The following is a 54,616-nucleotide window of genomic DNA, read 5'->3' on the forward strand; positions in this document are numbered from 1 at the left end:
GGTCGCCTCGGGCGCGTGGTAGGCGGCGTCCGGGGCGGCGATCAGGTGGTCGACGTGCTGGGTGCCGGCCAGCAGCGAGGGCGTGCCGACCGCGGTCATCGACTCCCGGCCACCGGTCTGCCAACCGGTGATCACCGCCTGCGGGCGGGCCGGGCGCCGGACGAACACCGAGGACGGCGAGAGGGCGCGATGAAATAGACCATGGGAGTGCGCCGTTCGCAACGCCTGGCCCAACTGGCCGACCAGGCGCAGCCGGTGCGACAGGTCGAGGTCGGCTCCGCGTTCGACCAGGTGCGCCTCGAGCTGCTCCTGATCGTCGTGATGGTCGTAGACGAGCGCGGTGTCCGGGGCCTGCTCGACGCTGACCAGCGGTTTCGCGATGCCCGGGTGGGCGATGCCCTCCATCAGGTGGATCTCCCGGCGCGCGGCCCGGGAGATGGTCTCGCGTTCCTCGGCGGAGGCGCCGCGGCTGGCCCGGAACACCCGGACCCGCCGGCGCAGCTTCGCCGACATGTGGTCGTGCCCGACGTAGTCCTGCCAGCCGGGGCCTTCCGCGTACGGTTCCAGGTCGTCGAGCCGCACCGGGCCGACGTCGAGCTGACGTGGCTCGAATCCCATCCGGTCGATGAGACCGGCGAGCCAGTCGGAGATCCGCTGGTCGATCTGGTGCCGCGGGTTGCCCGGCGGCCTCGACAACAGGCCGCTGACGATGCCGGGCAGCCCGCTCTTCGGGTCGTCCTCGCGGCCGTAGACGTTGATGCGCCCGCCCGGGTCCAGCCGGTTGATCATCCCCGGGTGGTGCAGGAAGACCGCGGCCTGCACGAACGGTACGTCCCGGCTGTGCCGCCCGGCCGCCTTCTCGAGGCGGGCCTTGAACAGGGGCGCCTTCCGGTTGGCCGCGACGAACGGGTGCGGCAGCGGCCGGGCCATGTGGGCGAGGCGCCAGACGTCCAGACCGCCGCTGACGTCCTCGTAGCCTTTCAGTTCGACCAGGTAGAGGCCGGCCGGACAGAGCACGATCGCGTCCACCTCGTGGCAACCGCCGAGCTTGGAGCGGAAGGTCACGTTCGACCACACGTGGTAGGGCGGTGCGTCGGGCAGATGGGCGCGGAGATGCTCCAACCCCTCGGCCTCGGAGCCGCTCACGGCCGCCGCCACTTCTCGCCATCGTCTGCTAGCCGCGTCCACGCTCCAGCCTTCGTGCGCCCAGTGCTGCCCCGAACCGGCCGGAAGTTTATCCAAAACCCGGCCCGGTGGGCAGTCACTCAGCCGTTCGGGATCGTTACCGCAGGTCGGCTCAGCGGGTGGCGGGCGCCTCGGCGAAGGTGCTGCCGAGCGGGGTCAGCGCGCCCGTGGAGACCAGGGCGTTGTGGGTGTTCCACGGGTACCAGGCATAGCGCTCGACCCGCGGGTGCCGGGCGAAGACGCGCAGCGCGCCCTGGTAGAAGGCGTTGACCGTGGCGACGTCGGTGTTGCTGGCGTGCATGCAGCCGAACTCGGTGACCCAGATCGGGCGGTTGCCGGGCAGGCTCTCCAGCCAGGTGAGCTGGTTTTCCAAGCCCGTCGCGTTGGCGTCGCAGGTGCCGGCGTTCCACCCGTACCAGTGCATGGTCAGGAAGTCGACGCGAAGCTGGCGGGCCTCCACCTGGGCCATGAAATCGGTCAGCCAGGTGCGGCCGCCGGCATCGCCGGCCGTGGCCGGGCCGCCGATGCGGACCGCGGGGTTCGCGGTCAGCGTGGGCCACAGCGACACGGCGAGGTCGACCGACATGTTGGCCTGGTCGGTGTGGTCCGGCTCGTTGAAGCCCAGCAGCGTCCGGTAGCCGGCGTTGACCGCCTGGTCGCGCTGCCAGGCGATGTCACCGGCGCCGTGCTTGTCCTTGCCCGAGACCATCGGCACGAACTCGCCGGCGGTGCATCCACCCGGGTTGATGTACCAGTTGTACCACCAGCCCACTTTCAGGGTGCCGAGGTCGGTGCAGGCCGAGTTGGCGACGCCCTTGTAGGGCTCGGCGGCCGCGGAGGCATCGGGCGCCGCCCGAACGGCGAAGACCGCGGCTGCGACGGCGACGGCCACCGCGGTCACCAGGCGAATGGAGTTCACGAACGGGCAGCATATAGATGCTCATCGAACTAAGCAACCGGGCAATTCGTTTTCAAAAGGCGGGTGGGCTGGGCGAATATGCGGATCGCTTTTGCTGATGGCCTAATCGACTGGTCGTCGCACAGCCGTCCGGTCGACCACTATTGTGGGACTGTGCGAAAGAACCGTAGCGGGTTAGGTTCTTTCTGCCCGGCAAGCACGGGGGCGTTACCGGAAACCAGGTGCTCCCGTCAGCTGCCAGTTTATTCAATGTACGCGGCGTCTGCCAAAGACGGATCGCGCACCACATCGAGAGGTACCCGCGTTGCAGACCAAGAAGAAGACCGCTGCCGTTGCCGTTGCCGCCGCTGTCGGCTCCATCGCCGTCGGTGGCGCTGCCTGGGCGTGGATCGCGGCCCAGGGCAGCGGTTCCGCTTCGGCCACCGCAACCGCAACCGCCGGCACGGTGGCCCTCACCGGGACCGCGAGCATCACCGACTTGGACACCCCGTCGGCCGTCCAGATCGACGGCACGGCCACCCAGAAGAACCGGCACATCAGCAGCGTGACGGTCGCAATCAACCCGGACGCGGATCTGCCGGAGGGCTGCGAGGCGAGCTGGTTCGAGGTGCGTCAGGGCAACAGCGGTGACTTCGGCCCAACGGTCACCGTGACGGCGCCGTTCACCTTCGCGGTCGCCAACCAGGAGTACGAGAACATCGTTCCGAACGTCTTCGTGCAGCTGAAGAACGCCGACGCCGACCAGGGCGCCTGCGTCGACGACGCTGAGCTCAACGAGCTCCTCACCCTGACCGCTTCCTAGGGTTCCGCCGTGCGGGGGCCAGCCACCTGGCGCCGGCCCCCGCGCGATGCATGAGGAGGATCTCCAAATGTTCAAGGCTCGCAGACCCGCCATCGTCCTGGCCGCCGTCGTCGGTGTCCTGGCCCTGGCGGCATCCGCTTACGCGTGGATCAGACCCGATTCCGCCACCGGCAACGGTGCGGTGTCGACCGGTGGACCGATCCAGGCGGTCGAGATCGCCGGTCCCAGCCCCATCGTTCTCACGCTGGACCAGCCGGTCGACCTGTCCGGCGAGATCATCAACGAGAATTCGTACAAGATCTCGATTGCCAGAATCAAAGTGACGATCACCGGCATCCGGCCGACCAGTCCGGCCTGCAGCATTGCGCCGGGTGTGAATTTCTTTCTCACCGACGCGGTGCCGAGCTCCGGGCAATTCTTCACGGCCGAGGGCAGCCCGATGCCGGGAGTCGCCGGAATCGGCGACTGGCAGGGCGGAAAGATCGAATTCCGGAGCAGCCCCGACTTCGACCAGACCGCCTGCCTGAACAAGACGATCAGCGTGCGGTACACCGCCGTGGCGTCGTGAATTGACGAGAGGTAGCTGATGACACGCGTTCCGAGAAAGGCGCGGCGGGCCGGTTGGATCGTCGTCCTCGCGGCCGCGAGCGTGGTCGCGACGGCCGCCGGGCCGACCGCCTTCGCGTATCTGTCCCCGGGCAATTCCATCGGGCGGAGCGTGGTCACCGTCTCCGGAGACGTCGAATCGTCGGAGTCGCACTCGCCGCCGGCGCCGTCCGGGTCCACGCCGCCGCCCTCGGGGTCACCGGTCACCTCGCCCTCGTCCCGGTCGCCGCGCCAACCTTCGCCGCCGCCGGTGTCCGGATCCACCGGTCGTCCGGAATCCGAACAGCCCTCGCCGCACGAGCGAACTCCGGACCAGCCGCAGGCGAGCGAGCCGGAGCCGACACCGCCGCCGCTTCCGCCATCGCCGCAGCCCACACCCACCGCTCCCGAAGTGCACGAGTCGCCGGCGGAGGACGCTCCCCTCGACTGACGGCGGTGGCGTCCCGGTCGTTTGGCGTCGGCCGCGGGCGGCAAATACCCCTTGATGAGGCGTGGAATCCGGGCGGCCGCGGCGGCCGCCATCTCGGCGGTCGCGGCTGTTGCCGTACGTGATCTCTTTCAGCGCGACCATGCGCTGCTGCGCAACTTCCCGCTGATCGGGCACGGCCGGTACCTGATCGAGGCCATCGGGCCGGAGTTGCGGCAGTACGTGGTGGCGGGCAACAACGAGGAACGGCCGTTCACCCGTGATCAGCGGCGCTGGGTCTACGCGTCGGCGAAAAAGGCCAACAACTACTTCGGGTTCGGTACGGACAACGACCTCGAGTACACCGCCGGGTATCCGATCATCAAGCACCGCACGTTCGGTCGTGCGGTGCCCCGGTCGGCGCCGGCCGCCGGGCAGGAGGACGACCTGCCGTGCGCCAAGGTGCTGGGGGCGGCCCGCGGCCGGGCCCGGGCGTTCCGGCCGAACTCGGTCGTCAACATCTCCGGGATGAGCTTCGGGTCGCTGTCCGGGCGGGCCGTCGAGGCGCTGAACCGGGGTGCGGCGATCGCCGGCTGCCTGCACAACACCGGCGAGGGTGGACTGTCGCCGCATCACCGCAACGGCGGTGACCTGGTGTTCCAAATCGGCACCGCCTACTTCGGGTGTCGGGACGAGCGCGGCCGGTTCGACCTGCGCCGGCTCAAGGACCTGGTGGCCGCAGCGCCGGTGCGGGCCCTGGAGATCAAACTGAGCCAGGGCGCGAAGCCGAGCCTCGGTGGGCTGCTGCCGGCGGCGAAGGTGTCCGCGGAGATCGCCGCGACCCGGGGCATCCGGCAGGGGGTCGACTGCGTGAGCCCGTCGCGGCACGCCGAGTTCTCCGACACCGACAGCCTGCTCGACTGGGTGGAACTGCTGGCCGCCGAGACCGGACTGCCGGTCGGCATCAAGTCCGCGGTGGGCGACCTGGAGTTCTGGGACGAACTGAGCTCGTTGACGGCGTCCACCGGCCGCGGGGTCGACTTCGTGACCGTGGACGGCGGCGAGGGCGGCACCGGCGCCGCTCCGCTGATCTTCACCGACACCGTGTCGCTGCCGTTCCAGGTGGGGTTCGCGCGGGTCTACAAGATCTTTGCCGAGCGCGGGCTGCACGAGAACGTGGTCTTCGTCGGCGGCGGCAAACTCGGGCTGCCGGACAACGCCGTCGTGGCGTTCGCGCTGGGCTGCGACCTGGTGCACGTCGGCCGGGAGGCGATGCTGGCCATCGGCTGCATCCAGGCGCAGAAGTGCCACACCGACACCTGCCCGACCGGCGTGGCCACCCAGAACCCGTGGCTGACCCGCGGCCTGGACCCGGCGCTCAAGTCGGTCCGCGCCGCCAACTACATCAAGACGCTGCGACGCGACCTGATGAAGGTGGCCGAGGCCTGCGGCGTCGAGCACCCGGGGCTGATCGACACCGGGTCCGTGGAGATCCTCGACGGCCGGACCGCCGCTACCGGCCTGGACGAGGTTTACGGCTACCGGCCCGGCTGGGGCCTGCCGTCCCGCGCGGACCAGGTCGCGATCGCCGCACTGATGCGCGCCGAGCACCCGCAGGGTGGCAGCGCGCCGCCGTCGCCCTCGGCTGTCGGATAGGCCACTTGTTATAGTAGAATGCAAACATGTTGTTCCGCGTTGACGTGGCGGCCACCCAGCCGCTGGCCGATCAGATCGCCGCCCAGGTGCGTGGCGGCATCGTGCGCGGCGAGCTCGCGCCCGGCGAGCGGCTGCCGGCCGCCCGGGAACTGGCCGACGTGCTCGACGTCAACCTGCACACCGTGCTGCGGGCCTACGCGAAGTTGCGCGACGAGGACCTGATCGAGCTCCGGCGCGGCCGGGGCGCGGTGGTTCGCGGTGACGCCGACGCGGCCCGGCTGCGGTTGGTCGAGCTGGCCCGGCAATTCGTCGGTGAGGCCCGGCGGCAGGGTCTGGGGGACGCGGAGATGCTCGCGATAATGAGGGAGGCGCAGCCGTGCGGGGAGTGAGGACAGCAGCGGTACTGATCTGGCTGCCGGTGGTGGTCATCGTGGCGACCTGGGCGGCCTGGTCCGACCGGTTGCCGGAGCGGATGGGCACACACTGGAACGGTTTCGGCGCGCCCGACCGGTACAGCTCGGCCACCTGGTTCGGGGTGACGCTCCTGGTGATCGCCGTCGCCGCGGGCGTGGCCGGCGTGTTTGTCGCGGGGCGCTCCCGCCTGCTGACCGGAGTGGCCGGTGCCGTCACCGGCGGGACAGCCGGCATCTGGCTGTCGACCGCCGAGGCCGCCCTGTCCGACGGCCGGCTCGGCTGGCGCTTCGTCTACTTCGTCGCCGGCCTGGGCTGGGGCGCCCTCGTCGCCGCGGTGGCCGGACCGTCCGCCAGCCCGGTCCGGCCGGCGCCGCAGGGCGTCGATCCGCTCGACCTGGCACCCACCGAGCGGGCTGCGTTCAGCACCACCCTGCGCGCCCCGCTGATCATGGCGGTCACGCTGGTCGCGGCGCTGCCGATCGCGGTCTTCGCCGCCCTCGCCCAGCCCGTGTTGTGGCCGGTCCTGGCCGTGGTGCTGGCAGCCGGGCTGATGTTCGGCCGGATCCGGGTCACCGCCGACACCCGCGGCCTGCGCGTGGTGGCCGGCCTGATCGGGGTGCCGGTGAAGCGCATCCCGCTGTCCGACATCACCGGCGTCGAGGTCGCCGACATCAACCCGCTGGAGTGGGGCGGCTGGGGCTACCGGGTCATCCCCGGCCGCACCGCGCTGGTCCTGCGCGCCGGCCCCGGCCTGGTGCTCCACCTGCGCGGCGGCCGCCGGTTCGCGGTCACCATGGACGACCCGCGCACCCCGGCCGCACTGCTTACCGCCCTGCAGGCCCGAGCGACCGGCTGAGGTCGCACGGTGCGCTGATGCGAACTCAGCCGCGAGGCCGGCGGCGTGCGAACTTCACCAGCTTCCGGACGGTAGTCAAGATGACTCTTGCCTAGTAGGCGCAAGACGAGGTAGAGCTGGTAGAAGCACTGCGAAGGAGAGGCATGAACGACATCCTCGAGCAGACCGAGACCGGCCGCGAGATCGCCCGCAGAAACCGCGAAGAAGGTCGCGAAGAAGGTCGGGAAGAAGGTCGGGAAGAAGGTCACGTCGACTTGATGCGGGCCGCGCTCCAAGCCGCCTACGGCGACATCACCGACCTCGACGAGCTCGCCCGGCGGCTGGCCGACCGCGACCACAGCGGCAACATCGCCCGCATCGTCGCCGGCGCGACACTGGACGACCTGCGCGCCTGAGTTCTGCATTCACCGACCGCGGCGCCACTGGGCCGGCGTTATCTCGTGGCCGGCCCGGAACCTCTTGATGAAGTAGCTGACGTCCGGGTATCCGACCCGGCGGCTGATTGCGGCCACCGTCAGGTCGGTGCCGGTGAGCAGCCAGCGGGCCTCCTGCAGGCGGCGTTCGGTCAGCCACTGCTGCACCGTGCGGCCGGTCTTGCGGCGTACCACCGTGGTCAGGTGGCCCGCGGTCAGAGCCAGTTCGGCCGCCACGTCGGTCAGTGAGATCGGCTCGTGGTAGCGCCGTTCGATCACGTCGAAGACCGCGGCCAGCAGCGGCTCGTCGGCCGAGCGCAACTCGCCGGCCACGTCGGTGGACAGCCGGGACAGGGCCACCAGCAGCAGGGTCAGGTGGGCCAACGCCGCCTCCTGGTGGCCGTCGCGGCGGTTCCGCAACTCGGCGTCCAGCGCGGTGAACCGGGCCAGCCAGTCGTCGCGTTCGGCCGCCGGGATCTGCAGGCGCTGGGCGCGGTCGGCGCCGCGGGCGAACGGGAACAGCAACGGGTGCGAGCGCCAGGCCGCCTGGCCCCGGGCCACCTCGGCCGGGAAGAACACCACCCAGCCCTCGGTGACCGGCTGCGGCGCCGACACCACCTGACCGGGCGTGATGACGAACAGGTCACCCTCGGCGACCGGCCAGTCGCGCCCGTCGATCCGCACCGGCCGGCCGTCCGCGCGGTGGGCGTAGAACAGGACGAGGAAGTCGTGGGCGTGCGGCCGGCGCTCGGCCACCGAGTCGTGCGGCAGGTGCACGGCCACCACCGGCGCGGCTCCGGGGACTCGGTCGAAGCCGACCCTGGGCACCGAAGATTGTCGCATCAGGCCCACGGATCGGCCATTGCTCGGGTCACCACCGTGCATGACGCTGAGCGTACGGCCAAATTTTGTCTGATGAAGGAGTGCGCGAGATGACCGGGCACACCCACTACCTGCCCGCGATGGGCAAGCACTGGATGCTGTTCCTGTACGACCCGTTCACCCGTCTCCTCGGCGCCGGCAAGGTGCACGGCGAGCTGCTCGACCGGGCCGCCGTCCAGCCCGGCCACCGGGTGCTGGAGATCGGCTGCGGCACCGGAAATCTGCTGGTCGCGCTCGGGAAGCGGGGCGTGGCAGTGGACGCGGTGGGCATCGACCCGGACCCGGCCGCGCTGCGCCGGGCGCGCCGCAAGACCGGGAACGTGCGGTTCGAGCAGGCGTTCGCGGGGGAGTTGCCGCTGCCGGACGCGAGCGTGGACCGGGTGCTGTCCGCGTTCATGCTGCACCACCTCGACGCCACCGAGGAGGCGCGGGCCATGCGCGAGGTCCACCGGGTGCTGCGGCCGGGCGGCGAACTGCACGCCGTGGACCTGGCCGTCAACGACCCCGGCAAGCTGTTGGGGCTGATGCGCGACGCCGGCCTGACCGGTCCGGCCGAGAACGGTCGCGGCCGTCGCCCCGGTCCGCTCGGCAGCTATGTCTTCTACCGCGCCTCGCGCTGAGTCGCCGAGGCCACAAAGATCGGCAGGTAGACGAGCAGCCGGCCGGTCTCCGCGCGCCGGGTCTGCTCGCCGAGCCACCGTTCGGCCTCGACGCCGCCGATCGCGCCCCGTTCGACCGCGACCTCGGCGTGCTTGGCCAGCAGCGGCAGAAAACCGGCCTCGGTGAAGATCGCGGTGTGCACCTCCACCTCCGCTTCGCGAAAACCCACAGTCAAAAGCAGATTGCGGTACGCGCGGGCAATGCGCGGATGGGGCATCCCGTCGGCCCGCGCGTGCACGATGCGGCGGGTCAGGTCGCCGAGATCGGAGTCGATGACGATCGTGTCCCAGTCCTGCCCGAGCAGCACGATCCGGCCGCCGGGAGCGAGCACGCGGCGGGCCTCGGCCAGCGCGGCGCCGGGATCGGGCAGCACGTGGAAGACCTTGTCGGCGCGGTAGCCGTGCGCCGCGCCGTCGCGCACCGGCAGATCCGTCGCGTCGGCAGCGCGTACATCTATGCCTGGAAATCTTTTCTCAGCGGCGGCCAGCATCACCGGATCCGGGTCCACGCCGATCGCGTGCGGACCGAGTTCGAATACCGCGCGGCCGGTCCCGCAGCCGACGTCGATCACGGTGCCGCCCTTCGGCAGGCGCAGCAGGTCATAACTGCGTGCCCGCAACGCCGTGGCGTCGGGCGTGGACTCGGCGGTGTCCAGGGCGCGGATCAGGGCTTCGGTGTCGAGCATGCACCCGACTATCTGACTTAAGGTCGACCTGAAGTCAAGGAGGGCGACGTGGAGTACTCCATCGGCGAGCTGGCCGCCCGCTTCGGCCTGGCCACGCACGTTTTGCGGCATTGGGAGGACATGGGGCTGCTTTCTCCCGCCCGGCGGGTGGCCGGCCGGCGGGTGTACGGTGCGGCGGACGTTCCCCGGGTGGCCGAGATCCTGCTGGCCAAGGACGCGGGTTTCAGCCTGGAGCAGGTACGCGAGCTGATCACCGCCCCGGACCGGAAGCGCCGCCGCCAGCTGATGCAGGACCATCTGACCCAGGTACGCGAGCGGATCGCCCGCCTGGAGCAGTCCGCGACGATGCTGGAGCACGGACTGCGCTGCCCCCACCCGGACTACCGCGAATGCCCCCGGTTCCAGGAGCTGGCCCTGTCCCAGCAGGCCTGACCCCGCCTGACTTGCCGAAAACGTTTTCGTGCGCGATCGTGGCTGGTGCCATCGAGATAAGTCGATGTCGCCGCGCGGGTGTTGACGCCGGGACGGCTGACGCGGGGTGGGGCCCGGAGTCGGCTCGAGGCACTTTCGGTGCCGGCCGCCCACACCATCACGGCCTCTTCCCCCCAAGGAGGCGAGATGCTTCATCGAGCACGCCGCACATCCCTCACCGCGGCCGCGCTGGTCGCGGCCGTTGCCGGCGCGGCAGCTGCCACCGCCACCGCCGCGGCCCAGGCGGCCGCGGCCGGCTGCAGCGTCACCTACACGGTTGGCTCGCAGTGGTCGGGTGGCTTCGGCGCCAACGTCACGGTGACCAACCTTGGCGACGCGCTCAGCGGCTGGACCGTGCGCTGGTCGTTCACCGCCGGCCAGACCGTGACGCAGGCCTGGAACGCGACCGCGACCCAGAGCGGCACCACGGTCACCGCGGTCAACGCCGCATGGAACGGCGGCCTGGCCACCAACGGCGCGGTGTCGTTCGGCTTCAACGGCTCGTGGAACAACGCGTCGAACCCGGCGCCGGCCAGCTTCACGCTCAACGGCGTGGCCTGCACCGGCACGGCGGCGCCGACCACTGGGCCGACCACCGGGCCGACCACTGGGCCGACCACTTCCCCCACCACCGCGCCCACCACCTCCCCGACGACGGCGCCGACCACGCAGCCGACCTCCGCGCCGCAGACTCCCCCCAACGGGACCGTCCGGGTCTACTGGCTCAAGCCCACCGATGTGGCGTTCGACCAGCGCTACGTCGACGGCATCGCGGGCGTGATGCGCGAGTCGCAGCGGTACTACCAGCAGGAGTTGGGCAAGACCTTCAAGCTCAACAACCCGGTCGTCGAGGTCGTCAACGGCGACCACCCCCGGTCCTGGTACGAGAACACCCCCAACGGCAACGAGTGCTACTGGTGGGTGGTCTTCAACATGCAGCAGGAACTGATGCGCAAGCTGGGCCTGCGTGCACCGGACAGCCGCTGGATCAACGTCGGCGAGATCAGCGCCGAGGCGTCCTGCTCGGGCGGCGGCGGTGGCGGCGGCTGGGTCATCCTCAGCGGCCACGACGCCGACGGCGCGGCCGGCATCGGCGGCAACATGAACCGCTGGTACGGCGGCATGGTGCACGAGCTGGGCCACGCCTTCGGCCTGCCGGACTCGAGTTCGACCGACGGCACCCCGATGTCCGCGTCGTTCTACAGCTACCCGAACACGCATTTCAGCCAGGCCCAGAAGAACAACATCCTGAACGGCCCGTACGGCAGTTTCCTGTCCTGAGAGAAACCCGGCTGGTGCGCATCCGCGCGCGCACCAGCCGGGTCAGCTCGGCGCCGGCGTTTCCGGTCGGCCGGGCCAGGACGTGGTGGTGGCCGGTCAGCGCCGGGATCATCGGGCTCCAGGAGCCACCTGAAGCCTCGGATCCGTGGATGAGGAGTAGCGGGCAACTGCCGCGAGCCCTCGCGCAGCATGTGCATTCCGTACTCGCTCATTCCGGATATTCCCAGCGCTGCCGGCCACCGGTCTTGGACGCGGGTCAGCGCGCGATGCGGGCGCTCCAGTGGTTGTTCGGGCTGTCCATCGCGAAGGTCAGTTTCGGGCACTGGAAGTTGCTGCCGGGCGGCGGCGGGTTCCCGTACGAGTACGAGTTGGCGGACGTCGCCAGTGCCCAGGTGCCGTTCAGCTTGACCTGGATGGAGCTCGCGTCGAACGACTGGCCGGCCATGTCGGTGCAGTAGTAGCCGGCGCCCGTGGACGGTTCCACGTCGCTGTAGATCTCGAACATGTTCCAGCCGAACCACGTCTCGCCCAGGTCGTATGTGCCGGAACTGGTGTAGAAGGTCTCGTACGCGTTCGTCTGGTAGTTGAACAGGTACGCGGTCCAGGCATTGGTGGCTGCGTCCGTCTTGCTCACTTCGAAGGTGTACGCGGGCAGCCCGTTCACCGTGGTCGTGTACTTCGACAGGAAGCTGCTGTTGATCGCGATGGCCTTGCCGACCCCCGCGTTGCCGCCGCACCAGTCCCAGGCCCAGACCAGCGGGCCGGACGGCGTGTAGGCGGTGGTGATCTCGATGCAGGCGCCACCCGGGCTCAGCGAGGTCGGCGAATAGATGTACTCGCCGCCGCGGGTGGTGGTGCCGGCGCCAGTCAGCACGCTGAGGGTGCCTCGGATGCCCTGGGCCTGCGGCTGGCTGAACGCGGTGCCCCACGCGGTGTGCAGGGTCTCAGCGGCCAGGCTGTTCCGGGCGGCCGCGACGCGCTGCTCGGTCAGCTCCCTGAAGCGGGTGGCTGCCCCGCCGGCCAGCTTGGCGGCGGCCTCCCCGGTCAGTCCGGGCACCTCGCCGCGGACGGGGGCGCCGGGTTGGCCGGGAGCCGGTGCGGCGGGGCGGAGGGCGGCCGGGGCGGCCGGTTGCTCGGCGGCCGAGGCGGCGCCCGCCGCCGCGACGATTGCGGTCAGCCCAACGCCGATGGTGGCCAGCTGTACCCAACGCCGTCCGGTGCGGAGATTCATGACATTCACTCCCTAACGGTTCCGTCCCAGCGGCCCGAAAACCTTTTCGGACCATAATATTGATGGACGTCACTGTCAATTGGGAAGAAATGCGATCATGCAATTTGCAACTAAGTGCGATCAAACGATTACTCTGTGAAACTGTGGCCCAGCGGGGGAGAGGAAGGATCCGCCGGCAGAGAGGGCCATCGTGAACCACGGCGAGCGACAACTGCAGGATCGGCTCGGCACGCGCGAGCGGGCCGACGCGTTCCATGCGCGACAGACCCTCGACCACCTGAACGACACCATGCAGGGCTTCATCGCGCGGCAGGAGATGATGTTCCTGGCCACCGCCGACGCGAGCGGCGACTGCGACAACACCTTCCGGGCCGGGCCGCCCGGATTCGTCCGGGTGCTCGACCACGAGCACCTCAGCTGGCCCGAGTACCGCGGCAACGGCGTCCTGGCCAGCCTCGGCAACATCACCGAGAACGCCCACGTCGGCCTGCTCTTCGTCGACTTCCAGGACGTCATCGGGCTGCACGTGAACGCCACCGCGGAAATCGTCGAGGACCCCGACCAGCAACCGGACGCGCCGCCCGGCCTGCGCGCCCGCCTGTGGGTCGTCGCGCGCGTGCAGGAGGCGTACATCCATTGCGCCAAGCACATCCCGCACCTGGTGAAAGTCGCCCGGCAGGGCGGTTCCAAGAAGAGCGAATACTTCATCCCCGGCGCGCCCGGAGTGGCGTCGCCGCAACCGGCGCACTGAGAAAAAGTTCAGGTCCGGACCGCAGCAATCCATCGTGAGACGGCCGTCTCAGCATCGTGAACAGGCTCGAACCGGTTTCTGGGCGCCGGGGTACTCGTCGGTACCAGTCGGCCGGTGGCCGATTTCCGAGCAGAGGCGGATGGGGATGCCGAGAAGACGAATCGGGTCGAGAAGGAGAAGCGCGGGACGGTCGCGGCGGTATCTGGCGATCGGGATCAGCGTGGCCGTGGTGGCGGTGGGCGCCGTCGTGATGCCAAGTGCGTTCGCGGGCACGCTGCCGGGTTTCGGGCCTCGGGCGGCGGGCGGCGGGTTCGCCGGCGGCGGTCTGGGTGGGCCTCGGGACGGCTCGTTCCTCGAGCGCCTCCGTGAGCGCCGGGCACAGAACGGCGCGGACGGCGGCGCGGGGCAGGGTAACGGTGCTGGGCAGGGCAACGGTGCTGGGCAGGGCAACGGTGCTGGGCAGGGCAACGGTGCTGGGCAGGGCGACGGCGGGGCGGGTCAGGGCAACGGCGGTGGACAGAATGCGGCCGGCTGCCCGGACGTGGAGCTCGTGTTCGCGCGCGGCACCGGTGAACCGCAAGGGCTCGGCATCGTGGGACGGCCCCTTGCCCAGGCGCTCGCCGATGAGCTGCCGGACCGGACCGTCGAGTCGTTCGCCGTGGTCTATGCGGCCGCGTCGAACCAGCGCAGCGCCGGCCCGGGGGCCACCAACATGAGCCAGCACATCCAGGAAGTGGCTCAGGATTGTCCGAACACGCAGTTTGTGATCGGTGGTTATTCGCAGGGCGCGAGCGTCACCGACATCGCGATCGGGATCGAGAACGCCGGCACGCCCGGCGCGGCGATTCCGGCCGAGTTGGAGTCGCGGGTTGCGGCCGTGGTCGTGTACGGCAATCCGCTCGGGCTGCGGCGGCAGACGATCGCCCAGGCCAACCCGGATTTCGCGGGCCGGGCCATCGAGTTCTGCAACAACGGCGACCCGGTCTGCGGAGGCGGGAACAACTTCGCGGCGCACCTCGCCTACGCCCGCAACGGCACCGTGCAGGACGGCGCCCAGTTCGCCGCCCAGCAACTAGGCGGCTGACCACCAGGCCAGAAGGCCGCCCACAGCCGGTTCGCGCCGCCACGCGAGCCGGCGTCCACCCGATCTAGCCCAGCAGGGCGCGGGTGACGTCGTCCCGATTCAGCGCCGTGACGCACCAGGCGAAATGACCGTCCTTGCCGTCCGCGCTGTACGCGTTCGCCGTGATCAGGGAGTAGGCCGCGCGGTAGACCAGCAGCGTGCGGGGGGCGTAGCCGAACCGTTCCGACATCCGGGCCAGCAGGCGCCGCTCCGTCGCCAGCGCCTCCGGCCCGTACATGTCAAAGATCGCGGCCGTGACCGCCGCGTCGAAGGCCGGATCCCCCTCGGTGGTCAGGAAACCCCAGTCCAGCACGGCGCTCGGCCGCCCCGCGGCGCCGACCAGGACATTCGCCGGGAACAGGTCGCCGTGCACCACCGATCGGCGGCCGGTGTCCACCTCGGGCAGGCGCTCCAGCAGCGCCGCGGCCTTGGCCTCCAGGTTGCCGACCGCGTCGTTCAGCACGGGCCGGAACTGCTCCAACCGGTCGGCCGCCACCCGCGCCAGCGCCACCGGGAAGGCCTCCCCGGGATGGTGCAGCGGCGTTTCCCCGCCGAGCACCGCGAGTTCCCGGGCCGGTGCGAGCTCACCCACGGCGGCGAGTTCGGCCAGGATGCCGACGACCACGTCGAGCGGCGCGTCGGCCGGCAGTGTCGAGCCGGGCAGCCGCCGCTCGACCGTGACCACCTGGCCGCCGACCACCGAGATCTCGGCGATGTGCGGCACCGCGAAACTCAACGCCTTCGCGGCCAGCGCCTCGTAGAAGGCCGCCGTCCGGCGCAGCGCCGGCACCGAGCCGGCGAACCACACCTTCCGCACCCAGGACTCGTCGATCTCGTAGACGGCGCCCTCCATGCCCTGGCCGAGCAGTTTTGGCTCAGCGGACATACGGCCAGCCCTCGGCGTCGTAGCCGAGCAGGTTGATGCCCATCACGGCCGCGTTGTTGTCGGCGTAGTAGTGGTAGACCAGCACGTCGCCGTCGTCGTCGGCCAGCACCGCGGGATGGCCGGGGCCGTGGATGCTGCCGTGGCCGGCCAGGATCTCGGTGCCGCCGCCCGCCGCCATGTCCGTGCCCTTCCGGTCGACGAACGGGCCGGTGGGGCTGGTGGAGCGCCCGACCATGACCCGGTACGTGCTCGACGCTCCCTCGCAGCATTTGTCGAAGGCCACATACAGGTAGTAATACGTGCCGTGCTGGAACAGGAATGGCGCCTCGATCGCGCCGCCGCCGCGACCGGCGATGTTGCGCATCGTGGTATCGAGCCGCTTACCCGTTTTCGGGTCGAGTTCGACCTCCTGGATGCCCGACCAGAACGAGCCGAAGGTGAGCCACCAGCGCCCGGTGCCGTCGACGAACAGGTTGGGGTCGATGGCGTTGAAGTTGTCCGAGGACTGCGATTCGAGGACCAGCCCGAGGTTCTTCCAGCTGCCCGGTTCGCCGGTGGTGCTGGTGGCCAGGAAGATCGCCGAATTGTTGGAGCCGAACGTCGACGCCGAGTAGAACAGCCAGTATTTGCCGTCGCGGTAGGTCAGGTCCGGCGCCCACAGGCTCGGGCTGCCCTTGGTGTATTTCGAGGTCCACGGCGCGCCGTCCGGAAAGGCAGCGCCTGCCTCCTCGTACGTGATCCGGTCCTTGGACTTTTTCAAAGCGACATTATTGCCGGTGTACGCGACCAGATAGGTCTTGTCCGGCCGCTTGACGATCGCCGGGTCGTGTGCCAGGAAAACGCCGTCCAGTTCGATCGGCGCGGGGTAGGTGGGCGTCGGTTCCGGGGCCGGGTCCTCGTCCTTCGCGGCGCAGCCGGCGACCAGGGCGATGACCAGCAGGGCGGCCAGGCCGGAACGTTTCGTCATGGGCGGAGATGTTAGCGGTAACATCGATCGTCACCAAACTCAGCCGGCACGAACCTCCAGGTCGGCGAAGGAAACCTCGGCCAACTCGGTGGGACTGGTGTTGGTGACACCGAGTTGGATGCGGCCCGAGAAGATCTCCGGGTCGGCGACGGCGGCCTGGAGAGTGTCGGTGCCGTCGATGGCGACCGTGGCGTGTTCGCTGGCTATCTCGATCGAGATCCAGTGCGGGCTGCCCGGCTGGAGCGCGTCCGACGAGATACGGCCGATCGAGGTCAGCAGGGCGCCGTCCAGTTCCTCGAGTTCCACCTGGTGGGTGCAGGCGGTTAGCTGGTATCCGCGGTGGCCGTGGAAGCGGAACCAGACCATCGCACAGGTGCCCTCGTGGGCCAGGTTGACCCGGACCTTGATCAGCTGGTCGTGGGCGAACACGTCGTCCGGCCCGGGGCACTGGTAGGTCGAGCGCGGCTTGGACGAGGCGCGCAACTGGCCGTACCGGAAGGTGCAGCGGCCGTTCGCGGCGGCGCTCTCACCGAACCGGCCGGGCGCCCGCAGCGGGTCGAAGAAGGCCGGCCCGCGCAGCCGCGGCTCCGGGTCGGCGGACGTGGCCGGCGCGACCTTGGCCTGCGCGTCGGCCGGTGCGGCCGGCGGCTCACCGTCGTTGGTGGTGCGGGCGTACGCGACGGTCGCCGCGGTCACCGACGCCACCATGAGCGCGCCGATCACCAGGTTGAGCCGCCGCGCGGTGATCCCGGCGAAGCGGCGGCGGCGCGGCTTGCGTTCGATCCGGACGGTCGGCGGGGCCGGCCGGGGCACCTCGGTGGCCACCGGGTCGACCAGTTCACGCAGGTCGAACCGGGCACTGCCGGCCCGGCTGGCGGCCGGCAGCGGCTGATCGGGGTCGGGGCGGCCGACCGTGAGCAGCTCCTGGAGCAGTTCGTTGGCGGTGGGCCGCTCGTTCGGGTCCTTGGACAGCGCGCGGCCCACCAGACCGGTCAGCGCCGGCGGTAGGCCGCGCAGGTCGGGCGGCTTGGTGAGGATCAGGGCGGCGGTCTGCATCGGGGTGTCGCCGTTGAACGGGATGCGCCCGGTGCCGGCGAACGCGATCACCGCGCCCCAGGCGAAGATGTCGGCCGCCGGGGTGGCCGGGCCGAGGCTGGAGTCGAGGCGTTCCGGGGCCATGTAGTCGACGGTGCCCATGAAGTGGCCGGTGCGGGTGTGTCCGCGGGTCGTCTCGAGGGCGCGGGCCAGCCCGAAGTCGATCACCTTGGGCAGGCCGAGCGAGAGCAGGACGTTGCGCGGTTTCAGGTCGCGGTGGATGACGCCGGCGCCGTGGATCGCGGTGAGCGCGGTGGCCACCCCGACCGCCACGCTGTGCAGGTCGCCGGCCGACATCGGGCCCTGCTCCTCGACCACTTCCTGCAGGCTCGGCCCGGCCACGTACTCGACGACGAGGTAGGGCGTCTCGTTGTCCGGGTCGGCGTCGAGCACCGCGGCGGTGCAGAACGTGGGCACCTCGCGGACCCGGTTCACCTCGCTGCGGAAGCGCGCGCGGAATTCGGCGTTGTCCGCGAACTCGGGCCGGATGACCTTGACCGCGACCGGCTGGCCGGCGGCGTCCCGGCCCAGGAAGACGGTTCCCATGCCGCCCTCGCCCAGCCGAGCGAGCAGTCGGTAGTCGCCGAGCCGCCGCGGGTCCCCGGGCCTCAGGGGCCAACTGGGCATGTGGAGCGCTCCACTTTTTCTCGTTAAGACCAATGCACGTGCATCGACACGTGCGACTCGCTCGAGTTAGGGAGCATACCGATCGCTGTCGGCTAGGACAGGTCACTGATGGTGACGAGTTTCCGACCGAGATCGTCTATCCAGGACCGTAGATTACGGCGTTCCAGCACTTGACAGCCACAACCCTGCACGATCGTTCAGCTACTCGTAAGTACCGGCAGGTCAACGCCCGGGGGCACGCAGAGTGAGTATGCCAATCGACAGCTGTAAACAAACTTGATCCGCATTACCGACGGGTTAGTGATCCTCGTCACAGCGGCGCGCGGTAATTCGGAGGCGCGCCGGCCGGGCAGACGTTAGCGTACGCGGATCAGGTCCGTTTCGTCCAAGGAGGAGACATGCGCGGTGGTTTCCCGCTCCGTCCGTTGGAAGCCGTCTCCGCATCGAAGGACCTGACACCTGGTGAGCTTTCTCAATCTCGGCATCGTGGCGCATGTCGACGCCGGTAAGACCAGCCTGACCGAGCGCCTGCTCTATGCCGGCGGGGTCATCGACACCGTCGGCAGCGTGGACGCCGGCAGCACCCAGACCGACTCGCTCGAGCTGGAACGCCGCCGCGGCATCACGATCAAGACCGCGGTCGCCTCGTTCCCGGTCGGCGACGTCACGGTCAATCTCATCGACACACCCGGCCACCCGGACTTCATCGCCGAGGTGGAACGGGCGCTGCGTGTGCTCGACGGCGCCGTGCTGGTGGTTTCCGCGGTGGAGGGCGTGCAGGGCCAGACCCGCGTCCTGATGCGCACGCTGCGCCGGTTGCGGGTGCCCACGCTGCTGTTCGTCAACAAGATCGACCGGGCCGGTGCGCGCGCCGCCGACCTGCTGCACGACCTCGCGACCCGGCTCACCGCGGACATCGTGGCGGTGAGCGAGCCCCGCGGGTTGGGCACGCCGGATGCCACGGCTCGCCCGCTCGGCTGCGCCGACGCAAGCTTCGCCGCCCGGCTGGTGGAGATCTCCGAGGACGACGACCTGCTTGCTTCTTTCGTACGCGATGAGCGATCCCTCCCGTACCCCCGCATGCGCGAAGCGCTCCGCAAGCGTTGCCGGACCGCCCAGATCCACCCGGTCTACTTCGGTTCGGCGGTGACCGGCGCCGGGGTGGACGACCTGATGGACGGCCTCGTCGAGCTGCTGCCGACGGCGGCCGGCGACCCGGACGGACCGGTCGGCGGCACGGTGTTCAAGGTGGAGCGCGACCGGGCCGGCGCGCGGATCGCGGTGGTGCGCATGTTCTCCGGAACCCTGCGGGTGCGCGACCGGACGCCGGCCGGCGTGGTCACCGCGATCGAGGGCGGCACGGCGCTGAGGGCCGGCCAGATCGGCAAGGTGTACGGGCTGCGTGGGGTGCGGATCGGCGACCCGATCGGCGCGGTGCCGGACGGTTCGGCCTGGCACCTGTTCGCGCCGCCGACCCTGGCGACCGTGGTGGTGCCGCGGCGCCCGGCGGACCGGCACGCGCTGGCCACCGCGCTGGCCGAACTGGCCGAGCAGGACCCGCTGATCGGGCTGCGGCAGGACGACCGGCAGGGCGAGCTGTCGGTGTCGCTCTACGGCGAGGTGCAGAAGGAGGTCATCGAGACCACGCTGGCCGAGCAGTACGGGGTCGCGGTGGCGTTCCGGGAGACCAGCACCATCCACATCGAGCGGCCGGCCGGTCCCGGCCGCGCCGAGGCGACGCTCGGCAAGGACGGCAACCCGTACCTGGCCACCATCGTGCTGGAGGTCGAGCCGGCGCCGGTCGGCTCGGGCGTCACGTTCGAGCTGACGGCGCCGATCGACGGGGTGCCGATCCACGTGTTCCGCACCGAGGAGTTCTTCCGCGACGCGCTGGCCGCCACGGTGCACCGCACGCTCGCCGAGGGCCCGCACGGCTGGCAGGTGACCGACATCCGGGTACGGGCGCCGCGCACCGGTTTCGTGTCGCCGGGCACCACCGCGGCCGACTTCCGCAAACTGCTGCCGTCGGTGCTGATGGCGGCGCTGCGCTCGGCCGGCACGGTGGTGTGCGAGCCGATCCACCGGTTCCGGCTGGACGGGCCGGCCGTGGCGCTGGGCGCGGTGCTCGGCGCGCTGGGCCGGTTCGGCGCGGTGCCGGACGTGCCCGAGGTGCGCGGCGACCGGTTCCTGGCCGGCGGCCTGATCCCGGTGGCCCGGCTGCGCGAGTTGGAACAGGCGGTGCCGGTGCTGACTCACGGCGAGGGTCTGCTGGAGAGCGAATTCGATTGTTACCGGCCAACCGAGGGTTATTCACGACCTGCCTGGAGTCGCCGCTAGCGCAAGGTTTGCCGCATGGCCTCCGCTGTCGTGAATTACCCTCGTCAAAGATCCATTTCGAGCTAATTGATATTGACTCTTATCAATGGTTGCTAAGGATCTTCACGCATGTGACGATATTTACCGATCACAGATTGTGGGAGCGCTCCCAATTCCGCCGTCGTCGAGGTCACCCCCCAGTAGGCAGGGCGACGGCTCAGGTATGGCGCCGCCACGGCGGCGGCGCACGCTATCCAGCAACCCGCCGGCGTTGGCCCCTGCCTCACCACCGCCGCGGGAGATGGCAAGGAGTACCTATGACCCACAAATCCCGTCTCCGTGGGGCGATGGCCGTCCTCGCCGCGGTCGCCCTCACCGCGTCGCTCAGCGCCGTCACCGCTCAGCCCGCCGCCGCCGACGACGTCTCTCTGGCCCGCGTGGCCAACCCGTTCGCGGGCGGCCGGGCCTACGTCAACGAGGACTGGGCCGCGCGAGCCCGGTCGAGCGGCGGCGGCGCCATCGCCGGCCAGGCCACCTTCGTGTGGATGGACCGGATCGCCGCGATCGCCGGCACCACCTCCGGCCGCGGCCTCAAGGCACACCTCGACGCTGCCGTCGCGCAGGGCGCCACCGTGTTCCAGATGGTCACCTACAACCTGCCCGGCCGGGACTGCGCCGCGCTGGCGTCCAACGGTGAGCTGTCGCTCAGTGATCTGCCCCGGTACAAGACCGAGTTCATCGACGCGATCGCGGCGATCCTGCGTCAGCCGGCGTACGCCAACATGCGGATCGTGAACGTCGTCGAGATCGACTCGCTACCCAACCTGATCACCAACGTCGGCTCCCGGCCGACCGCCCAGGGCACCACCTGCGACCAGGCGCTGTCCAGCGGCGTCTACCGCGACGGGGTGGCGTACGCGCTGGGCACGCTCGGCGCGATCCCGAACGTGTACAACTACGTCGACATCGGCCACCACGGCTGGCTCGGCTGGACCGACAACTTCCAGCCGTTCGCCACCCTGATGGGCCAGGTCGTCCGCACCGCACCGGCCACACCGGAGTCCCTGCACGGGTTCGCCTCCAACGTGGCCAACTACGGCGCCCTCAACGAGCCGTATTTCACGGTCAGCGACACGGTCGGCGGCCAGAAGATCCGCGAGGTGGCCGGCGGCTGGATCGACTGGAACAACTACATCGACGAGGTGTCCTTCGTACGGGCCTACAAGCCGGTTCTGGAATCGGCGATCGGCCACACGGTCAGCATGGTCATCGACACCTCCCGCAACGGCTGGGGCGGTTCCGGCCGGCCCACCGCGCGCAGCACCTCCACCGACCCGATCACCTACATGAACCAGTCCCGCATCGACAAGCGGATCCACCTCGGCAACTGGTGCAACCAGTCCGGTGCCGGCATCGGTGAGCGCCCGCGCTCCGCGCCGACCACCGGGGTGGACGCGTACGTGTGGGTGAAGCCCCCGGGCGAGTCGGACGGCTCGAGCACGGCCATCCCGAACGACGAGGGCAAGGGCTTCGACCGGATGTGCGACCCGACGTACACCGGCAACCCGCGTAACGCCAACAACATGTCCGGTGCGCTGTCCGGTTCGCCGGTCTCCGGGCACTGGTTCGAGGCCCAGTTCCGGCAGCTGATCCAGAACGCCTACCCGGCGCTGTAGATAAAGCGTCCGGTGCCGGGCCCGTTGGTGGCAGGCCCGGCACCGGGCTCCTACTGTCTTCCCGAACTCTTTTCGCCGAACCATCGCGGCAGATGGTCGAGCAGTTCGTGCTGGTCGTCGCCCACCCACGCGACGTAGCCGTCCGGCCGCAGCAGCACGGCCGGCACGTCCAGGTCCTCGCTGACGTCGGCGACGTGGTCGACCCGATCGGCCCATCCGCGCACCGACAGCCGTCCGGTCTGGTCGAGCAGCAACCCGCGACCGCCGTGCATCAACTCGTACAGGCGCCCGCGTTTGAGCCGGACGTCCGGGAGGCGCCGGCCCAGCAACTCGTGGCCGTCGCCCACGTCGTACCGGATCGAAGTGGCAATGATTTTCTCGGTCAGGAACCGGTTGACCTCGGCAAAATCCATCAATTCCGAAACCAGGCGCCGTACGGCTTGAGCGCCCGCGTCGGTCGACATGAGCACCCCCTGCGCGCGGGTGTTGTCCAGCACCGCGGCGGCCACCGGGTGCCGCTCGGTGTGGTACGTGTCCAGCAGCCCCGCCGGCGCCCACCCGTTGACCTGCGCGGCCAGCTTCCAGCCCAGGTTGAACGCGTCCTGCAGGCCGAGGTTGAGCCCCTGGCCACCCATCGGCGGGTGGATGTGCGCGGCGTCGCCGGCCAGGAACACCCGCCCGGTCCGATAGCGCTCGGCCTGCCGGGTGGCGTCCCCGAACCGGGAGAGCCAGCGCGGCGAGTGCACCCCGAAATCGGTGCCCGCGTACGCCGTGAGCTGGGTCCGGAACTCGTCGATCGTCGGCGTCGTAGACCGGTCCTCGACGACTCCCGCGGCCGGCACCACCACCCGGTAGACGCCGTTCCCGACCGGCCCCAGCCCGAAGTGCAGCAGCGTCTTGCGCACCTCGGCCACGACGGCCGCCACGGTCTCGAGCGGCGCGGTCGCCGCCATCTCGCCGAGCAGCGTGTCCTTCCGGCTGGGCTCGCCCGGGAAGGCGACCCCGAGCAGCTTGCGCACGGTGCTGCGGCCGCCGTCGCAGCCGACCAGGTAGCGCGCCCGCAACCGCTCACCGCCGGCCAACTCGACGGTCACGCCGTCGTCGTCCTGGCTGAGCCCGGTCACCTCGGCACCGCGCCGGATCTCGGCGCCGGCCGCGGTGGCGTGCTCCTCCAGCAGCCGGTCGGTGCTGGTCTGCGGGATGCCCAGGACGTAGCCGTGCGCGGTGTCCAGCCCCTCCGGCGCCGGTTTCGGAATGCCGGCGAAGAAGCCGGCTAGCGGATACTTCTGCCCGGCCGCGAGAAACCGCTCCAGCAGCCCGCGCTGACCGAGCACCTCGATGCTGCGCACATGCAGCCCGAGCGCCCGCACAAAAGCCGTCGGCACGGTCTCCTTCTCCAGCACCACCACGCGGACACCGTGCAGCCGCAACTCGGCCGCCAGCATCAGCCCGGTGGGCCCACCCCCGGCAACAATGACATCGATCATGAAACCCCATCCCCCATTTCCGCAGGTCCCGGCTTCGACCGAGCGATTCTGCAGGACGGTGTGGGTCTTGCCGCAAGGCCCGGGGTGCGATATACGTTGAGAGTGGCAGGGAATGCGTTGACTTTCCTGCCTTTATCTTTTCCGGCGTCTCTTTTCCGGCGTCTCTTTCCGGCGTCTCTTTCCGGCGCCGCCATCGACGTCCGGCTCGGGGTTGAGGGGTGGGCCGGGCCCGAGGGGACATCTTCGAGCCTGGCCAGCGCCACGGCGGCCCGGTCGGCATCCGGCTGAGCACCGCCGGTGCCGGCCCGATCCGCGTCGACCGGGCGACCGTCCACTTCGACCTCGATGCCGACGTGGCTCCGGCCGGCACGCTGGTCTTCGGCCGGGTCCACATCGGATCGGTGGGCTTCCGCACCGACCGGCGGGAAAACTGGTACGGCGCGGGCGACGATTACCTCGCCTGCCGGCCGGGCCGGGCGCGCACCGCCATGGTCCGAGCCGGCGACCACGAGCAGGTCGTCCTCGACGTCGAGGCGATCACCAGCGTGGCCGGCGCCGACCAGGTCCGGTTCACCGGATACCAGCCGGTCTCCGCCGGCCTCGGCGAAGGATGGAACACCACCTGTACCTATGTCCGCGATACGGTGCTCACCGCCCCGAACATCGCCGCCCAGCCGTTGCTCATCGGCAACGCGGCCCGGCTGCTGGCGGCCATGGCCCTGACCGTCTTCCCCAACGACGCGCTCGTCGATCCGCCCGCCGAGCACCGCCACGACGCGCATCCGGCCGGCCTGCGCCGGGCCGTCGCGTTCATCGACGAGAACGCGCACCGGGACGTCGGCCCCGCCGAGATCGCCGCCGCCGCATACGTCACGGTCCGCGCGCTGCAACTCGCGTTCCGCCGCCATCTGGGCACGACCCCGACCGGATATCTGCGCCGGGTGCGGCTCGAGCACGTCCGCCGCCAGTTGCTCAGTGCCGACCCGGCAACCGCGACCATCGCCGAGATCGCGGCCCGGTGGGGATTCGCCAACCACAGCCGGTTCACCGCGGTCTACCGCACCGCGTACGGCGAACGGCCGTCCCAGTCGCTGCGCCATCAGTAGGCACGGCCGGCGTCCGGTACCTGCCAGTCGAGCACCGGCGCGAGCGCGTTGAGCAGGCTCGACGAGGGGGTCAGGCGCAGTGCGAGGTTGCGCAGTGCGGGGAGGGCGCGCATCTGCGCCAGGGCGCCGATGCGGCGCGACCGCCGGCTGATCATCTGGGTGCGGGGCCTCCGCATATGGTCGTACGCGACCAGGGCCGCCGGCACGTCGGGGTGGGCGTCCAGGACGGTCACCAGGGTGATCGCGTCCTCGAGTGCCTGGTTGGCGCCCTGGCCCAGATTGGGCGTCATGGCGTGGGCGGCGTCGCCGAGCAGCGCGACCCGGCCGGACACGAACGAGGGCAGTGCCGGCATCTCGTAGATGTCGTGCCGCAGCACCGACCCGGGCGAGGCGGCATCCAGCAGCCGCGGGATCGGGTCGTGCCAGCCACCGAAGCGCCGGCGCAGTTCGGCCAGTTCACCGTCCGTGCTGCGGCCACCCGCGGCGAGACCGGCCACCCCGAAGAGGTACGCGCGTCCGCCCGGCAGCGGGCTGATCCCGAACCGTTCGCCGCGGCCCCAGGTCTCCCCGCCGGCTGCCAGGGGGCCGCTGTCGACCACCAGGCGCCAGGCGGTGTATCCGGCGTAGCGAGGCTCGGGGGAGCGCGGCCAGACCGCCCGGCGCACCGTGCTGCGGATGCCGTCGGCCCCGATCAGCAGGTCGGCCTCGGTCACTCCGCCGGTGTGCTCGACCCGCACCCGCGGCCCGCTGAGGTCGACGCCGGTGACCTCGGTCCCCGGCCGCAGCCCCGGCGCGGCCCGGTGCAGGATCTCCAGGAACTCGGCCCGGTGGATCATCACGACCGGCCCGTAGCGCTGTTCCATCGCGGCGGTGTCGGTGTGCGACAGCCAGCGGCCGTCCAGGTCGCGGATGCCGCCCTGGATGTCGTGCAGCGCGTGCACCCGCACCTGGTCGCCGAGGCCGAGCGCGTCCAGGGCCCGCATCCCGTTCGGCCACAGCGACAGGCCGGCACCCACCTCACCGAACGCCGGCGCCTTCTCCAGCACCTCGACCCGCCACCCCCGGGCCCCGAGCCCGGCGGCCACCGCGAGCCCACCGATGCCGCCACCCGCCACGACCGCCACCCGCTCCATCGCCAACCCCTCTACATCTGTAGTGACGAGCTCACTCTACACTTGTAGAGACTCGATTGGAGGAGGGAAAGTGACCGACACCACTGCGACCCGGCGCCAGCTGATCGCGGACGCGGCCATCACGACGCTGGCCCGCGCCGGGATGCGCGGGCTGACGCACCGGGCGGTCGACCAGACGGCGGGCTTACCGGAGGGTTCCTGTTCGTACTATTTCCGGACCCGTCAGGCGTTGTTGCAGGCGACGCTGGAGCGCCTGATCGAGGTCGACTCGGCCGACCTGCCACCGGGCACAGCACTCGTCGAAGGCGGAGTGGCGGAGGTGGCGCGGGCGGCTGCGGGCGTGGTCCGGTACTGGACCTCGGCGGCGGCGGGGGAGCGGATGGTTGCCCGGTATGAGCTCATGTTGGAGGCCAGCCGTCGGCCCGAGCTGCACGAGGTGCTGGGCCGGGCGCGGGAGCACTACCACCGGATGGCCGAGGTGACCCTGACGGCGGCGGGGACCAGTGACCCGGCAGGGCAGGCTCAACTGTTCATCGCCTGTCTCGACGGGCTGGTCTTCCGGCACCTGACCGGGGCGGATCCGATCGGCGACGGGGTGGCGGAGTTGATGCTCGACCTGCTGACCGGAATGCGGCGGCGCCGGGAGTGATCACTTTCGGGGAACTGGATCGGGGCCGCCGGCGACTATCCGGGCAGTCGGGGAACTAAACCACGGAGCGGAACGACCTATACCAGGACGCTTACGTATAGGAAGTGACAATGCAGACTTATGCCCGGCGCACCGTTGCGCTTGCCGTTCTGACCGCCGCACTCGCCGTTGCCGGATGTGCCGCCAGTGAGGGGGCGGCGGAGCCGGCGGCGGCCCCGGTTCCCACGTCGGCGGTGCCGGCGACGCTGACCGTCAAGGATCCCTGGGTCGAGGCGGCCGACAAGGGGATGACCGCGGCGTTCGGGACGGTGGTCAACGGGACCGGCAAGGACGTGACCGTCGTCAAGGTGTCGTCGCCCCTCTCGCCGGTCGAGTTGCACGAGATGGCCATGGAGGACGGCGAAATGCTGATGCGGGAGAAGACGGGCGGGTTCGCGATCAAGGCGGGCGGCAGCCACCAGCTCGCGCCGGGCGGGGACCACCTGATGCTGATGGAGCCGTCGGCGCCGATCAAGCCGGGCGACGAGGTGTCGTTCACGCTGACCCTGGACGACGGGAGCACGGTTCCGTTCACCGCGGTGGCCAAGCCGTTCGCGGGGGCGGGGGAGAGCTACGCGCCGGGGCACGGTGCGCCGTCGATGGCGGGCATGTGACGGTCAGCCGGCGGTCGGTGCTCACCGGCGGCGCGCTCGCGGGTGCGGGTGCGCTGGCCGGCGCGGCGGGGGCCACGGCCGCGATGGCGCAGCGGGCCGAACCGGTGCTGCCGGTGGTGGCGGACGCGCCGGAGCTGGGGTCGGTGGTGGTGCCGTTCCACGACGCGCGGCAGGCCGGTGTCACCACCGAGCCGCCGGCGCACGCGTCGTTCGTGGCGTTCACGCTGCCCGGGGGCACGGATCGGCGCGCGCTGGGGCGGATGATGCGGTTGTTGTCCGACGACGCGGCGCGGCTGACCCGGGGTGAGCCGGCGTTGGGTGACACCGATGCGCACCTGGCGGTGCTGCCGGCCGGGTTGACGGTCACGTTCGGGTTCGGGCCGGGTTTCTACCGGGCCGCGGGTGTCACGGATCGCCGGGCTTCATCCGTACGGGATCTGCCGAGGTTTGGTGTTGATCGTCTGGAGCCTCGGTGGTCGGGCGGTGACCTGCTGCTCCAGATCTGCGCGGACGACCCGCTGACGGTCGCGCACGCGCAACGGATGCTGATCAAGGATGCCCGGCCGTTCGCCGCGGTGCGGTGGGTGCAGATAGGGTTCCGGCGCAGCCCCGGCATGCACGCGCCGGGCTTCACGCAGCGCAACGTGATGGGTCAGCTCGACGGCACCGCGAATCCGCAGGGTGAGGTCATGGACCGGGCGGTGTGGGTGACCGACGGGCCGCCGTGGCTGCGCGACAGCACCACCCTGGTGCTGCGCCGGATCCGCGCCGAGATGGAAACGTGGGATTTGCTGAGCACCGCGGACAAGGAAAATGCCGTCGGGCGGCGGATGGACAGCGGGGCGCCGCTGTCCGGGGTCGATGAGCGCGACGAACCCGACTTCGCCAAGCTCGACGACTCCGGGCTGCCGGCGATGCCGGACTTCGCACACGTGACCCGGGCGCACGTCACGGATCCGGCGCTGAAGATCCTGCGCCGGCCGTACAACTACGACGGGGCGGCGAACGCGGCCGGGCATCCGGACAGCGGGCTGATCTTCGCCGCGTACCAGGCTGATATCGACCGGCAGTACCTGCCCATCCAGAAGCGACTCGCGGAGAGAGACTTGCTCAATGAATGGATCACACCGATCGGCTCGGCCGTCTTCGCCATTCCGCCCGGTTGCGCCCCGGGCGGCTGGATCGGCGAGCAGGTGATCGGATGAGAAAGCTGCTGATCGCCCTCGCCGCCGGGCTGGCCGTGCTGCTGCCGGCCGCCCCCGCGCAGGCGCACAACGCGCTGGCCGAGGCGACCCCCAAGAAGGACGCCGTGCTCACCACCGCGCCGGCCGCGGTCAAGCTGCGGTTCCTGCAGAAGCTCAACCCGGACTACACCAAGATCGTGGTCTCGGACGCGGCGAAGCAGGCGCTCGCGGCCGAGGAGCCGAAGATCGACGGGAACACGGTGACGCTGGCGCTGATGACGGCGCCGGGCAACGGCACCTTCACGGTGGCCTATCAGACCGTGTCGCTGGACGGACACGCGGTGAAGGGGTCGTACAAGTTCACGGTCGACGACCCCGAGGCTCCGGCCGTTTCGCCCAGCCTTTCGTCCGCGCCTTCGCCCAGCCTCTCGTCTGCGCCACCCCCGCCGGCGCCCACGGAGACCCCCGAGACCATTGCGGCCGAGCCCGTCGCCAGCGAGGGCGGCATGAGCACCCCGGTGCTGATCGCCCTGGCCGGGGCCGGAGCGGTGCTGGTGGCGGTGGCCGGCGGATTCTGGTGGCGGGGCCGCCGCCGAAGCTGACGCCGGAAACTGTCAGCAAGCCGCGCGAACAAAAGTGGGTGGCGGGCGGACCAACTGTTATGAACCTTTTCTCGTTCCCACGTTTCGTCATTGTCGCCGCGCTGGCCCTGGGAGTACTGGTCCCGGCCGCGGCACCCGCGTCCGCCGGCACCGTCACGGACGCTTCAGCCGAGCAGGTGCTGAGCGTCCGCGGTGCCGGCCCGTACCGCATCGGGGCCCGTCTGCAGACCCTGCAGGAGGCCGGCCTGATCGGCTGGGTCGCCCCGCCGCAGGAGTGCGACGTCGTCCTAACCGGGGTGACCGGCGACTGGTCCGGGGTGCTGATCCTGGGCTTCCGGGCCGGCCGGCTGGTCGAGGTCGGCACCGCGACCGTCCCGCCCCGGTCGCCGGCGGGCGCGTCGGTTGGCATGAGCTGGGACCAGCTCGAGGACATCTACGGCCGGCGCGGCCGCCTCATCCACAACAACAACGGCAATCAGGCATACGTCGTACGCATCGGTTCCCGGGTCGAGCTCTACACCGACCACCCGATCCGCGACGGTGTCGGCTACTTCCAGGCCGGACCGGCCGACTTCGTGCTCAGGAACTTCCTGGGCCGACCGGTTTGCTGATCGGGACATGACGACGGCGCCGCTGGCCGCGGCGCCGTCGGCAGTCCGTTTACTGCTTGAGGGCCTCGGCGGCCGGATGCCAGGTGCCGGCGTCGGTGACGTCGGCCAGCCGGATCGACCGGACGATCTTCCTCAGCTCCGACTCGGGCAGCTTCGCCCCGGTGCCCTGGTTGCTGACCTGCACCTGGACCTTGCCGTCGGCGCTCCAGACGTTGCAGAAGCCGTTGGGGTAACACGCCGTCTTGCCGGCCCGGGCCTTCTGGTTCGAGTTTCCGCTCGGCGTCACGAAGATGCTGAAGCTGTTGTCGACGCCGGCCTCGGTGCCCTGGTCGAACGGCGCGGCGAGGCCGGTCGGGGCCGGGGCCGGCTTGGCGTAGGTGGCGCCACCGTAGTCGCCGCCGCGGGCGCTGGCGATGCCGTCGAGTCCCGGCAGGGCGGTCGTGCCGGTTTGCACGGGCTGGTAGCCCGCAGGCACGTAGCCGACCGTGAACGGCAGCGTCGCCGGGGCCGGCGCGCTCGGCTTGAGGCCACCGACCAGCCCGGTCAGGTCGGCGAACGACGGCGACGACTCGCTGCTGGAGATCGACGTCACCGTCGCCCAGGCGTTGTCGGTGTACTCCCACGCGAGTTGCTTGTTGCCCGGGGCGGGCGGACTGTCGGGCTCGAGGCCGACGGTCAGCGTCGCCTGCACGGCCTGCCGCCCGTTCACCGTGATGTTCCTGCCGTTCTTGATCTTGGATGGGTCGAAGGCGCCCGGCCGGTACAGCGTCAGGTACGCGTAGATCGTCGGCTTCGCGTTCCTCTTCTGCTCCAGGAGCTCCTCGGGCGTCTTGGCCGTGGCCGTTTCATCCCCGCTGACCGGCTTGTCGTTGGACTCGGCGCCGTCCATGTAGACCGAGGCGATCTGGTAGGCGGTCGACGTGACGATCGGGTTCTGCACGTGGAACTTGCCGGCGTCGAACCCCTGGAAGGTGAAGGTGAACGGGGCGGCGTCGGTCCACACGGCGTTGTTGTTTTTAGGGTCGGCCGTCTCGACGCTCGCGGTGCTCTGATCGGCTTCGCGCGAGGGCAGCGCGAACGCGCCCGCCACCACGACGGCGACCAGGCCGGCCGCGCCGGCCGAGGCGAACCCGGCCCGGCGGTGCCGCTGGGCCCGCCGGCCGGCCCGGACGATGTCGTCCGCGGTGCGCGACAGCGGCGGCTCGTCGGCCGTCACCGTGTCCACGAACTCATGCAACTGCATTGGTCCACTCCTCTATCGCTTCCCCGGTGAGATTGATGCGTTCGGCGGCGAGCAGTTCGCGAAGCTTGGCCAGGCCCCGCGACACTTGGCTCTTCGCCGTTCCGACGTTGCAGTCGAGCACCCCGGCCGTCTCCTCGAGGCTCAGGCCCAGGTAGTGCCGGAGGAAGACGGCCGCACGCTGACGGGGAGGCATCGCGCCCAGCGCGTCCCGCAGCCGCAGTCGCTCGTCGGTCGCACCGGCGGGGTCCCGTTGCAGAACGTCCGGCATGGCGTCGCCGGCGGCCCGCTCCCGACGCCACGGTCTGCGCGTCTCATCGATCGCGGCGCGGTAAACCATCGTCTTGGCGTACAGATCGGGCCGTTCCAGCTTGCGCCAGCGGGGGTAGAGCTTGGCCAGCACGTTGGCCACGGCATCTTCCGCCGCGTGCCAGTCGCCGCAGGTCATGTACGCCAGCTTCCGCAGTTGCGGTAACTGGAACGTGACAAACTCGCGGAACGCTTGCTCCTCTTCGGCTTTCAACTCGGCTGCCTCCTTCTTGGCGGAGGTAGAACGGTGCCGCCGGACCCAGAAGTTGCACGGGGATCAAAAGTAGTCGGCCGGTTACCTCGACGAGGTCGAACCCGAGTGCGGCAGCGCACGTACAGGCTTGTATAGGTAGTTGAGCTATATATATAGTTGATGAATGCGACAGGCGACGTACTTCATCCTGGCCGCTCTGCAGAGCGGACCCAAACATGGCTACGGGATCATCAAGCAGGCCGACGAACTCTCCCAAGGGCGCGTACGGCTGGCAACCGGCACCCTCTACACCGCCCTCGACCGGCTGACCGGCGAGGGTCTGGTGCAGGCCGTGAACGAGGAGATCGTGAACGGTCGAGCGCGGCGCTACTACGATCTGACGCCGGACGGCCGGGCCGCCCTGCACGCCGAGGCCGCCCATCTGGCCGCCGCCGCCCGGGTGGTCACCGACCGGATGTCCACCGCCGTCCGGCCCGCGGCGGGCATCGCGTGAGCCCCCGGCTCGAGCGCCGGTTCGCGCGCCTGCTTCGCCTCTACCCGGCCGCCTATCGCCGCAGCCGCGGTTCCGAGCTGCTGGAGACGCTGCTGGAAGTCGCTGCCGATCAGGGCCGGAGCCGCCCGTCGGCGCGCGAGACCGGCGCGTTGATCCTGGGTGCGTTGCGTGCCCACGCGGGCGACGGCGGCCGCCGCAGCGCCCGGCAGAGTTGGCTGACCGCTTTCCGGGTGGCCGCGCTGATGTTGATCGTATATGCGTTGACCGACGCGATAGCTCAGCTCGGGCACCATGTCGTGTTCCGTGCGTCGTTCCCCTACGTGACGGCCGGGATCGCGGTGCTCAGCGCCGGCGCCCTCGTCGCGGTGCTGCGCCACAGCTACCTGACAGCGGTCGCCGCGTCCATGGCGGCGTTCCTGCTCCTGGTCGGCATGTCACCGCTTGTCCGGCCCAGCGACGGCACGTTCTGGCTGCTGCCGCTCGCGACGGCGATGCTCCTGCCGTTGCTGCGACACCGTTGCGAGCCGAGCGCCGGCCTGCTCCGCTATCTCCCGCTGATGCCGTTGCTGCTGGTCGTCGCGGATCAGGGCGGAACCGTGCTGCCGTTCCCCGGCCTCGTGGACAAGCTCGGGCCCGCGGTCGCACTCGCCGTTGTCGGCGCCGGGCTGCTCTGGCCGGCCGTCGACGTGCGAGTGACCATGGCCGTCGGACTGTTCGCCGTCACCGCGCTGCTGATCCAGGTGTCCTATGAAATGGAGGGCCGGTCAACCCTGGCGACCGCGGCCCTGCAGATCGGGGTCGCCGCCGCGCCCACGCTCCTGTTGGGCGCAGCCACCCTGACCGCCCGTTTCCATTCCCGCCTCTGAGCGCTCGCAGCGGCTACGCTCCTGTGCGTGGCGGCACACGACCCCGGTTCGGCGCCGGGATCTGACAGCGACAGCGTTCAAAACCCGAGTCAGGCGTGGCAGGAGCTCGCGGCGGACTACGAGCGGGCGCGGGCTCGGGAAGACTCACTGGACCGCCTGGTCGAGTGGCCGGCCGAACGAGACATTCTCGGCGATGTCGCCGGCCGTTCGATTCTGGACCAGACCGCCACCGAGCCCCAACTCACCGAGGACACCGCGCGCCGCTACCCGCACAAGCAGGCGTGGATGAACAAATACCTGGGCATCCTTATCTTCAAGCTGCGGCCCGTTACGGGGTGATGTTCAGCCGGCGTGGTTCGCGGCGGTGCGGAGCAGATGCCAGAACAGCGCGCCGGATGCCGCGGTGAGGATCATCGCGATGATCATGATGGGCCAGGCGCGCCAGAGGCGATGAGCCGTGGCCAGCCACGCGAGGACGGCGAACGGGACGAGGAACTCGGCCAGCGCTGCGGCGGCGAATCCGCGGACGTATCCGGCGTCCGAGCTGACGGCCGCCGCGAGCAGGCGCCAGGGTGGTGCCGTGGTGATCCCCTGCCAGCCCTCGCTGGACAACAATCCGCACGCGACACCCGCCGCCAGAGCCGCTCCCGGCGCCGGCCTGGTCTTGCTCAGCTGTCCGAGCAGGCCCAGCACCGGCCCCGCGACCATCGACACCACCAGCCAGGCCGTGGTCATGATCGCCAGCGAACGCAACCCGTACATATCTCCCGAAGTTCCGTCCTGCAGGGTGCCGCCGCTCCACCGCCGGCTGACCACGAGGATCAGCAGGTAGTAGACGAGGGTGGCCGAGACCAGCAGCACCGTTGCACCGGTCACCGCACTACGGCGCCCGGTAGCCGCCCGGCCGGTCAGCAACGCCGCCAGCCCCCAGGCGAGGCCACTGCTGAACACCGCGACCATGAGGTGCCCGGCCATGCCGTCGACGGTGTCGGCCAGGAACGCCAGCACACCGAGCACAACCGCAGTCACCACGACCGCCACGGACAGCGCGCGCTTGGCGGCCAGATGCAACGGTCAGCTCGCGAGGGTGTCGAGGTCGGCGAAGAAGTCTGGGTAGGTTTTGGAAACGCAGCCGGGGTCGAGGATTTCGATGCCGGGTGTGCGGAGGCCGATCAATGAAAGGCTCATGGCCATCCGGTGGTCCTCGTAGGTCTCGAATGCGGTTGGCCGGGGTGTGCCGGGGGTGATCGTGAAGCCGTCTTCGTCCTCGACGGCGTCGATGCCTGCCCGTTGGAGCTCGGTGACCATGGCCGCTACCCGGTTGGTCTCCTTGCCGCGGATGAAACCGATGCCGCGGACGCGGGTCGGTGAGTCCGCGAACACCGCGACCGCGGCCAGGGTCTGCGCGGTGTCGGAGATGTCGGCCATGTCGATGTCGATACCGCGCAGGCCTCCCGTGGAGGAGACGGTCAGTGAATCCGCGGTGCGGGTCACCGAGGCTCCCATGCGCTGCAACGCGTCGGCGAACCGGGTGTCGCCCTGCACGCTGCCGGTGCCGAGTCCGGTGACGGTCACCCGGCCGCCGGCGATTGCGGCGGCGCCGAGGAAGTAGGAGGCGGCACTGGCGTCCGGCTCGATGTGGTACGTACGGGCGTGGTAGCTCCCGGGGGAGACGGACAGCCCGTGGACGGTGACGCCGAAGGCGGCCATCACTGCTTTGGTCATCTCGACGTAGGGCACGGACACCAGCGCCGAGGTCAGACTGACATCGATGCCGTCGCGCATGAGTGGACCCGCCATCAGCAGGCCGGAGAGGAACTGGCTGGAAATAGCGCCGCTGACGTGAACCTTGCCGCCGCGGGAGGGGCCGCTGACCGCGACGGGCAGGAACCCGGGCTCGCCCAGCTCCTCGACTCTGCCGCCGGCCTGTCGTAGTCCGTCGAGGACCGGGGCGAATGGCCGGGCGCGTAGTTGGGAGGTGCCGTCGACGACGGTGCGAGTGTCGAAAAGTGCCGCCGCGGGCAGGACGAAACGTGAGGTCGTGCCGGACTGCCGCGCATCGATGACGGCACCGGAGACCGGGGCGCCGCCGCCGCGTACGGTCATCGTCCGCGACTCCGGGCTCGCGGTGACCGTCGCGCCCAACGCGGTCACGGCGTCGACCATGGCGTGGGTGTCGTCCGCGAACAACGCCCCTGCCAGCGTGGATGTGCCGGGGGCGAGTGCGGCGCACAGCAGAGCCCGGTTGGTGATGCTCTTCGACCCAGGCGGACGCACAACGGCATCGACGGTACGGGCCAGCGGGTGCACGTGGCGAGATCGGATCACCGCACCATTGTCGCCTTGGCAGGCAGCCCGAACCGGACACTTTTCCAGCCCTTGGATGGCCGGCCGCTAAGTTACCGGCAGGCGGTAGCCGTCAGATGGTCAGGTTCGGTGAAGGGTAATGACAGCGATTCAGGGGCGCGCGGCTGACGGACCCGGGTCGTCCGGGCCGGCTCGGCTGCAGCAGGTTCTCGACGAGCTGGTTCTCGGTGGTGCCGTCGATGCTGGCGGTTGGTTCCGGATCGGCAGTGTGACCAAGACGTTTCTCCGTGACCGGTCCCGGCAATGGACCCCTGACGAGATCGTCGAACAGGCGGTCCGGCGCGAGCCGGAATTCCCGCCCGGCACGGCCCGCGCGTACAACAACACCGCCTTTGTTCTTCTCGGCGTGCTGATCCGGCAGGTGACCGGATCCGGGTACGCCGAGCAGATCCAGCGGCGGATCCTGCGGCCGCTCGACCTGCGCCGCACGCGGGCCGACGACCACGACGAGTCGCTGCCCGAGCCGCACGCTCGCGGCTATCTGACGGTGGCGGGCAAACCGGTCGACCTGACCGCCTGCAGCCCGTCGCACGCCGGGGCGGCCGGCGGCATGATATCCACCGCCGCCGACCTCAACCGGTTCTTCGCCGAACTGATGACCGGCAAAACCGCACCTGGGTGTTCCAGACCGCAGACTCCACCCACCAACTGGCCGTTTCCATGACCGCCGCACTCACCAACGGTCCCGCCACCCACGAGTTCATCGCCCGCGCCGCAACCGCTTTCGGCCGCCCGGGCAAGCACAGCAGCTGACAGAGGAGCATCGTGGACCGATTTTTCGAGCGGGGCGAGGTCATCCTCTACCGTCGGGTGCGCAACGGTCGGGTGATGCTCGCGATACCGATGCGTGTCGTCGAGGACTCGCCGCAACACCTCGTCCTGTACCAGGCGCCGAACACGGCGTTCAAGTCGGCTCGCAACCCTGACGGCAGCAAGGTACGCGATTTCTCCAGCTGGGTCTTGACGGACCTGGTTTGGAAAGGCGGCAGCCTGCTGCGGCTGATCCGGCCGGGGGACTGGCATTGCGTCGACGTCGAATTCGACTCGCTCGGCGATTTTGAAAGCTGGTACGTGAACTTCCAAACCCCATTCCAACGGACGGCGAGGGGCGTGGACACCGACGACCTCGTGGTCGATCTCGTGGTGACTGCCGACCGAGGCTACCGGGTGAAGGACACCGACGACTTTCGTCGGGCGGTGGCCGAGGGCCATATCTCGGCAGACTCCGCCGCACACGTGGAGATCGAGCTGGCGCGAATGATCGAGCGCGTGCGGCGATGCGAGGAGCCCTTCGTCAGCAGTACCTGGCTGACCTGGCAACCGCCGGCCGGGTGGTCATCACCGCCGTCAGTGCCCCCGTACGCCGGTCAATGACGCCGATCGGGAGTTCCTACGGCATTACCGGGGGTTGTCCGGGAGAGACCGGGTCGATGACGGCCTCCAACAACGCTCGCCCCGCACCCCGACATCGCGACCCCGATCAATTCGCCTCCCGTTCGGCGACCGCCGCCCGGTTGGCGCCATATCGCTCGCCGGTCAGAGCGGCAATCCATAGCCGCTCCCCGCGCAGCCGGGAAATCCGGGTCGTCGAGTACCGCATCCGGCATGATTCCGCGAAACGCCTCCTGCCAGCACCCGGACATGCACACGCGCCATCTGAGCGACGTCCTCGACGGGGCCGGACGACCATTCAGCGAGGAATTCGCCGCCGCAGCGTAGACCCGTACCCGCGGACCCGCCCACCGGATTCGCGGCGGTGGTTGCTTCGCGGCCGTACGCTCCGCGTAGCCGGCGGTGAGGAGAGCTCGATGGGACTGTCAGGTCGGGAGTGCCCGGACTGCCGCCGCAGTGTGCGGGAGCCGTTCGAGAAGACGATTACCGGGCGAGAGGTCTGCCCCGAGTGCGCGAACGCTCTGCTCACGGGATCTGCAGCGGGAGCCGTCACCGGGAACGTCGGCTCCGGATACGGAGTCTGGGCGATGCTCATGCGGAAGATCCGTCGCTCAGATTGACCCGAGCCAACAGCGGCAGGCCAGACGTCCAACGAGCTCGCGCGCGCCCGTCACCGCAGGCCCGGTCCGCCGCGGTGGCTACTCTCATGGTCACCGCAGGCGCCGGCGTCATGCTGTTCGCGCTCGTTGCCCGGCCAGAGCCGTGGTGGCAGGGCTATGTCAGCGAGGCGGGGACGGCCGGCCAGGCGTACGCCGGCATTTATCGCTTGGGTTTGATCGTGCTCGCGCTCGGCGTCGCGCTGCTCGGCTGGGCCTTACCCCGTGCCGGACTGCTTTTGCTGGTCGCCGCGGTGCTCGCCGGCACGTCCAGCCTCGTGCCGTGCAGCAGTCAGTGCCCTCTACCGCCGTACGAACCGACGACACCCGCCGACCTCGTCCACGCCACCCCCAGCATCCTGGGCATGGCCGTCCTAGCCGCCGCGATGGCCTTGACCTGGTCGACGAACGCTCGCCCCGCGATCCGGTGGCTGACGGCCGCCACCCTGACGCTGACCGTGCCGCTCGGCGCCGCCCTGGGCCTGATGATGCTGTTCGCCGGACGCGGCACCACCAGCGCCCTGTTGGAGCGGATCCTGCTTGTGGTCGACGTGAGCTGGCTGGTCGGCACCGCCCTGCTCACCACCTTCAACGGCGACGCCAGCAGGCGCAGGACCTCGCCCCGATGATCTGGTCGGGGGCTGTGCTCTCACGACACATAGGTGATCGCCTGGGCGGCGCTCCAGCTGATCAGCCCGGTTGAGTGGTGCGGAAGCTGCGGTCGTCGGTAGTGGAACGACAGCACGCCGAACAACTCGCCGCGGGTGATCAGTGGGTAGGACGTCACGGCGCGGGAGCCGGCTGCCAGCAGGGGTTCCAGGGTGGGCTGACCGGCGAAGACGGGGCTGAACGTGATGTCGTGGACCACGACGGGCCGGCGGGTGCTCATCGCGGCGGCGCAGGCGGTCGGAGTGCTGGTGTCGACGGTGGCGAAGAAGGTCAGGAACTCGGCGGTGAAGCCGTGCTGGGCTACCAGCCGTAGGGCTGCCGCGGATCGGTCGTAGAGCTGCAGGTCTGCGCGGTCAGCGCCGCCGGCGGTGACCGCGGTCTGCAGGATGGCCTGGTAGAGAGTGGGACGGTCGGCGCAGGCGAGGAAGTCGGGGTCGCAGAACGCGTCCGGCCCATCGCGGCGGTGCACGAGCCGCAGCAGCGCACGGCGGGTGGCGCGGACCTCGACGTCGATGAGGTACTGCTGGCGCTGGGCGGTGATCTGGGCCCGCTGCCGTACTGCCCGCTGTCGATCGGCGACGGCCGCCGCGAGTTCGGATGTCAGGGCCGATGCGGCAGGCACGGCGCGCATCAGAGGACTTCCGGGTGCAGGGGGCGGGTCCAGTCGTGGGTCCAGATGGCCAGGAGGTGGTCGAGGTCGGTGAGGTCGAGGGGTTCGGGCAGGTGGGCGTCGAAACCGGCGGTGCGGCTACGGGCGCGGTCGGAGGCGGTGCTGAAGCCGGAGACGGCGATCACGCGGGTGTGGCGGCGGGTGCGGCTACGGCGCGGCCGGCGGGCGATGTCGGCGGGCCGGCCGGTCAACGGCAGTCGGACGGTGAAGGTGTCATCGTGACCAGGTCGGACTCGTCGACAAACCCGATCACCGGCCGCCGGGCCCGCGCCGACATCGTCCGGCGCTGGGTCGTTGCCGACCTGCCGTGGACTCGCCGGCGATGCCGCCACCATCACCGCACGCTATCACCGAAACAGTCACCCCATCTCGGGCCGAAGGAGCGGCAATGCCCGCGCAGGACGGCACGGCCGGACCCGGCGACGCCCGGTGATCCCGCCCGGCAGACCGGCGCAGCCGGCCGCGATACACGGCCCACGCCGGCACAGAGATACGCCGGCGCCGCGGTGTTGCTATCCGCGAGGATCTGCGGCGCTGGTTACGATCCGGCCTCGGGTTTGGCCTTCTGTGGGTGGAACGACTCGTGGCGGGCGAGCATCGCGACGAACTCGCCGATTTTCCGCTCGCGGGTTTCGGCTCGTTTGACGGCGTTGAGGCGGTAGATCAGCGCGAAGCGGTTGGTCTTGGTGAGGACGTCGAACATGGCCTGCGCGGCCGGGTCGGCGGCGATCGCGGCCAGCAGGTCGGCGGGCACCTCGGCCTCCGAGGGCGGGGCGTAGGCAGCCGCCCACCGCCCGTCCGCCTTCGCCGACTCCACCGCCTCCCGGCCCGCCGGCAGCATCCGTCCTCCAGCCTGCAGCCTGGCGACATTGACGACGTTGCGCTGCGACCACGCGCTGCGAGGCCGGCGTGGCGTCAGACGGATCCACGACATCGACTCGTCACCCTTGCGCGCCTGGCCGTCGATCCAACCGACGCACAGGGCCTCGTCGACCGCCTGCTGCCAGGTCAATGTGGTGACAGTTCCGCCCTTCCTGGTCAGCGCGAGCCACACTCCGGCCGAACTGGCGTGGTGTTCGGCCAACCACACGCGCAGCGCCTCGGCGTCAGCGACGACCAGTTCTTCCAACTCGCGACCTGCCATGACGGGCAGGCTAACTTCTGCGCCGTAGGTCCGCGCTGGGGTAGGCGGAAGAGAACGGGACGGGCGTCGCGGAAGCCGGCGATGTGTGCCCGGTTGTTCAGGTCGGTCAGCAGGTCGGAGGCGCGGAGGTTGCGGGTGGTCAGGTTGATCGGGTGGCCGTTGCGCCAGAGGGTGGCCCGCCACCCGTCCGTACCGTAGGAGGTACCGACGACCCAACCGTGTTCGTTGATGTCGGCGGCCTCCGAGAACTGGAAGCCCGGCAGCGGCGCCAGACCGGTCATGCGGCCCCGCGACCAGCGGAACGCGTGCTGCCCGCCGGTGGCGGTGCTGCTTGTGCCGGCAACCTCGTCGCGATCGTTGACGGCGACCGCGACGCCCGTGGCACCGCCCAGCGTGCCGGGTTCGCGACCCATGCCGGCGGTTCAGGGTCGTGGGTCGTGGGTCGTGGGTCGTGGGTCGTGGGTCGTGGGTCGATCCTGGTCCAAAGGCGGCGCCCGGCGTTGACCGGGCGCCGCGTCGTCGGTTCACCTAAACGGCCAGCAGTTCCTCGGTGAAGAACTGGCCGACCGAGAAGTTGATGTCGTCCAGGAAGAGCCGGCTGCCCGCCGTGGCCTGCCGGGCTGCCTCGGCGTGGAAGGTGGCATGCGGGGACAACAGCGTGTCGCTGAAATCCTTGTTGATGCCGCCGAAGCCGGCGCTGAAGTCGGTCGGACCGCCGTGCCGGCACTTCGAGGCGATCTGCGGCGTCCGGTCTTCGCCGCCGTAGTACCCACTGGTCAGCTTCGTCGTGAGCAGCGTCGAGCCGTTGCAGGTCGCCTCGCGCGGTCCGGCGATGGTGCCGATCGCATCGGTCGTCCACAGTGCCCTCGTCGGGCTTCGGATGCCGAGCTCCACCCAGTTGCTGTGCGCGTAGAAGTCCTGGATGGTGTGCAGCGCGGCACCGAAGCTGAGCCGAGCGCCGCTGGGGTTGCCGATCAGGAGCAGCGTCACGACGTTCGAGAAATGCGTTTGAATCAGCGCCTTTCCGCCGCTGAAGTTTTCGCCGTCGAAGTGCTTGGCCGAACTCACCTGATCTCCGTCGACGGCCTCGTTGGCGGCGGCGATGTCGTCGATCGCCCGGCGCGTCGCCACGCTCGGGTTGCTGATCCCGAAGTAGTCGAGGACCGCCCGGGTCAACATGGCACGGGTCATGCTGGCGTGCGAGTTGCCGCCGAACGCGAAGGCTTCCACCGGGAATGCCTCTGCGGCCGGCGACGGCACGACGAACAGCGTCGCGACGGTGGCGACCGCCGTCGCCAGCGCGACGCGGACGCGACGTGTCGCGGTCGAGGTTGCTCGCTTCAACATCGTTCTCCCTCCAGCTTTTGGGGACCTCGGTCAGGAACCGGCCCACCAGCGGAGCATGGAGGGGAACGTTCATCGAATTCGCATCGTCACCCGCACGGCACCGATGAACAAAGCAATGCACCACGCCTGAGTACGGAACCCCACGCCCATAACCATGTCAGCGTCCACGCTGACCGGTCTGAAACCCGCGTCACCTTCCCGGCGGGCGGATCCACGGAATGTCGCAACGCAGCCACGAGAGGGACAGTAAGAGAACCGCGCGATTCTGCCACCTAGCCGATTGCGTACAGGCACCTTCTCGAGGCATTTTTTTTAAGATCGACGCCGAATCCAAGCGCGGCAACTGATCCGAAGACCAATGTTGTCAACGTGACCTGAGCCCAGGATGGTGGCCAGTTCCACCCGGCCGCGACCTTGAAGACTTCTGTTAGCGCGAGCACGCTGACCGCGGCCAAAGGCCGAATGCGGGCTCGGACATCCATACGCGTCAGAGTACGGTCCGCGCGCACGTCGGGGATCGGCCGGCCGCAGTACGGGCGACGCAAAGCGGGCCGGAGACGTAGGTCTCCAGCCCGCCGCGTGCGGTAGTCAGCTGGCTGAGCAGCCCGCGACCGTGATTCCGGTCGGTGCGCCCTCGCCGAGGAAGCCGAACGTTGTGCTCGCCGACGCGGCCAGCGCGCCGTTGTGCGCGGCGTTGGAGACCTTGCCGTCGCTCAGTGTGCCGTTCCAGACGTTCGCGATTCGGGTGCCGGAGGCGGTTGTCAGCGTGACCGACCACGAACGGGTGGCCGTCGTGCCCGCGTTGGTGATCGTGACCTCACCCTGGAAGCCGCTGTTCCAGCTGCTCACCGCCTTGAACGTGGCGGTGCACTGGCCGGTCGGCGCCGGGGGCGTGCTCGGCGTGGGAGAGCTGGGCGCCGGAGAGGTCGGGCCGGTGGTGCTCGGGACGGGGCCGGGGTTCTCGCCGTACCGCTGCGCCAGGCTGATGCCGGTGGCCGAGCCGGTTCCGCCCAGCGGAACCTGATGGTCCAGGCTGACGAACTTGCCGCCGTGCTGCCATAGCGCCGGCTTCAGCAGCGCGTACTTCTGTTCGTCCCAGGTCTTCCAGTCGTCCAGCAGCAGGCCGCCGGTGTCACCGGAGTTGGGGTTGAGCACCCAGAACGTCTGGTGCACCTTGTTCTCCACGATCAGGTCCCGCAGCGCCGCCATCCACTTGTCCTGGCGTGCGTCCTGGCCCAGCCGGCCGCCCCACTCGCCGATCAGCAGCGGCGCGGTGTTGTTCTGGTGGATGTAGAACCAGTTCGGGCCCCACACGTCGCGGATCAGGGAGTCCTTGTCGAACGTGCCGGTGAACCACGGCTGCTCGAACACCAGCGGGCCGTAGTCGTGCGGCGAGTAGACCAGCTGGTCCTGGTTCGCACCCAGTTGGACCGGGTGGTCCGCGACGCCGCGCAGGTTGCCGCCCCACCAGGTGTTGTAGAAGTTCGGCGTCAGGTCCGGGTTCGTGTTCGGCGAGTTCCAGTCCTTGCCCGGGCGCGGGTAGACCTGGTTGCCCTCGACCAGCACCAGCACGTTCGGGTTGATCGCCAGGATCCGCTTGGCCGCCGTCTCTGCGACGTGCTTCCAGTTGTCGGCGTCCGTCGAGCCGTCCCACTTCGCGCGCGGGGTCTCGTTCTGCCCACCGTGCGGCTCGTTCTTGATGTCCATCGCGACGATCGTGTCGTTCGTCTTGTAGCGGTCGGTCACCCACTCCCACCCCTGGTAGAAGTGCTCGGTGGTGATGGTGCCCTTCCACCACACCGGGTAGTTGTGCCCGGAGTTGTCCGCCTCGGCGCTGTGCACGTCCAGCGCCACCTTGATCCCGAACCGCTCACACAGCCCGAGCCAGTAGTCGAAGATCTCGAGCGTGTTCTTCCCGGCGAGCTCCGGGTTCGCGTACGTGTTGACGTTGGCCGGGGCGAACGTGCCGGCCTTCCATTCCAACAGCAGCTGGGTCGAGATCGGAACCCGGACCAGGTTGATACCCCGGTCCGCCATCGACTTGGTGACCTCGGTGACGTTGGCCGACCACAGCCCGTGGAAGACCCGCTCGGACGCGTTGAAGCCGAACCAGTTCGTCCCGGTCAGCCAGACCGGATTGCCGGCCTCGTCGACGATCTGGTTGCCCTGGACGTGCAGCCAGTCCTTGGCGGGAACTTCCGCGGCGGCCGACGGCATGATTGCCGCGACGGAGGCGGCCACCACGGCGGCAGCGGTGGTGGCGATCGCCAGGGGGGCACGCAGTCGCCTGCGCCCACCGGACTTGCCGGTCAAATTCATGTGGACCTTCCGAAAAGTTGTCGCGGTCGAGCACACCGGGCCAGCGCCGTGGGAGCGCTCCCATGGACGGGAGAGTAGGCGGTCGGTAACGCGGCCGCAACATCCGGCCGAAATCGATAGTCGTAAGTTGGGATCGGGGTGTGTGTGAGGGCAGGATCCTGTCAGAGTCCTTCTGTGCCAGGCGAGTTCATCACCGAGACGTTGGATTACGACGGTGGGCGGCAGGTCACTGCCTACGTGCCGGCGGCCGCGACCGAGGTGGTCGTCTTCGCCGGGGACGGGCAACTGATCGCGTCGTGGGCAGCGGCTCTGGAGGCCGCCGATCTGCCACCCACGATGATCATCGGCGCGCACCGGGTCGCGGATGAGACGCTGCGACTGCATGAGTACTCACCCGGACACAGCACGGCCGAGTTCGCCGCGCACGAAGAATTCTTCGTCGAGGACGTCCGGCGCTGGGCGGCGACCCGCCTGGCCGTCCGGCTGCCGGCTGGCCGCACCGCGGTCTTCGGTGTCTCGGCCGGTGCGGAACTCGCGCTCGCCATGGGGTTGCGCCATCCCAGCCTCTACGGCGCCGTCTTCTGCGCCTCGCCCGGGGCCGGGTATCGGCCACCCGCCACGCTGCCCGGCCGGCTCCCGCGCACCTACCTCGTCGCCGGAACCGAGGAGCCGTTCTTCCTCGCCAACGCGGCACGGTGGGCGGACGCGCTCCGCGAGGCGGGCGGCGACGTCGTCATGACCCGGCGGGCCGGCGCGCACGGCGACCCCTTCTGGGAACACGAGTTGCCGCTGATGGTGGCGTGGGCGTTCGGCCACTGACCTGCCCGGCGCGATCCAGCGTGCGTTCAGCATGTGCGCGGCACCATACGGGTCCCTGTCGGTCGTCTGAGTGAGGTGCCTGTCATGAACGAAGCTGTCCCCGTGCAGCAGGTCGGCGGTGTTCGGTGTTGCGACGCCGACCGGGAGCGGGGCGGCCGCCTGGATCGCCCTTTTGGCCACGATGTGGACCCAGCTGCGACACGCCGCCGGCTCGAACCGCCGTCGCACGGTCGTTGCGGTGGTGGCCGTACTCGCCCTGCTCGGCGGCGCGGTAGCCGGGTTCGAGCTGTTCGAACCCGTTGACCTAGACGACTGACGAGTTGCTGCGGAAGGCCAGCCCGGCCGCGTCCAACGCTGCTCGCAGATGGCCAAGGGCGTAGGGCCCGACTCCGTGCAGTGCCCGCACCTCGTCCTCGGTGAGGCCGGCGACCTGCTCGAGGTTGACCACGCCGTGCGCGGTGAGCGCACGGGTCGCGGCCGCGCCCAGGTGCGGCAGCGGGGTGCCCGGCTCCGGCACCGGCCGGTCCTGGGCTGGCCGGGGGTGACCCTCGTGGTCCAGGACGGCAGCGCCGCGCGCCGACAGCCGGTAGCCGATGTCGAGCGACTCGGTCAGACCGCGCTCCTTGAGCTTGCGCACGTTCTGCTTGAACGCCGGGGTGTCGCGTCCCATCCGTTGTGCCAGGTCGGGTGCCCGGGTGGCCGGCAGTTCGTCGATCAGCAGGAGCGTTGCCCGGGTCCACGGCCCGGTCGGCGAGGCGCGGTCGAGCCGGTCGAGCCACGCGACGATCGTCTCGATCTCCGCGGTGTCGGGCACCGCCGCACGCAGCGCGTGCCGCGGGTCGGCACCCGCGTACCGCAGCCCGATCCGATACACCGGCCGGTCGGGGTGCACGCGGTCCAGCCCCTGCCGGAGCGCGGCCAGCGACATCGCGCCGGCCCGGCGGGCGTCCGCGGCGGTCAGCGAGCTCACCGGCACGCGGTCGACGGACGTGATCTCGACCAGCCCGACCGCGGTACGCATCCGGGTGCCGACCCGGACACGAGGCCGCTCCCAGCGGCGGAACGCGACGTCGACGTCACCGGCACGGATCGCCGCCAGTTCCGCGGGACGCATCAGCATGCCCCAGTTCACCACGCCACGAGCCGTCCCCGCCCGGTCACCGGCGGGTCGCGGCACGCGAATTCGCTGGCCGGCAGCCTCCAGGATGCGGTAAGTACGTCGCATGACGACATCGGAGCCGCCGCCGCTGACCGTGGTGCAGCCGGGCGGCGGACGCGTGGGCCAGCTCGGCGACATCGGCGTGCACTTCAAGCTGTGGGGCGAGGACACCGGCGGCGCGCTGGCAATCGTCGAGCACCCGTTCCCGGTCGGCGCGCTCGTGGCGCCGCATCTGCACACCCGGGAGGACGAGTACTCGATCGTCATCGAGGGCGAAATCGGCTTCCGCTCGGGCGACCGGGAAGCCGTGCTCGGCCCGGGCGGCTACATCACCAAGCCGCGCGGCGAACTCCACGCCATGTGGAACGCCGGCGCCGTCCCCGCCCGAATGATCGAGATCATCACCCCGGCCGGCTTCGAGCACTTCTTCCGCGAGGTGGCGGAGCTGATCGCGGCCGGGCCGGCGGCGGCCGGCCAGGGCGGCGACCTCGCCGAGCGCTACGGCCTGAAGTTCGGCGAGCCGGAGTGGCTGCCGGAAATCGTCGAACGGTTCAAGCTGACCACCTAGGCGTCAAAACAAGACCCGCCCCCGGCCCGTGCTTGCCCCACACCGGCCGGGAGCGGATCGGATCCTTAACGGGGCCGGGGCAGGTCCCGGGTGTCGGCGTCGGCCACGATGGTTTCGGCTACGCGGCGTAGTTCGGCCATGTCGGGGTGGAAGCCGTCGGCTATGTCGTGGTGCAGGCCCTCGCGGGTGCGGCGCAGGAGTTCCTGTGTCACCACTTCGACGCTTTCGCCCGCGTACGCGTGCCGGGTCTTGTCGGTTGCGGCCCGGAGGGCCGACGTCAGCTGGTCCTCCAGTGGTCCGCGCAGCTTCCTCTCGACCCGGTTGAGACCGGTCGGATCTAGCGTGACCTGCGGCTCGGCCATGTGTGTCCCCCTGTTGGTGATCCGGCATGTCGCCGTTACCCAACGGCACCAGATGGTCAAACGTTGCGGGTTTGTGTCGTCGCACTCCGGGGCAGGCATGCACTGATCGTCGAAGTGATCGCTGTCACTTCGGCGGTGAGCTGCCGGATGGAGGGCCTATGGCGAACGCCGACCGACATCCGCAACGACGCACCCTGCGTGCCCGGGCACTCGCGGCGGGAGCCGCGCTTGCCCTGGTCGCACCGCTTGCGGCCTGCGGATCCGACGACGAGGGCGGCGTACCCGTCCTCAATCTCTATCAATTCCCGGTCGAGAACATGCAGGGCGTGGTCGACCGGTGCAACCAGGAGGCGGCCGGCAAGTACCGGATCGCCTATCAGGTCCTGCCGCGCACCGCGGACGACCAGCGGGTTCAGATGGTCCGCCGGCTCGCCGCCGAGGACGACAGCATGGACATCCTCGGCATGGACGTCACCTGGACCCAGGAGTTCGCCAGCGCGGACTGGATCCGGGAGTTCACCGGGCAGGACAAGGCCGACGTCGAGAACGGCACGCTGGAGGGGCCGCTCGCGTCCGCGGAATACGAGGGGAAGCTGTACGCGGCGCCGAACAACACCAACGTGCAGCTGCTCTGGTACCGCAAGGACCTGGTGCCCACGCCGCCGAAGACCTGGGACGAGATGATCCAGATGTCCCAGCAGCTCAAGGCGCAGGGCCAGCCCTACCAGGTGCTCACCATGGGTGCCCAGTACGAGGGCCTGGTTGTGCTGTTCAACAGCCTGGTGGCCAGCGCCGGCGGGCACGTGGTCGACGACAGCGGCAAGACCGCGGTGATGGACGCCGGCACGGTCAAGGCGCTCGAGGTCATGAAGAACTTCGCCACCGCGGGCGTGACCAGCCCGTCGTTCCCGAACGCGATCGAGGACGACGTGCGGCTCGCGTTCCAGGGCGGCGGCGGTGCGTTCCAGCTGAACTGGCCGTATGTCTGGGCGTCCATGCAGAAGGACGCGCCCGACCTGGCCAAGAACGTCGCGTGGGCGCGCTACCCGGGCATCGACGCGAGCACGCCGAGCGTCACCACGATCGGCGGCTCCAACATGGCGGTCAGCGCCTACAGCCGCCATCCGCAGCAGGCGTTCGAGGCGATCCGTTGCCTGCGCGGACCGGAAAGTCAGAAATTCCTGGCCCTGAACGCGGGGCAGGCGCCCTCGATCGAGGCGGTCTACGCCGATCCGGAGATGACCGAGGCGTACCCGATGAAAGAGGTGCTGCTGGAGGAGCTGAAGACCTCGGCACCGCGGCCGCGCACCCCCGCGTACCAGAACCTCTCGACGGTGGTGGCCGCTGAGCTCTCGCCGCCCTCGTCGATCCAGCCGGCGCAGACCGCGGAAACGCTGAAGACGTCGATCCAGCAGGCCATCGACTCGAAGGGGGTGCTGCCGTGAGCGTTCTCGAGAAGCCCCGGACGCCGGTCGCGGCGCCGAAGAAGAAGGCCGCGATCAGCGAGGGCAAGCGGCAGGAGCGCCGGCTCGGCTGGCTGCTCTGCGCCCCCGCGGCGATCGTGATGGTCGCGGTCACCGCGTACCCGATCATCTACTCGTTCTGGCTGTCGCTGCAGCGCTACGACCTCAAGTTCCCCGACCAGCGCGAGTTCGTGGGGCTGGCCAACTACGTCACGGTGCTCGGCAACCAGTACTGGTGGACCGCGTTCGGCGTCACCATGCTGATCACCGTCGTATCGGTGGCGGTGGAACTCGTCCTGGGCATGGGGCTCGCGCTGATCATGCACCGGACCCTGGTGGGCCGGGGGCTGGTGCGGACCTCCGCGCTGATCCCGTACGGGATCGTCACCGTGGTCGCGGCATTCAGTTGGCGGTACGCCTGGACGCCCGGCACCGGCTATCTCGCGAACCTGGTGACCCCGGACGGCGCCCCGCTCACCGAACGGGCCAGCGCACTCGCGATCATCATCCTGGCCGAGATCTGGAAGACCACGCCGTTCATGGCCCTGCTGCTGATGGCCGGGCTGGCGCTGGTGCCGGACGACCTGCTCAAGGCGGCCTCGATGGACGGCGCCAGCGGCTGGCAGCGGTTCCTCAAGGTGATGCTGCCGGTGATGAAGCCGGCCATCCTGGTGGCGGTGCTGTTCCGCACGCTCGACGCGTTCCGGGTCTTCGACAACATCTACGTGCTGACCGCCGGCGCCAACGAGACGTCGTCGGTCTCGATGATCGCCTACAACAACCTGATGAAGGGGCTCAACCTCGGCATCGGCTCCACGATGTCCGTGCTGATCTTCCTGACCGTGGCGATCATCGCGTTCGTCTTCGTGAAGCTGTTCGGCACGGCGGCCCCGGGCAGCAGCGAGGAGAGCCGGCGATGACAAAGCTCAAGTGGGGTTTCCTCGACGCGATCGTGGTGATCTTCGCGCTGATCCCGGTGCTGTGGATCGTCTCGCTGTCGTTCAAGACCACGCCCACCCTCACCGACGGGAATTTCATCCCGAAGGAATGGACGCTGGACAATTACCAGCTGATCTTCCAGACCGACCAGTTCGTCCGGGCTTTGATCAACTCGATCGGCATCGCGCTGATCTCGACCGCGATCGCCGTGGTGCTGGGCACCATGGCCGCGTACGCGATCAGCCGGCTGGACTTCCCGGGCAAGCAGTTGCTGGTCGGGGTGTCCCTGCTGATCGCGATGTTCCCGCAGGTCTCGCTGGTCTCCCCGCTGTTCAACATCGAGCGTCAGCTCGGGCTGTTCGACACCTGGCCGGGCCTGATCCTGCCGTACATCACGTTCGCGCTGCCGCTGGCCATCTACACGCTGTCGGCGTTCTTCAAGCAGATCCCGTGGGACCTGGAGAAGGCCGCCAAGATGGACGGTGCCACCCAGGGCGAGGCGTTCCGCAAGGTGATCGCCCCGCTGGCCGCGCCCGGCGTCTTCACCACGGCCATCCTGGTGTTCATCTTCTGCTGGAACGACTTCCTGTTCGCCATCTCGCTGACCTCGACCGAGCAGTCCCGCACGGTCCCGGTGGCGCTGTCGTTCTTCACCGGTGCCTCGCAGTTCGAGGACCCCACCGGCGCGATCTCCGCGGCCGCCGTGGTGATCACGGTGCCGATCATCCTGTTCGTGCTGTTCTTCCAGAAGCGCATCGTCGCGGGCCTCACGTCCGGCGCCGTGAAGGGTTAGGTGGGTGATTCAGTGGCTGACATCGTTCTCGACAAGGTTTCGAAGAAATACCCGGACGGCACCACGGCCGTGCACGAGGTGGATCTGGAGATCGCCGACGGCGAGTTCATCATCCTGGTCGGCCCGTCCGGCTGCGGGAAGTCCACCACGCTCAACATGATCGCCGGGCTCGAGGACATCACCTCGGGCGAGCTGCGGATCGCCGGCGAGCGGGTCAACGACAAGGCGCCCAAGGACCGCGACATCGCGATGGTGTTCCAGTCGTACGCGCTCTACCCCAACATGACCGTGCGGGAGAACATGGCGTTCCCCCTGCGGCTGGCGAAGCGGCCCAAGGACGAGGTCGAGCGCAAGGTGCAGGAGGCCGCGAAGGTCCTGGAGCTCACCGACTACCTGGACCGCAAGCCGGCCAACCTGTCCGGCGGTCAGCGCCAGCGGGTGGCGATGGGCCGGGCGATCGTGCGCAACCCCAAGGCGTTCCTGATGGACGAGCCATTGTCCAACCTGGACGCCAAGCTGCGGGTGCAGATGCGCACCCAGGTGTCCCGTCTGCAGAAGCAACTGGGCACCACCACGGTCTACGTCACCCACGACCAGACCGAGGCGATGACCCTGGGCGACCGGGTGGTGGTCATGCGGGGTGGCTACATCCAGCAGGTGGGTGATCCGCAGACGTTGTACGACCACCCGCGCAACCTGTTCGTGGCGGGCTTCATCGGTTCGCCGGCGATGAACTTCGTGCCGGCCGCGGTCGAGGACTCGTTGCTGCGTACCCCGCTGGGTGATCTGCCCCTGAGCGACCGGGTCAAGCGGGCGCTGGCCGACGCCGACGCGCCCGGCCAGCTCATCCTCGGCATCCGGCCGGAGCATTTCGAGGACGCCAACCTGGTGGAGGACACCCATCGGGCCAAGGGGTACGAGTTCACGCTGCCGGTCGACCTGGTCGAGTCGATGGGTTCGGACAAGTACGTCTACTTCACGGTGGAGGGCGAACACGCGGCGTCCGCGGACCTGGAGGACCTGGCCAAGGACGCCGGCGGCGCCGACCTGCCGCCGCAGGACAGCCTGGTCACCCGGCTGTCCGCCGAGTCCCGGGTACGCAACGGCGCGGACGCCAGGATCTGGATGAACCTCGACAAGATCCACCTGTTCGACCCGGGCAACGGCCGCAACATCACGCTGTCCGAGAGCTGATCACAAATCGTCGATGCGGGCGGCGAGGAACTCCCGCTCGGCGGCGTTCTCGGTGCCGGCGAGGGCCGCGGCGTAGGCTGCCGCGGCCTCGTTGTGCCGGCCGAGGCGGCGCAGCAGGTCGGCCTTGGTGGCCGGCAGGTAGTGGTAACCGGCCAGCCGGCCGTCGCGTTCCAGGTCTTCGACCAGCGCGAGCGCGGCGGCCGGACCCTCCGCCATGGACACCGCCACGGCGCGGTTGAGGGCCACCACCGGGGACGGCCAGATCGTCAGGAGTTGGTCGTAGAGGAGACGGATCTGCGGCCAGTCCGTCTCGGCGTAAGCCGGGGCCTGGGCGTGCAGGGCCGCGATCGCGGCCTGGAGGGTGAACCGGCCCGGTGCGGCGGCGGTCAGCGACGCGGTGATCAGGCGGTCGGCCTCGGCGATCGCGGTCCGGTCCCAGGCGGTGCGGTCCTGGTCCTCGAGCCGCAGCAGGCGGCCCGCGGCGTCGGTGCGGCCGGCGCGGCGGGCGTGGTGGATCAGCAGTAGCGCGAGCAGGCCGGCCACCTCCGGCTCGCGGGGCAGCAGGACGCGCAGCATCCGGGCCAGGTCGAGCGCCCGGTCGCCGAGATCGGCGCGTTGCAGGTCGTGGCCGGCGTGGGCGGTGTGCCCGGCGGAATAGAGCAGGTGGATCACGGTGAGCACCGCACCGACGCGCGCCGGCAGTTGATCGGGCTCCGGTACGGCGTACGGGATCCGGGCTATGGCGATTTTCTTCTTCGCCCTGGTGATCCGGGCGGCCATGGTGGACTCGGTGACCAGCAGCGCGCTCGCCACCTCGGGCGTGGTCAGACCGCAGAGCAACCGGAGGGTGAGCGCCACCTGGGCCTCGACCGCGAGCGCCGGGTGGCAGCAGGTGAACACCAGGCGCAGCCGGTCGTCGGTCGCCGAGGTGTCCGGCTCCTCCACCACCAGCAGCGGGAGCTTGGCCGCCAGGGTGCGCTGCCGCTGCAGGGCGTTGAGGACGTTGCGGCGGGCCGCGGTGGTCAGCCAGGCGCCGGGTTTGTCGGGTACGCCCTGCTCATCCCAGGTGCCCAGGGCCTGCACGTAGGCGTCCTGCACCGCCTCCTCGGCGAGGTCGAGGTCGCGCGCCACCCGCACGGTGGCGGCCAGCACGTGCGCCCATTCGGCGCGGTGCGCGGCCGCCACCGCCGCGCCGGCGTCACTCCACAATGTCGAACCCGATCAGCGGGCGCACCTCGACGCCGCCGCTGACGATCGGGGTCATCCGGGCCAGGGCCAGCGCGTGGTCGAGGTCGCGCGCCTCGATCACGAAGACGCCGGCGATGGCCTCCTTGGTCTCGATGAACGGGCCGTCGGTGATCAGGTCGCCGCGGATCGCGGTGGCCGTGGAACTCGGCTGGAGCGCCATCCCGGCCACGACCCGGCCGCCCCGCTCGGCGATCCGCGCGTCCAGACTCCCGTGCGCCTCGAGGACCTCGGGCGGCATCTCGACGCCTTCCCGCTCGAAGATCATTACGGCGTACTGCGGCATCACCGCACCCCTTCCAGCCAGGCGGTCCACGACGGGTCGACGTCGCCGCCGAACTGGTGGACGCTCATCCCGACCGGCCAGCCCCAGGCGTCGCGACCGAAGAAACGGTACAGCGCGTCCGCGGTGCGCACGCCCAGGAACGGCTCGGCGGTGTAGTCCACGACGCCATCGACCCCGCCCTCGCGCGGCTCGTAGCGGATCGGCCACAGCCAGCCGGCGGTGTGCCGGGTGAACGCGTCCCAGATTTCCGGCGGCGTACCGGGCAGGGTGCCGGTCCAGCGGACCTCGAACTCTCCGGACATGTCGGGCTCCTCGCGATGGGTGCGGCCGTCGGTTCGGCCGCTCTCCTCAAGCCGACAAACGGCGCCGCCGCGAAATCGACAACATCGCGGAAAAAATCCGGTAGGGCCGGTGGCCCAAGCGGAGGCTCTCGATCCCCTTGAACCACCGGCAACCCATCTGCTACCCGTTCGTGGCCGGGATAACCACATCAGACAGCAGCGGCGGGAGAAGTTCGGCGAGCACCGCCACGCCGTCGCGGCTGAGCACGGATTCGGGGTGGAACTGGACGCCCGCGAAGCCCGGTCCGCGCAGCGCGTGCACGGCCCCGTCGGCCGGGTCGCGGGCCACCTCGACGTGCCCGTACGGCGAAACGAAGGTGTCCGCCTCGGCCAGCGCGGCGAAGCTGGAGTAGAAGCCGACCCGCCGGACCGTGCCGAACAGGTCGACGTCGCGGGCCAGGCCCTGATACGGCGCCTCGCGGCGGTCCAGCGGCAGGCCGAGCCGGTCGGCGAGGATCTGGTGGCCGAGGCACACCGCGAACAGCGGGCGCCGGGCCGCGAGCAGTCCGTCGACCAGGGCGTGCAGGGTGCGCATCTTGGGGCTGGTCAGGTCGCCGGGGTCGCCGGGGCCGGGGCCGGCCACGACCAGGTCGGCGTCGGGCAGTGCGGGGGCGTCCGGCCAGGGCAGCACGGTGACCGCCAGGCCGAGGGCCTTGAGCTGGTGCGCCAGCATTGCGGTGAACGTGTCCTCGCCGTCGACGATCGTGACGGTCCGGCCGTCCAGCGCGGGCACGGTCAGTGCGCCGGGCGCCCGGGAGTCGAGCCAGAAGCGGGCCAGGTCGTTGTTGCGGGCCGCGAGAGCGGCCCGGACCTGCGGGGTCTCGGCCTCCGGGCGTACCGGCAACGGAGCGGGACCGGTGGCACCCAGCGCGGCCAGGATCCCGGCCGCCTTCGTGTGTGTCTCGGCCACCTCGCCGGCGGCCGTCGAATGCCGCACCAGCGTGGCGCCGACCGGGACCCGCAACGTGCCGTCCGGTGAGATCTCGGCGGTGCGGATCAGGATCGGCGCGTCCAGCGTCTGCCGGCCCTGGTCGTCGTGGTCGAGCAGGGCCAGCACGCCGGCGTAGTAGCCGCGGCCCCGGCGCTCGTGCCGGGCGATCACCCGGCAGGCGTTCTCGATGGGGCTGCCGGTGACCGTGGGGGCGAACATGGTCTCGCGCAGCACCTCGCGCACGTCCAGCGAACCGCGGCCGGCCAGCAGGTACTCGGTGTGGGTGAGGTGGGCCATCTGCTTCAGGTAGGGTCCCGCCACCTGACCGCCGTGCTCGGCCACCGTCGCCATCATCTTCAGTTCCTCGTCCAGCACCATGTACAACTCCTCGACCTCCTTGGGGTCGGCGAGGAAGTCGAGCAGGTCGCCCGAGCCGTGCCGGAAGGTGCCGCTGATCGGGTTCATCATGGTGATCCCGTCGGCGACGCTGACGTGCCGCTCGGGGGTGGCGCCGACCAGGGTGCGGGTGCCGGTGTGCACCAGGAAGGTCCAGTACGTGCCCTGCTCGTGGGCCAGCAACCGGCCGAAGGCGGCGCGAGCGGCGTCCACCGGGTCGCCGTCCACGGTCGCGGTGAAGACGCGGTGGATCACGAAGTTGGCGCCCTCGCCGTGGCCGATCTCGTCACGCAGGACCCGCTCGACGATGGCGCCGTACTCGTCGTCGGACAGGTCGAATCCGCCGGCGCCGACACGCAGCGGCCCGGCCGGAAAATCTTCCAAAGGCTGATGGCGTACGGCGGACACGCGCAGACATTCGAGCGGCGCCCCGTCGTCGAAACAGTCGAAACCCCGTTCGGCGATCTGCCGGTAGGGCACCACCGCGAGGGTGGGCCGGTCTCTCTCCAGCGGGATGTCGGCGAGCGTGGCGACCGTGACGACGTCGCCGGTCAGCACCTCGACGTGGTCGGCGCCGTCCCTGTGCAGTAAAGCGAAGGGTTGCATGGGCTGTTTCCTCTTCCGCAGGTGGTGCGGTCGCCCTGCCGAGGTGGGGCCATGCGAAACGGCCGCCTCGGTGGAGGCGGCCGCGGTGGTTGGTTACGCGCGGGTGGGTGTGGCCGCCAGTCTGGCGGGCCACCACATGCTCAAGCGCGCGTTCATGGCGCAGAGCTTACGGCTCGGTGCGCCGGACGCGCCAGATGGGTCAGGCGAAAGCCGACCGGATGGCGTTGCGGGCCCACAGCATGCGGCCCAGGGCGGTGTCCGGGTGCTCGCCGAACTCCTGGGCCACCACCTCGGCGCAGCGGGCCGGGCCGAGCCTGCTGACCGTGTCGCTCACCGCGGCGCGGATCAGTTCGGCAGTCGGTTGCTCGGACCGCTGAACGTGTGAGGCGAACAACGCGTCCGTGCGGGCGTCGTCGAGCTTCGCGATCATCGCATCCTCCTGCCGGTAGATCCTGTGGGCCTGGTGCAAACCAGGACATCGGGCTTCGGATGCAA

Annotated in this window: 58 protein-coding genes and 1 pseudogene (1 of these 59 running past the window's edge); 31 read left to right on the forward strand and 28 right to left on the reverse strand. The window is 70.0% G+C overall.

Features of this window, described 5'->3' with window-relative positions:
- Both Ari01nite_RS51470 and Ari01nite_RS35670 read right to left on the reverse strand, forming a co-directional pair.
- Positions 1-1,188, reverse strand: a pseudogene (locus Ari01nite_RS51470) (protein kinase domain-containing protein); its annotated part reaches 939 nt to the left of the window's first position; the annotation flags it as partial.
- A 109-nt stretch (positions 1,189-1,297) separates the two neighbouring features.
- Positions 1,298-2,104: a glycosyl hydrolase gene (locus tag Ari01nite_RS35670; RefSeq protein ID WP_203786674.1), complete on the reverse strand. Its 807-nt coding sequence runs from the start codon at positions 2,102-2,104 to the stop codon at positions 1,298-1,300.
- A gap of 304 nt (positions 2,105-2,408) precedes the next feature.
- On the opposite strand from Ari01nite_RS35670, the gene Ari01nite_RS35675 reads away from it, so the two are divergent.
- Positions 2,409-2,906 (forward strand): hypothetical protein, encoded by a 498-nt coding sequence (locus tag Ari01nite_RS35675; RefSeq protein WP_203786675.1) that lies wholly within the window; start codon positions 2,409-2,411, stop codon positions 2,904-2,906.
- Between the two features lie 138 nt (positions 2,907-3,044).
- Here the strand turns inward: Ari01nite_RS35675 and Ari01nite_RS35680 are convergent, their stop codons facing one another.
- On the reverse strand, positions 3,045-3,776 hold the full coding sequence (locus Ari01nite_RS35680) for a hypothetical protein (RefSeq protein WP_203786676.1): 732 nt from the start codon (positions 3,774-3,776) through the stop codon (positions 3,045-3,047).
- A 220-nt stretch (positions 3,777-3,996) separates the two neighbouring features.
- On the opposite strand from Ari01nite_RS35680, the gene Ari01nite_RS35685 reads away from it, so the two are divergent.
- The 4 genes from Ari01nite_RS35685 to Ari01nite_RS35700 all read left to right on the forward strand — a co-directional run bounded on the left by Ari01nite_RS35685 (position 3,997) and on the right by Ari01nite_RS35700 (position 7,239).
- The gene (locus tag Ari01nite_RS35685; protein WP_203786677.1) at positions 3,997-5,574 is read left to right on the forward strand and encodes an FMN-binding glutamate synthase family protein; all 1,578 of its coding nucleotides are present in this window, start codon (positions 3,997-3,999) and stop codon (positions 5,572-5,574) included.
- 26 nt (positions 5,575-5,600) lie between these two features.
- Complete coding sequence (locus Ari01nite_RS35690) at positions 5,601-5,963, forward strand: GntR family transcriptional regulator (protein ID WP_203786678.1); 363 nt, start codon at positions 5,601-5,603, stop codon at positions 5,961-5,963.
- Entirely contained in the window at positions 5,951-6,844 is an 894-nt protein-coding gene (locus Ari01nite_RS35695; protein ID WP_203786679.1) for a DUF1648 domain-containing protein, read from the forward strand. The genes Ari01nite_RS35690 and Ari01nite_RS35695 overlap by 13 nt, the downstream gene beginning before the upstream one ends.
- Before the next feature lie 143 nt (positions 6,845-6,987).
- Positions 6,988-7,239 (forward strand): hypothetical protein, encoded by a 252-nt coding sequence (locus Ari01nite_RS35700; protein ID WP_203786680.1) that lies wholly within the window; start codon positions 6,988-6,990, stop codon positions 7,237-7,239.
- A 9-nt stretch (positions 7,240-7,248) separates the two neighbouring features.
- Here the strand turns inward: Ari01nite_RS35700 and Ari01nite_RS35705 are convergent, their stop codons facing one another.
- Entirely contained in the window at positions 7,249-8,085 is an 837-nt protein-coding gene (locus Ari01nite_RS35705; protein WP_203786681.1) for a helix-turn-helix transcriptional regulator, read from the reverse strand.
- Between the two features lie 104 nt (positions 8,086-8,189).
- Between Ari01nite_RS35705 and Ari01nite_RS35710 the strand changes: the two genes are divergently transcribed.
- Complete coding sequence (locus Ari01nite_RS35710) at positions 8,190-8,759, forward strand: class I SAM-dependent methyltransferase (RefSeq protein ID WP_203786682.1); 570 nt, start codon at positions 8,190-8,192, stop codon at positions 8,757-8,759.
- Here Ari01nite_RS35710 and Ari01nite_RS35715 read toward each other — a convergent pair.
- Positions 8,741-9,484 carry a methyltransferase domain-containing protein gene (locus Ari01nite_RS35715; RefSeq protein ID WP_203786683.1) on the reverse strand — a complete coding sequence of 248 codons (744 nt, stop codon included), beginning with the start codon at positions 9,482-9,484 and terminating at the stop codon, positions 8,741-8,743. The genes Ari01nite_RS35710 and Ari01nite_RS35715 overlap by 19 nt on opposite strands.
- Before the next feature lie 48 nt (positions 9,485-9,532).
- Here Ari01nite_RS35715 and Ari01nite_RS35720 point away from each other — a divergent pair, with 48 nt between their 5' ends.
- Together Ari01nite_RS35720 and Ari01nite_RS35725 are read left to right on the forward strand one after the other, a co-directional pair.
- Positions 9,533-9,916 carry a MerR family transcriptional regulator gene (locus tag Ari01nite_RS35720; protein WP_203786684.1) on the forward strand — a complete coding sequence of 128 codons (384 nt, stop codon included), beginning with the start codon at positions 9,533-9,535 and terminating at the stop codon, positions 9,914-9,916.
- A gap of 186 nt (positions 9,917-10,102) precedes the next feature.
- A complete protein-coding gene (locus Ari01nite_RS35725) occupies positions 10,103-11,236 on the forward strand; it encodes a cellulose-binding domain-containing protein (RefSeq protein ID WP_203786685.1) in 1,134 nt (377 codons plus the stop codon).
- 256 nt (positions 11,237-11,492) lie between these two features.
- Here the strand turns inward: Ari01nite_RS35725 and Ari01nite_RS35730 are convergent, their stop codons facing one another.
- Complete coding sequence (locus Ari01nite_RS35730; protein WP_203786686.1) at positions 11,493-12,467, reverse strand: hypothetical protein; 975 nt, start codon at positions 12,465-12,467, stop codon at positions 11,493-11,495.
- A 190-nt stretch (positions 12,468-12,657) separates the two neighbouring features.
- On the opposite strand from Ari01nite_RS35730, the gene Ari01nite_RS35735 reads away from it, so the two are divergent.
- Together Ari01nite_RS35735 and Ari01nite_RS35740 are read left to right on the forward strand one after the other, a co-directional pair.
- Complete coding sequence (locus Ari01nite_RS35735) at positions 12,658-13,218, forward strand: pyridoxamine 5'-phosphate oxidase family protein (protein ID WP_203786687.1); 561 nt, start codon at positions 12,658-12,660, stop codon at positions 13,216-13,218.
- 145 nt (positions 13,219-13,363) lie between these two features.
- The gene (locus tag Ari01nite_RS35740) at positions 13,364-14,302 is read left to right on the forward strand and encodes a cutinase family protein (protein ID WP_239163295.1); all 939 of its coding nucleotides are present in this window, start codon (positions 13,364-13,366) and stop codon (positions 14,300-14,302) included.
- A 64-nt stretch (positions 14,303-14,366) separates the two neighbouring features.
- Here the strand turns inward: Ari01nite_RS35740 and Ari01nite_RS35745 are convergent, their stop codons facing one another.
- The 3 genes from Ari01nite_RS35745 to Ari01nite_RS35755 are packed head-to-tail and all read right to left on the reverse strand — an operon-like array spanning position 14,367 to position 17,916.
- A complete protein-coding gene (locus Ari01nite_RS35745; protein WP_203786688.1) occupies positions 14,367-15,227 on the reverse strand; it encodes an aminoglycoside phosphotransferase family protein in 861 nt (286 codons plus the stop codon).
- The gene (locus Ari01nite_RS35750; RefSeq protein ID WP_203786689.1) at positions 15,217-16,194 is read right to left on the reverse strand and encodes an arabinan endo-1,5-alpha-L-arabinosidase; all 978 of its coding nucleotides are present in this window, start codon (positions 16,192-16,194) and stop codon (positions 15,217-15,219) included. Before Ari01nite_RS35750 ends, Ari01nite_RS35745 begins: the two co-directional genes overlap by 11 nt.
- Before the next feature lie 39 nt (positions 16,195-16,233).
- Positions 16,234-17,916, reverse strand: a complete 1,683-nt coding sequence (locus Ari01nite_RS35755; RefSeq protein WP_203786690.1) for a serine/threonine-protein kinase — start codon at positions 17,914-17,916, stop codon at positions 16,234-16,236.
- A 462-nt stretch (positions 17,917-18,378) separates the two neighbouring features.
- On the opposite strand from Ari01nite_RS35755, the gene Ari01nite_RS35760 reads away from it, so the two are divergent.
- Together Ari01nite_RS35760 and Ari01nite_RS35765 are read left to right on the forward strand one after the other, a co-directional pair.
- Positions 18,379-20,253 carry an elongation factor G gene (locus tag Ari01nite_RS35760; RefSeq protein WP_203786691.1) on the forward strand — a complete coding sequence of 625 codons (1,875 nt, stop codon included), beginning with the start codon at positions 18,379-18,381 and terminating at the stop codon, positions 20,251-20,253.
- A 296-nt stretch (positions 20,254-20,549) separates the two neighbouring features.
- Complete coding sequence (locus Ari01nite_RS35765; RefSeq protein ID WP_203786692.1) at positions 20,550-21,908, forward strand: glycoside hydrolase family 6 protein; 1,359 nt, start codon at positions 20,550-20,552, stop codon at positions 21,906-21,908.
- Between the two features lie 50 nt (positions 21,909-21,958).
- Here the strand turns inward: Ari01nite_RS35765 and rox are convergent, their stop codons facing one another.
- A complete protein-coding gene (gene rox, locus Ari01nite_RS35770; protein ID WP_203786693.1) occupies positions 21,959-23,395 on the reverse strand; it encodes a rifampin monooxygenase in 1,437 nt (478 codons plus the stop codon).
- Positions 23,396-23,613: 218 nt separating this feature from the next.
- Here rox and Ari01nite_RS35775 point away from each other — a divergent pair, with 218 nt between their 5' ends.
- Positions 23,614-24,501, forward strand: coding sequence for a helix-turn-helix transcriptional regulator (locus Ari01nite_RS35775; protein WP_203786694.1), 888 nt, complete (start codon positions 23,614-23,616; stop codon positions 24,499-24,501).
- On the opposite strand, the gene Ari01nite_RS35780 is transcribed toward Ari01nite_RS35775, so the two are convergent.
- Positions 24,495-25,634, reverse strand: a complete 1,140-nt coding sequence (locus Ari01nite_RS35780; RefSeq protein WP_203786695.1) for an FAD-dependent monooxygenase — start codon at positions 25,632-25,634, stop codon at positions 24,495-24,497. The genes Ari01nite_RS35775 and Ari01nite_RS35780 overlap by 7 nt on opposite strands.
- A gap of 70 nt (positions 25,635-25,704) precedes the next feature.
- On the opposite strand from Ari01nite_RS35780, the gene Ari01nite_RS35785 reads away from it, so the two are divergent.
- From Ari01nite_RS35785 to Ari01nite_RS35805, 5 genes are all read left to right on the forward strand, one after another.
- Positions 25,705-26,283, forward strand: a complete 579-nt coding sequence (locus Ari01nite_RS35785; RefSeq protein WP_203786696.1) for a TetR/AcrR family transcriptional regulator — start codon at positions 25,705-25,707, stop codon at positions 26,281-26,283.
- Positions 26,284-26,393: 110 nt separating this feature from the next.
- A complete protein-coding gene (locus tag Ari01nite_RS35790; protein WP_203786697.1) occupies positions 26,394-26,936 on the forward strand; it encodes a copper chaperone PCu(A)C in 543 nt (180 codons plus the stop codon).
- Positions 26,933-28,141 carry a Dyp-type peroxidase gene (locus tag Ari01nite_RS35795; RefSeq protein WP_239163296.1) on the forward strand — a complete coding sequence of 403 codons (1,209 nt, stop codon included), beginning with the start codon at positions 26,933-26,935 and terminating at the stop codon, positions 28,139-28,141. Before Ari01nite_RS35790 ends, Ari01nite_RS35795 begins: the two co-directional genes overlap by 4 nt.
- Positions 28,138-28,722, forward strand: a complete 585-nt coding sequence (locus Ari01nite_RS35800) for a copper resistance CopC family protein (protein WP_203786698.1) — start codon at positions 28,138-28,140, stop codon at positions 28,720-28,722. Before Ari01nite_RS35795 ends, Ari01nite_RS35800 begins: the two co-directional genes overlap by 4 nt.
- 59 nt (positions 28,723-28,781) lie before the next feature.
- Complete coding sequence (locus tag Ari01nite_RS35805) at positions 28,782-29,333, forward strand: hypothetical protein (RefSeq protein WP_203786699.1); 552 nt, start codon at positions 28,782-28,784, stop codon at positions 29,331-29,333.
- 49 nt (positions 29,334-29,382) lie between these two features.
- Here Ari01nite_RS35805 and Ari01nite_RS35810 read toward each other — a convergent pair whose 3' ends face one another.
- The gene (locus Ari01nite_RS35810; RefSeq protein WP_203786700.1) at positions 29,383-30,576 is read right to left on the reverse strand and encodes a hypothetical protein; all 1,194 of its coding nucleotides are present in this window, start codon (positions 30,574-30,576) and stop codon (positions 29,383-29,385) included.
- Positions 30,563-31,096 (reverse strand): SigE family RNA polymerase sigma factor, encoded by a 534-nt coding sequence (locus Ari01nite_RS35815; RefSeq protein WP_203786701.1) that lies wholly within the window; start codon positions 31,094-31,096, stop codon positions 30,563-30,565. Before Ari01nite_RS35815 ends, Ari01nite_RS35810 begins: the two co-directional genes overlap by 14 nt.
- Positions 31,097-31,259: 163 nt before the next feature.
- On the opposite strand from Ari01nite_RS35815, the gene Ari01nite_RS35820 reads away from it, so the two are divergent.
- The 3 genes from Ari01nite_RS35820 to Ari01nite_RS35830 are packed head-to-tail and all read left to right on the forward strand — an operon-like array spanning position 31,260 to position 32,794.
- Complete coding sequence (locus tag Ari01nite_RS35820; RefSeq protein WP_203786702.1) at positions 31,260-31,589, forward strand: PadR family transcriptional regulator; 330 nt, start codon at positions 31,260-31,262, stop codon at positions 31,587-31,589.
- Positions 31,586-32,455, forward strand: a complete 870-nt coding sequence (locus Ari01nite_RS35825; protein ID WP_203786703.1) for a hypothetical protein — start codon at positions 31,586-31,588, stop codon at positions 32,453-32,455. The genes Ari01nite_RS35820 and Ari01nite_RS35825 overlap by 4 nt, the downstream gene beginning before the upstream one ends.
- A 27-nt stretch (positions 32,456-32,482) precedes the next feature.
- Entirely contained in the window at positions 32,483-32,794 is a 312-nt protein-coding gene (locus Ari01nite_RS35830; protein ID WP_203786704.1) for a hypothetical protein, read from the forward strand.
- A 3-nt stretch (positions 32,795-32,797) separates the two neighbouring features.
- On the opposite strand, the gene Ari01nite_RS35835 is transcribed toward Ari01nite_RS35830, so the two are convergent.
- The gene (locus Ari01nite_RS35835) at positions 32,798-33,487 is read right to left on the reverse strand and encodes a hypothetical protein (RefSeq protein WP_203786705.1); all 690 of its coding nucleotides are present in this window, start codon (positions 33,485-33,487) and stop codon (positions 32,798-32,800) included.
- 42 nt (positions 33,488-33,529) lie between these two features.
- Positions 33,530-34,783 (reverse strand): 3-phosphoshikimate 1-carboxyvinyltransferase, encoded by a 1,254-nt coding sequence (gene aroA, locus Ari01nite_RS35840; protein ID WP_239163297.1) that lies wholly within the window; start codon positions 34,781-34,783, stop codon positions 33,530-33,532.
- A 118-nt stretch (positions 34,784-34,901) separates the two neighbouring features.
- Here aroA and Ari01nite_RS35845 point away from each other — a divergent pair, with 118 nt between their 5' ends.
- The 3 genes from Ari01nite_RS35845 to Ari01nite_RS35855 all read left to right on the forward strand — a co-directional run bounded on the left by Ari01nite_RS35845 (position 34,902) and on the right by Ari01nite_RS35855 (position 37,499).
- A complete protein-coding gene (locus tag Ari01nite_RS35845) occupies positions 34,902-35,486 on the forward strand; it encodes a serine hydrolase domain-containing protein (protein ID WP_203786706.1) in 585 nt (194 codons plus the stop codon).
- 101 nt (positions 35,487-35,587) lie between these two features.
- Positions 35,588-36,196, forward strand: coding sequence for a ribonuclease FAU-1 family protein (locus Ari01nite_RS35850; protein ID WP_203786707.1), 609 nt, complete (start codon positions 35,588-35,590; stop codon positions 36,194-36,196).
- Positions 36,197-36,920: 724 nt separating this feature from the next.
- The gene (locus tag Ari01nite_RS35855) at positions 36,921-37,499 is read left to right on the forward strand and encodes a DUF998 domain-containing protein (RefSeq protein WP_203786708.1); all 579 of its coding nucleotides are present in this window, start codon (positions 36,921-36,923) and stop codon (positions 37,497-37,499) included.
- A gap of 20 nt (positions 37,500-37,519) precedes the next feature.
- Here Ari01nite_RS35855 and Ari01nite_RS35860 read toward each other — a convergent pair whose 3' ends face one another.
- From Ari01nite_RS35860 to Ari01nite_RS35885, 6 genes are all read right to left on the reverse strand, one after another.
- Positions 37,520-38,161, reverse strand: coding sequence for a GAF domain-containing protein (locus Ari01nite_RS35860; RefSeq protein ID WP_203786709.1), 642 nt, complete (start codon positions 38,159-38,161; stop codon positions 37,520-37,522).
- 8 nt (positions 38,162-38,169) lie between these two features.
- Positions 38,170-38,400 carry a response regulator gene (locus Ari01nite_RS35865; RefSeq protein WP_203786710.1) on the reverse strand — a complete coding sequence of 77 codons (231 nt, stop codon included), beginning with the start codon at positions 38,398-38,400 and terminating at the stop codon, positions 38,170-38,172.
- Between the two features lie 347 nt (positions 38,401-38,747).
- Entirely contained in the window at positions 38,748-39,353 is a 606-nt protein-coding gene (locus Ari01nite_RS35870; protein ID WP_203786711.1) for a YdeI/OmpD-associated family protein, read from the reverse strand.
- Positions 39,248-39,766, reverse strand: a complete 519-nt coding sequence (locus Ari01nite_RS35875; protein WP_203786712.1) for a hypothetical protein — start codon at positions 39,764-39,766, stop codon at positions 39,248-39,250. Before Ari01nite_RS35875 ends, Ari01nite_RS35870 begins: the two co-directional genes overlap by 106 nt.
- Positions 39,767-39,881: 115 nt before the next feature.
- Complete coding sequence (locus Ari01nite_RS35880) at positions 39,882-40,700, reverse strand: hypothetical protein (RefSeq protein ID WP_203786713.1); 819 nt, start codon at positions 40,698-40,700, stop codon at positions 39,882-39,884.
- A 588-nt stretch (positions 40,701-41,288) separates the two neighbouring features.
- A complete protein-coding gene (locus Ari01nite_RS35885; RefSeq protein WP_203786714.1) occupies positions 41,289-43,019 on the reverse strand; it encodes a cellulase family glycosylhydrolase in 1,731 nt (576 codons plus the stop codon).
- A 174-nt stretch (positions 43,020-43,193) separates the two neighbouring features.
- Here Ari01nite_RS35885 and Ari01nite_RS35890 point away from each other — a divergent pair, with 174 nt between their 5' ends.
- Positions 43,194-43,838, forward strand: coding sequence for an alpha/beta hydrolase-fold protein (locus Ari01nite_RS35890; protein WP_239163298.1), 645 nt, complete (start codon positions 43,194-43,196; stop codon positions 43,836-43,838).
- A 118-nt stretch (positions 43,839-43,956) separates the two neighbouring features.
- Positions 43,957-44,154, forward strand: coding sequence for a hypothetical protein (locus tag Ari01nite_RS35895; RefSeq protein WP_203786715.1), 198 nt, complete (start codon positions 43,957-43,959; stop codon positions 44,152-44,154).
- Here the strand turns inward: Ari01nite_RS35895 and Ari01nite_RS35900 are convergent.
- Complete coding sequence (locus tag Ari01nite_RS35900) at positions 44,143-45,063, reverse strand: hypothetical protein (protein WP_239163299.1); 921 nt, start codon at positions 45,061-45,063, stop codon at positions 44,143-44,145. The genes Ari01nite_RS35895 and Ari01nite_RS35900 overlap by 12 nt on opposite strands.
- On the opposite strand from Ari01nite_RS35900, the gene Ari01nite_RS35905 reads away from it, so the two are divergent.
- Positions 45,062-45,565: a cupin domain-containing protein gene (locus Ari01nite_RS35905; RefSeq protein ID WP_203786716.1), complete on the forward strand. Its 504-nt coding sequence runs from the start codon at positions 45,062-45,064 to the stop codon at positions 45,563-45,565. The genes Ari01nite_RS35900 and Ari01nite_RS35905 overlap by 2 nt on opposite strands.
- Positions 45,566-45,630: 65 nt before the next feature.
- On the opposite strand, the gene Ari01nite_RS35910 is transcribed toward Ari01nite_RS35905, so the two are convergent.
- Positions 45,631-45,927 (reverse strand): hypothetical protein, encoded by a 297-nt coding sequence (locus tag Ari01nite_RS35910; RefSeq protein WP_203786717.1) that lies wholly within the window; start codon positions 45,925-45,927, stop codon positions 45,631-45,633.
- 158 nt (positions 45,928-46,085) lie between these two features.
- Here Ari01nite_RS35910 and Ari01nite_RS35915 point away from each other — a divergent pair, with 158 nt between their 5' ends.
- Genes Ari01nite_RS35915 through Ari01nite_RS35930 form a run of 4 tightly spaced genes read left to right on the forward strand, consistent with a single transcriptional unit; the run spans position 46,086 to position 50,316 of the window.
- Positions 46,086-47,372, forward strand: a complete 1,287-nt coding sequence (locus Ari01nite_RS35915) for an ABC transporter substrate-binding protein (RefSeq protein ID WP_203786718.1) — start codon at positions 46,086-46,088, stop codon at positions 47,370-47,372.
- Positions 47,369-48,310: a carbohydrate ABC transporter permease gene (locus Ari01nite_RS35920; protein ID WP_275410908.1), complete on the forward strand. Its 942-nt coding sequence runs from the start codon at positions 47,369-47,371 to the stop codon at positions 48,308-48,310. Before Ari01nite_RS35915 ends, Ari01nite_RS35920 begins: the two co-directional genes overlap by 4 nt.
- On the forward strand, positions 48,307-49,122 hold the full coding sequence (locus Ari01nite_RS35925) for a carbohydrate ABC transporter permease (RefSeq protein ID WP_203786719.1): 816 nt from the start codon (positions 48,307-48,309) through the stop codon (positions 49,120-49,122). Before Ari01nite_RS35920 ends, Ari01nite_RS35925 begins: the two co-directional genes overlap by 4 nt.
- A gap of 12 nt (positions 49,123-49,134) precedes the next feature.
- Complete coding sequence (locus tag Ari01nite_RS35930) at positions 49,135-50,316, forward strand: ABC transporter ATP-binding protein (RefSeq protein WP_203786720.1); 1,182 nt, start codon at positions 49,135-49,137, stop codon at positions 50,314-50,316.
- On the opposite strand, the gene Ari01nite_RS35935 is transcribed toward Ari01nite_RS35930, so the two are convergent.
- From Ari01nite_RS35935 to Ari01nite_RS35955, 5 genes are all read right to left on the reverse strand, one after another.
- Positions 50,317-51,468, reverse strand: a complete 1,152-nt coding sequence (locus Ari01nite_RS35935; protein ID WP_203786745.1) for an RNA polymerase sigma factor — start codon at positions 51,466-51,468, stop codon at positions 50,317-50,319.
- A gap of 46 nt (positions 51,469-51,514) precedes the next feature.
- Positions 51,515-51,847, reverse strand: coding sequence for a YciI family protein (locus tag Ari01nite_RS35940; protein ID WP_239163300.1), 333 nt, complete (start codon positions 51,845-51,847; stop codon positions 51,515-51,517).
- Entirely contained in the window at positions 51,847-52,149 is a 303-nt protein-coding gene (locus Ari01nite_RS35945) for a hypothetical protein (protein WP_203786721.1), read from the reverse strand. The genes Ari01nite_RS35940 and Ari01nite_RS35945 overlap by 1 nt, the downstream gene beginning before the upstream one ends.
- 160 nt (positions 52,150-52,309) lie before the next feature.
- A complete protein-coding gene (locus tag Ari01nite_RS35950; protein WP_203786722.1) occupies positions 52,310-54,121 on the reverse strand; it encodes an anthranilate synthase family protein in 1,812 nt (603 codons plus the stop codon).
- 199 nt (positions 54,122-54,320) lie between these two features.
- A complete protein-coding gene (locus tag Ari01nite_RS35955; protein ID WP_203786723.1) occupies positions 54,321-54,551 on the reverse strand; it encodes a hypothetical protein in 231 nt (76 codons plus the stop codon).
- Positions 54,552-54,616 lie beyond the last annotated feature (65 nt).

This window comes from Paractinoplanes rishiriensis (assembly GCF_016862375.1).
GTDB lineage: Bacteria > Actinomycetota > Actinomycetes > Mycobacteriales > Micromonosporaceae > Actinoplanes > Actinoplanes rishiriensis.

What these genes read in the sequence shown, in the direction of transcription:
- Ari01nite_RS35725 (WP_203786685.1), top strand. Translation starts at nt 10,103, where the DNA reads ATGCTTCATCGAGCACGCCGCACATCCCTCACCGCGGCCGCGCTGGTC.
- Ari01nite_RS35700 (WP_203786680.1), top strand. Translation starts at nt 6,988, where the DNA reads ATGAACGACATCCTCGAGCAGACCGAGACCGGCCGCGAGATCGCCCGC.
- Ari01nite_RS35755 (WP_203786690.1), bottom strand. Translation starts at nt 17,916, where the DNA reads ATGCCCAGTTGGCCCCTGAGGCCCGGGGACCCGCGGCGGCTCGGCGAC.
- Ari01nite_RS35810 (WP_203786700.1), bottom strand. Translation starts at nt 30,576, where the DNA reads ATGCAGTTGCATGAGTTCGTGGACACGGTGACGGCCGACGAGCCGCCG.
- Ari01nite_RS35750 (WP_203786689.1), bottom strand. Translation starts at nt 16,194, where the DNA reads ATGACGAAACGTTCCGGCCTGGCCGCCCTGCTGGTCATCGCCCTGGTC.
- Ari01nite_RS35780 (WP_203786695.1), bottom strand. Translation starts at nt 25,634, where the DNA reads ATGGAGCGGGTGGCGGTCGTGGCGGGTGGCGGCATCGGTGGGCTCGCG.
- Ari01nite_RS35845 (WP_203786706.1), top strand. Translation starts at nt 34,902, where the DNA reads ATGACAGCGATTCAGGGGCGCGCGGCTGACGGACCCGGGTCGTCCGGG.
- Ari01nite_RS35740 (WP_239163295.1), top strand. Translation starts at nt 13,364, where the DNA reads ATGCCGAGAAGACGAATCGGGTCGAGAAGGAGAAGCGCGGGACGGTCG.
- Ari01nite_RS35800 (WP_203786698.1), top strand. Translation starts at nt 28,138, where the DNA reads ATGAGAAAGCTGCTGATCGCCCTCGCCGCCGGGCTGGCCGTGCTGCTG.
- Ari01nite_RS35915 (WP_203786718.1), top strand. Translation starts at nt 46,086, where the DNA reads ATGGCGAACGCCGACCGACATCCGCAACGACGCACCCTGCGTGCCCGG.
- Ari01nite_RS35790 (WP_203786697.1), top strand. Translation starts at nt 26,394, where the DNA reads ATGCAGACTTATGCCCGGCGCACCGTTGCGCTTGCCGTTCTGACCGCC.
- Ari01nite_RS35955 (WP_203786723.1), bottom strand. Translation starts at nt 54,551, where the DNA reads ATGATCGCGAAGCTCGACGACGCCCGCACGGACGCGTTGTTCGCCTCA.
- Ari01nite_RS35905 (WP_203786716.1), top strand. Translation starts at nt 45,062, where the DNA reads ATGACGACATCGGAGCCGCCGCCGCTGACCGTGGTGCAGCCGGGCGGC.
- Ari01nite_RS35880 (WP_203786713.1), bottom strand. Translation starts at nt 40,700, where the DNA reads ATGTTGAAGCGAGCAACCTCGACCGCGACACGTCGCGTCCGCGTCGCG.
- Ari01nite_RS35940 (WP_239163300.1), bottom strand. Translation starts at nt 51,847, where the DNA reads ATGCCGCAGTACGCCGTAATGATCTTCGAGCGGGAAGGCGTCGAGATG.
- Ari01nite_RS35715 (WP_203786683.1), bottom strand. Translation starts at nt 9,484, where the DNA reads ATGCTCGACACCGAAGCCCTGATCCGCGCCCTGGACACCGCCGAGTCC.
- Ari01nite_RS35900 (WP_239163299.1), bottom strand. Translation starts at nt 45,063, where the DNA reads ATGCGACGTACTTACCGCATCCTGGAGGCTGCCGGCCAGCGAATTCGC.
- Ari01nite_RS35805 (WP_203786699.1), top strand. Translation starts at nt 28,782, where the DNA reads ATGAACCTTTTCTCGTTCCCACGTTTCGTCATTGTCGCCGCGCTGGCC.
- Ari01nite_RS35765 (WP_203786692.1), top strand. Translation starts at nt 20,550, where the DNA reads ATGACCCACAAATCCCGTCTCCGTGGGGCGATGGCCGTCCTCGCCGCG.
- Ari01nite_RS35710 (WP_203786682.1), top strand. Translation starts at nt 8,190, where the DNA reads ATGACCGGGCACACCCACTACCTGCCCGCGATGGGCAAGCACTGGATG.
- rox (WP_203786693.1), bottom strand. Translation starts at nt 23,395, where the DNA reads ATGATCGATGTCATTGTTGCCGGGGGTGGGCCCACCGGGCTGATGCTG.
- Ari01nite_RS35730 (WP_203786686.1), bottom strand. Translation starts at nt 12,467, where the DNA reads ATGAATCTCCGCACCGGACGGCGTTGGGTACAGCTGGCCACCATCGGC.
- Ari01nite_RS35925 (WP_203786719.1), top strand. Translation starts at nt 48,307, where the DNA reads ATGACAAAGCTCAAGTGGGGTTTCCTCGACGCGATCGTGGTGATCTTC.
- Ari01nite_RS35945 (WP_203786721.1), bottom strand. Translation starts at nt 52,149, where the DNA reads ATGTCCGGAGAGTTCGAGGTCCGCTGGACCGGCACCCTGCCCGGTACG.
- Ari01nite_RS35950 (WP_203786722.1), bottom strand. Translation starts at nt 54,121, where the DNA reads ATGCAACCCTTCGCTTTACTGCACAGGGACGGCGCCGACCACGTCGAG.
- Ari01nite_RS35875 (WP_203786712.1), bottom strand. Translation starts at nt 39,766, where the DNA reads ATGGGTCGCGAACCCGGCACGCTGGGCGGTGCCACGGGCGTCGCGGTC.
- Ari01nite_RS35855 (WP_203786708.1), top strand. Translation starts at nt 36,921, where the DNA reads ATGGTCACCGCAGGCGCCGGCGTCATGCTGTTCGCGCTCGTTGCCCGG.
- Ari01nite_RS35870 (WP_203786711.1), bottom strand. Translation starts at nt 39,353, where the DNA reads ATGGCAGGTCGCGAGTTGGAAGAACTGGTCGTCGCTGACGCCGAGGCG.
- Ari01nite_RS35745 (WP_203786688.1), bottom strand. Translation starts at nt 15,227, where the DNA reads ATGTCCGCTGAGCCAAAACTGCTCGGCCAGGGCATGGAGGGCGCCGTC.
- Ari01nite_RS35820 (WP_203786702.1), top strand. Translation starts at nt 31,260, where the DNA reads ATGCGACAGGCGACGTACTTCATCCTGGCCGCTCTGCAGAGCGGACCC.
- Ari01nite_RS35885 (WP_203786714.1), bottom strand. Translation starts at nt 43,019, where the DNA reads ATGAATTTGACCGGCAAGTCCGGTGGGCGCAGGCGACTGCGTGCCCCC.
- Ari01nite_RS35690 (WP_203786678.1), top strand. Translation starts at nt 5,601, where the DNA reads ATGTTGTTCCGCGTTGACGTGGCGGCCACCCAGCCGCTGGCCGATCAG.
- Ari01nite_RS35910 (WP_203786717.1), bottom strand. Translation starts at nt 45,927, where the DNA reads ATGGCCGAGCCGCAGGTCACGCTAGATCCGACCGGTCTCAACCGGGTC.
- Ari01nite_RS35685 (WP_203786677.1), top strand. Translation starts at nt 3,997, where the DNA reads ATGAGGCGTGGAATCCGGGCGGCCGCGGCGGCCGCCATCTCGGCGGTC.